General features: G+C 72.0%; 49 protein-coding genes and 1 riboswitch (1 of these 50 running past the window's edge). Of the genes, 40 read left to right on the forward strand and 9 right to left on the reverse strand.

All coding sequences use genetic code 11. The annotated features are described in order from the left end of the window. Positions 1-154 precede the first annotated feature (154 nt). Both KIP79_RS29220 and KIP79_RS29225 read left to right on the forward strand, forming a co-directional pair. Positions 155-1555, forward strand: a complete 1401-nt coding sequence (locus KIP79_RS29220; RefSeq protein WP_214108157.1) for a serine/threonine-protein kinase — start codon at positions 155-157, stop codon at positions 1553-1555. A gap of 12 nt (positions 1556-1567) precedes the next feature. Next, the gene (locus KIP79_RS29225; RefSeq protein WP_214108158.1) at positions 1568-3316 is read left to right on the forward strand and encodes a hypothetical protein; all 1749 of its coding nucleotides are present in this window, start codon (positions 1568-1570) and stop codon (positions 3314-3316) included. Positions 3317-3452: 136 nt separating this feature from the next. Here KIP79_RS29225 and KIP79_RS29230 read toward each other — a convergent pair whose 3' ends face one another. Both KIP79_RS29230 and KIP79_RS29235 read right to left on the reverse strand, forming a co-directional pair. Next, positions 3453-4235 carry an SDR family NAD(P)-dependent oxidoreductase gene (locus tag KIP79_RS29230; RefSeq protein WP_214108159.1) on the reverse strand — a complete coding sequence of 261 codons (783 nt, stop codon included), beginning with the start codon at positions 4233-4235 and terminating at the stop codon, positions 3453-3455. A 57-nt stretch (positions 4236-4292) separates the two neighbouring features. After that, positions 4293-4769: a YbaK/EbsC family protein gene (locus KIP79_RS29235; protein WP_308169946.1), complete on the reverse strand. Its 477-nt coding sequence runs from the start codon at positions 4767-4769 to the stop codon at positions 4293-4295. A gap of 152 nt (positions 4770-4921) precedes the next feature. Between KIP79_RS29235 and KIP79_RS29240 the strand changes: the two genes are divergently transcribed. Both KIP79_RS29240 and KIP79_RS29245 read left to right on the forward strand, forming a co-directional pair. After that, positions 4922-5731 (forward strand): L,D-transpeptidase family protein, encoded by an 810-nt coding sequence (locus KIP79_RS29240; protein ID WP_214108160.1) that lies wholly within the window; start codon positions 4922-4924, stop codon positions 5729-5731. A 368-nt stretch (positions 5732-6099) separates the two neighbouring features. Then, positions 6100-6558: an SAV_6107 family HEPN domain-containing protein gene (locus tag KIP79_RS29245; RefSeq protein WP_214108161.1), complete on the forward strand. Its 459-nt coding sequence runs from the start codon at positions 6100-6102 to the stop codon at positions 6556-6558. A 133-nt stretch (positions 6559-6691) separates the two neighbouring features. On the opposite strand, the gene KIP79_RS29250 is transcribed toward KIP79_RS29245, so the two are convergent. The 4 genes from KIP79_RS29250 to bldD form a co-directional block, all read right to left on the reverse strand. Further along, the gene (locus tag KIP79_RS29250) at positions 6692-7402 is read right to left on the reverse strand and encodes a hypothetical protein (RefSeq protein ID WP_214108162.1); all 711 of its coding nucleotides are present in this window, start codon (positions 7400-7402) and stop codon (positions 6692-6694) included. Between the two features lie 125 nt (positions 7403-7527). Continuing rightward, positions 7528-8751 carry an arginine deiminase gene (locus KIP79_RS29255; protein WP_214108163.1) on the reverse strand — a complete coding sequence of 408 codons (1224 nt, stop codon included), beginning with the start codon at positions 8749-8751 and terminating at the stop codon, positions 7528-7530. Positions 8752-8810: 59 nt separating this feature from the next. Next, positions 8811-9020 (reverse strand): DUF3040 domain-containing protein, encoded by a 210-nt coding sequence (locus tag KIP79_RS29260; RefSeq protein WP_214108164.1) that lies wholly within the window; start codon positions 9018-9020, stop codon positions 8811-8813. A gap of 124 nt (positions 9021-9144) precedes the next feature. Continuing rightward, on the reverse strand, positions 9145-9639 hold the full coding sequence (gene bldD / locus KIP79_RS29265) for a transcriptional regulator BldD (RefSeq protein ID WP_214108165.1): 495 nt from the start codon (positions 9637-9639) through the stop codon (positions 9145-9147). A gap of 398 nt (positions 9640-10037) precedes the next feature. Here bldD and pyrR point away from each other — a divergent pair, with 398 nt between their 5' ends. From pyrR to rpoZ, 11 genes are all read left to right on the forward strand, one after another. Beyond that, entirely contained in the window at positions 10038-10610 is a 573-nt protein-coding gene (pyrR, locus tag KIP79_RS29270) for a bifunctional pyr operon transcriptional regulator/uracil phosphoribosyltransferase PyrR (protein ID WP_214108166.1), read from the forward strand. Next, positions 10607-11533, forward strand: a complete 927-nt coding sequence (locus KIP79_RS29275) for an aspartate carbamoyltransferase catalytic subunit (protein WP_214108167.1) — start codon at positions 10607-10609, stop codon at positions 11531-11533. Before pyrR ends, KIP79_RS29275 begins: the two co-directional genes overlap by 4 nt. Beyond that, the gene (locus KIP79_RS29280) at positions 11530-12816 is read left to right on the forward strand and encodes a dihydroorotase (RefSeq protein ID WP_214108168.1); all 1287 of its coding nucleotides are present in this window, start codon (positions 11530-11532) and stop codon (positions 12814-12816) included. Before KIP79_RS29275 ends, KIP79_RS29280 begins: the two co-directional genes overlap by 4 nt. Beyond that, positions 12813-13919, forward strand: a complete 1107-nt coding sequence (gene carA, locus KIP79_RS29285; protein ID WP_214108169.1) for a glutamine-hydrolyzing carbamoyl-phosphate synthase small subunit — start codon at positions 12813-12815, stop codon at positions 13917-13919. The genes KIP79_RS29280 and carA overlap by 4 nt, the downstream gene beginning before the upstream one ends. After that, entirely contained in the window at positions 13912-17190 is a 3279-nt protein-coding gene (gene carB / locus KIP79_RS29290) for a carbamoyl-phosphate synthase large subunit (protein WP_214108170.1), read from the forward strand. Before carA ends, carB begins: the two co-directional genes overlap by 8 nt. A 16-nt stretch (positions 17191-17206) precedes the next feature. Beyond that, positions 17207-18067, forward strand: coding sequence for a dihydroorotate dehydrogenase electron transfer subunit (locus tag KIP79_RS29295; protein WP_308169947.1), 861 nt, complete (start codon positions 17207-17209; stop codon positions 18065-18067). Continuing rightward, positions 18057-19049: a dihydroorotate dehydrogenase gene (locus tag KIP79_RS29300; RefSeq protein ID WP_308169948.1), complete on the forward strand. Its 993-nt coding sequence runs from the start codon at positions 18057-18059 to the stop codon at positions 19047-19049. The genes KIP79_RS29295 and KIP79_RS29300 overlap by 11 nt, the downstream gene beginning before the upstream one ends. Beyond that, positions 19046-19753, forward strand: coding sequence for an orotidine-5'-phosphate decarboxylase (gene pyrF, locus KIP79_RS29305; protein ID WP_214108171.1), 708 nt, complete (start codon positions 19046-19048; stop codon positions 19751-19753). Before KIP79_RS29300 ends, pyrF begins: the two co-directional genes overlap by 4 nt. Positions 19754-19951: 198 nt before the next feature. Beyond that, the gene (mihF, locus tag KIP79_RS29310) at positions 19952-20275 is read left to right on the forward strand and encodes an integration host factor, actinobacterial type (RefSeq protein WP_155335391.1); all 324 of its coding nucleotides are present in this window, start codon (positions 19952-19954) and stop codon (positions 20273-20275) included. A gap of 165 nt (positions 20276-20440) precedes the next feature. Then, positions 20441-21001, forward strand: a complete 561-nt coding sequence (gene gmk / locus KIP79_RS29315) for a guanylate kinase (protein WP_250214028.1) — start codon at positions 20441-20443, stop codon at positions 20999-21001. Between the two features lie 17 nt (positions 21002-21018). Continuing rightward, entirely contained in the window at positions 21019-21282 is a 264-nt protein-coding gene (gene rpoZ, locus KIP79_RS29320; protein ID WP_214108173.1) for a DNA-directed RNA polymerase subunit omega, read from the forward strand. Between the two features lie 20 nt (positions 21283-21302). Here rpoZ and KIP79_RS49025 read toward each other — a convergent pair whose 3' ends face one another. Then, complete coding sequence (locus KIP79_RS49025; RefSeq protein ID WP_214108174.1) at positions 21303-25508, reverse strand: nSTAND1 domain-containing NTPase; 4206 nt, start codon at positions 25506-25508, stop codon at positions 21303-21305. Positions 25509-25820: 312 nt separating this feature from the next. On the opposite strand from KIP79_RS49025, the gene coaBC reads away from it, so the two are divergent. From coaBC to fxsT, 20 genes are all read left to right on the forward strand, one after another. Then, on the forward strand, positions 25821-27032 hold the full coding sequence (gene coaBC / locus KIP79_RS29330) for a bifunctional phosphopantothenoylcysteine decarboxylase/phosphopantothenate--cysteine ligase CoaBC (RefSeq protein WP_214108175.1): 1212 nt from the start codon (positions 25821-25823) through the stop codon (positions 27030-27032). Between the two features lie 134 nt (positions 27033-27166). Further along, complete coding sequence (locus KIP79_RS29335) at positions 27167-27535, forward strand: hypothetical protein (protein WP_214108176.1); 369 nt, start codon at positions 27167-27169, stop codon at positions 27533-27535. Positions 27536-27632: 97 nt separating this feature from the next. Then, a complete protein-coding gene (gene metK, locus KIP79_RS29340) occupies positions 27633-28820 on the forward strand; it encodes a methionine adenosyltransferase (RefSeq protein WP_214108177.1) in 1188 nt (395 codons plus the stop codon). Between the two features lie 112 nt (positions 28821-28932). After that, complete coding sequence (locus KIP79_RS29345) at positions 28933-31071, forward strand: primosomal protein N' (protein WP_214108178.1); 2139 nt, start codon at positions 28933-28935, stop codon at positions 31069-31071. A gap of 84 nt (positions 31072-31155) precedes the next feature. Then, the gene (locus KIP79_RS29350) at positions 31156-32862 is read left to right on the forward strand and encodes a hypothetical protein (protein WP_214108179.1); all 1707 of its coding nucleotides are present in this window, start codon (positions 31156-31158) and stop codon (positions 32860-32862) included. Between the two features lie 23 nt (positions 32863-32885). Then, positions 32886-34139, forward strand: a complete 1254-nt coding sequence (locus KIP79_RS29355; protein WP_250214029.1) for a hypothetical protein — start codon at positions 32886-32888, stop codon at positions 34137-34139. A 124-nt stretch (positions 34140-34263) separates the two neighbouring features. Beyond that, a complete protein-coding gene (def, locus tag KIP79_RS29360) occupies positions 34264-34812 on the forward strand; it encodes a peptide deformylase (RefSeq protein WP_214108180.1) in 549 nt (182 codons plus the stop codon). Between the two features lie 28 nt (positions 34813-34840). After that, positions 34841-35767, forward strand: coding sequence for a methionyl-tRNA formyltransferase (gene fmt, locus KIP79_RS29365; RefSeq protein ID WP_214108181.1), 927 nt, complete (start codon positions 34841-34843; stop codon positions 35765-35767). Between the two features lie 2 nt (positions 35768-35769). Next, a complete protein-coding gene (locus KIP79_RS29370; protein WP_214108182.1) occupies positions 35770-37284 on the forward strand; it encodes an RsmB/NOP family class I SAM-dependent RNA methyltransferase in 1515 nt (504 codons plus the stop codon). Between the two features lie 11 nt (positions 37285-37295). Continuing rightward, positions 37296-37955 carry a ribulose-phosphate 3-epimerase gene (gene rpe, locus KIP79_RS29375; RefSeq protein ID WP_214108183.1) on the forward strand — a complete coding sequence of 220 codons (660 nt, stop codon included), beginning with the start codon at positions 37296-37298 and terminating at the stop codon, positions 37953-37955. Between the two features lie 82 nt (positions 37956-38037). Further along, a riboswitch (FMN riboswitch) is annotated at positions 38038-38168 on the forward strand. 109 nt (positions 38169-38277) lie between these two features. Beyond that, positions 38278-39354, forward strand: a complete 1077-nt coding sequence (gene ribD, locus KIP79_RS29380) for a bifunctional diaminohydroxyphosphoribosylaminopyrimidine deaminase/5-amino-6-(5-phosphoribosylamino)uracil reductase RibD (protein WP_308169949.1) — start codon at positions 38278-38280, stop codon at positions 39352-39354. Next, positions 39355-39948, forward strand: a complete 594-nt coding sequence (locus KIP79_RS29385) for a riboflavin synthase (protein ID WP_214108184.1) — start codon at positions 39355-39357, stop codon at positions 39946-39948. A 20-nt stretch (positions 39949-39968) separates the two neighbouring features. Next, entirely contained in the window at positions 39969-41186 is a 1218-nt protein-coding gene (locus tag KIP79_RS29390) for a bifunctional 3,4-dihydroxy-2-butanone-4-phosphate synthase/GTP cyclohydrolase II (protein ID WP_214108185.1), read from the forward strand. Then, complete coding sequence (gene ribH, locus KIP79_RS29395; RefSeq protein WP_214108186.1) at positions 41186-41656, forward strand: 6,7-dimethyl-8-ribityllumazine synthase; 471 nt, start codon at positions 41186-41188, stop codon at positions 41654-41656. Before KIP79_RS29390 ends, ribH begins: the two co-directional genes overlap by 1 nt. A gap of 31 nt (positions 41657-41687) precedes the next feature. Then, positions 41688-42140: a PH domain-containing protein gene (locus KIP79_RS29400; protein WP_308169950.1), complete on the forward strand. Its 453-nt coding sequence runs from the start codon at positions 41688-41690 to the stop codon at positions 42138-42140. A gap of 345 nt (positions 42141-42485) precedes the next feature. Next, positions 42486-44642, forward strand: a complete 2157-nt coding sequence (locus KIP79_RS29405; RefSeq protein WP_214108187.1) for an FxsB family cyclophane-forming radical SAM/SPASM peptide maturase — start codon at positions 42486-42488, stop codon at positions 44640-44642. A gap of 28 nt (positions 44643-44670) precedes the next feature. After that, positions 44671-45486 (forward strand): AAC(3) family N-acetyltransferase, encoded by an 816-nt coding sequence (locus KIP79_RS29410; RefSeq protein ID WP_308169951.1) that lies wholly within the window; start codon positions 44671-44673, stop codon positions 45484-45486. 7 nt (positions 45487-45493) lie between these two features. Further along, positions 45494-46156 carry a TIR-like protein FxsC gene (locus KIP79_RS29415; protein WP_214108189.1) on the forward strand — a complete coding sequence of 221 codons (663 nt, stop codon included), beginning with the start codon at positions 45494-45496 and terminating at the stop codon, positions 46154-46156. Continuing rightward, complete coding sequence (locus KIP79_RS29420) at positions 46143-47390, forward strand: TIR-like protein FxsC (protein ID WP_214108190.1); 1248 nt, start codon at positions 46143-46145, stop codon at positions 47388-47390. Before KIP79_RS29415 ends, KIP79_RS29420 begins: the two co-directional genes overlap by 14 nt. After that, positions 47377-51378, forward strand: coding sequence for an FxSxx-COOH system tetratricopeptide repeat protein (fxsT, locus tag KIP79_RS29425; RefSeq protein WP_214108191.1), 4002 nt, complete (start codon positions 47377-47379; stop codon positions 51376-51378). The genes KIP79_RS29420 and fxsT overlap by 14 nt, the downstream gene beginning before the upstream one ends. On the opposite strand, the gene KIP79_RS29430 is transcribed toward fxsT, so the two are convergent. Further along, positions 51366-52271 carry an alpha/beta fold hydrolase gene (locus KIP79_RS29430; protein WP_214108192.1) on the reverse strand — a complete coding sequence of 302 codons (906 nt, stop codon included), beginning with the start codon at positions 52269-52271 and terminating at the stop codon, positions 51366-51368. The two genes, fxsT and KIP79_RS29430, sit on opposite strands and share 13 nt — an antisense overlap. 343 nt (positions 52272-52614) lie before the next feature. Here KIP79_RS29430 and KIP79_RS29435 point away from each other — a divergent pair, with 343 nt between their 5' ends. The 4 genes from KIP79_RS29435 (at position 52615) to KIP79_RS29450 (ending at position 56375) form a co-directional block, all read left to right on the forward strand. Then, positions 52615-53505, forward strand: a complete 891-nt coding sequence (locus KIP79_RS29435) for an AAA family ATPase (protein WP_443611863.1) — start codon at positions 52615-52617, stop codon at positions 53503-53505. Then, a complete protein-coding gene (locus tag KIP79_RS29440) occupies positions 53495-54598 on the forward strand; it encodes a vWA domain-containing protein (RefSeq protein WP_308169952.1) in 1104 nt (367 codons plus the stop codon). The genes KIP79_RS29435 and KIP79_RS29440 overlap by 11 nt, the downstream gene beginning before the upstream one ends. A 97-nt stretch (positions 54599-54695) precedes the next feature. Next, entirely contained in the window at positions 54696-55796 is a 1101-nt protein-coding gene (locus KIP79_RS29445; RefSeq protein ID WP_214108193.1) for an XdhC family protein, read from the forward strand. Further along, positions 55797-56375 carry a nucleotidyltransferase family protein gene (locus KIP79_RS29450; protein ID WP_214108194.1) on the forward strand — a complete coding sequence of 193 codons (579 nt, stop codon included), beginning with the start codon at positions 55797-55799 and terminating at the stop codon, positions 56373-56375. A 120-nt stretch (positions 56376-56495) separates the two neighbouring features. Here KIP79_RS29450 and KIP79_RS29455 read toward each other — a convergent pair whose 3' ends face one another. Then, on the reverse strand, positions 56496-57383 hold the full coding sequence (locus KIP79_RS29455) for an endonuclease/exonuclease/phosphatase family protein (protein WP_214108195.1): 888 nt from the start codon (positions 57381-57383) through the stop codon (positions 56496-56498). 109 nt (positions 57384-57492) lie between these two features. On the opposite strand from KIP79_RS29455, the gene KIP79_RS29460 reads away from it, so the two are divergent. Continuing rightward, positions 57493-57671 carry the start of an LLM class F420-dependent oxidoreductase gene (locus KIP79_RS29460; protein ID WP_214108196.1) on the forward strand. Its footprint extends 856 nt past the window's final position, so 179 of the gene's 1035 nt are visible here — the first part of the coding sequence; it begins with the start codon at positions 57493-57495; its stop codon lies off the right edge, out of view.

Raw genomic sequence — 57671 nt, forward strand, 5'->3', positions numbered from 1 at the left:
CCACCCGGCCCACCCCCGCCAGGCCCGTCGCCGTCCGCTCCGCCGCCGACCGAGGAGGAGCCACCCGACACCTGGGAACACGACGTCCTGCGCGATCTCCGCGACACACGCCGCATGCGGAAGATCCCGGACGACACGGCCACGCCGTCCGACGATGATTGGTGAGCTGATCGAGGGCCGGTACGTGATCGAGTCGTACCTGGGCGGCGGCGCGATGGGGGACGTCTGGCTGGCGCTCGATCTCACGCTCGGACGGCAGGTGGCGCTCAAACGCATCCAGGCGCAACGCGGCACCCGGGCCGAGCTGACCGCCCGGGCGTTCCGGGAGGCCGAGGCGCTGGCCAGAATCGACCACCCCGGCATCGTCAAGATCTACGACGTGCTCCGGCTCGACGAGGGGCCGTGCATCGTCATGGCGTACGTGCAGGGCACCAGGCTCAGCGATCTGATCAAGCGCACACCGCCGTCCGAGGCCACCGTCACCCGGTTCGGGTCCCAGGTGCTGGACGCGCTCAACGCCGCGCACGCCGTGGGCGTGCTCCACCGGGACGTCAAACCGGAGAACATCCTGATCACCGACGGCGGCCGGGTGGTGCTGGTGGACTTCGGGATAGCGGCGATCGACGGCCACCCGCGCCTCACCGCGGTCGGGGAGGTCATCGGCACGGTCGAGTACATCGCGCCGGAACGGCTCCGGGGCAAGGTCGCCGAGGCCGCCGCCGACCTGTGGTCGCTGGGCGCGACGCTCTACATGGCGCTGGAGGGCCGCACTCCGTTCGAGCGCGCCAGCGTGGAGGCCACCATCGCCGCCATCCTCGGCCAGCCCCCGCATCCGATGATCCGGTCGGTGGCGTTGCGGCCGCTCATCGGGCGGCTGCTGGAGAAGGATCCGGCGCGGCGGATCAGCGGGGGCGAACTGAAGCGCACGCTGGGCCGGACGAGCCACCGCCCGCCGCCACCCGACCCGACGCCGCCCCCACCGCCGCAACAACAGCAACAGAGCAGAGCGGCCTTCGGGGCGATCCGGCGGGCCAGGAAGTCGCTGGCCGGAACCGACCCCCGGGAGGCGGCCGCCGCGCTCGCGGTGCTGCCGCCCGCGGACGCGGCGGCGCTGCTCACCCAGGCACGGACCGACCAGGCGTCCCCGGCGGTCGAGGAGCTGTGCGCGTACGCCGAGGCCACCGCGAAGATCCTCCAGGCCATGCCACCGCTGCGGGCCGGACGGTTGCTGAACCAGGTGGGCCGGCTGGAGCTCGTGGCGAACGTGGTGCTCAACATGGACGCGCGGCAGGCGGGGCGGGTGCTGGCGCACCTGAACGACCGGCGCGCGGCGGCGGTCATCGAGCGCATGGCGGCGGCGAAGCCGGACCTGACCGGTCTGGTGATCGCGAGGATGCCGCCGGAGAAGGCGGGGCAGGCGCTGCGCCACCTGCCGGCGGAACCGGCGGTGGGCCTGCTCATGCGCTGCCCGGGGGACTGGCGCGACCAGGTGCTGCCGTTCGTGACCGATGCCATCCGCGAACAGGTCAGACGTCGGCAGGCGGGCGAGGGGTAGGTCCAGGCGAGCATGGTGCGGGTCGAATCCGAGTGGGCCCTGTGGGGGCGGGACCCCGGCGACGAGAGCGGTCCGGCGATCCTCCGGCACGGGGGCAGCCGTTTCGAGCCAGGTCATCTCGCTGCGGCTCTGGTCAGGTTCTATCCCGGCACCCTGGAGGTGCTGCCGCAGGTCACGTTCGGCTGGATCGGCGAGGAGGGCCCGGACACCCACCTCGGCCTGGCCGTCCACGACTGGGCCCAAGATCCCGAGGGGAGCCGAAGGCGGTCCCTCACCCGCTATTTCGCGGTTCCGTTCGGGACGCTGGCGTCGGGGCGGGTGTCGTACGAGGGGATGTTCGACGCCTTCGCCGCGTGCGCGATCCCGGACGGCCCGGACGGGATCGGCGCCGTGCTGCCGCCGCTGGATCCGGGCGGGCTCGCCTCCGCCGTGAACGAGACGGTCAAACGCGCGGCGGCGTTGCTGCTGTCCGGGCACCTGGTGTGCGTGGTGGGGGCGGACGAGGTGCCGTGGCGGATCCGGCTGCGTTTCCTCGACGCCGTGGCGGCGCTGCTGCCGTACGGGTTGCGGGCCGGGCTGGCCACGGCCACCTGGACCAGTAGCGCGGTGGGCCACCGGATCCGCCTGTCGTTCGCCAGCCAGGCTCCGGAGGGCGCGCGCCGGGTCATCTGGGGCCACGACGAGAGCGGGCTGCCGGAGCCCGCGCAGCGGGTGCTCCATCTGCTGAACCGGATCGTCGACTTCACGGATCTGATCGCCTGGCAGGCGGCGCAGGCCACGCCCCGGGCCTTCGAGGAGCGGGACCTGAGCGACGCGCTGGTGGACATGGAGCGTTTCGTCGCGGGGAGCCCCTCCGACAAGCTGGTCCAGCTCATCGGCGAAGGGCTGGGCGACCCCGCGAGCCTGGCGGAGGTGGCCCACCACGCGCACACCCTGCAGGAGATGGAGGGACGGCCGTCGGCGGCCGATCGGGAGTACCTGCGCCAGGTCATCAGGACCAAGCACCTGTTCACGAGCGGGTCGCCGGCCGGTCAGGACGAGCGGCTGTGGCTGTACCGCACGCTGCTGTCGCTGGCCTACCCGTCCCCGCTCGACCGGTCGGTGCTCCAGGACGCCGGGCGCGATCCTGATCCCCTCCTGCTGCGGGAGCTGGCCGAGCGGTCCTGGTCCGACCAGGCGGCCTACTACCTGGTGCTCGCCCAGCTGGACCAGAACCGGCTCAGGAAGGAGATGCGCACGGCGTCCGCCGGAACGCTCGTCGAAGCGTGCGCCACCGCGACCACGACCCACGATCTGGGCCGGTTGGCGCTGGAGGAGCTCCTGCGGCGCAAGGACGTCGGCCGCGACCTCGCCAACGCGCTGAACAGGCACGGGCAACTCGCCATCGCGATCCGCAGGCTGCATCCGGACGACCCGGAGCGGCAGCGGGCGGTCCATCGCGACCTGCTCAGATCCGCGTACGGCAGGAGCGTCGACAGCCGGGTGCTGCTCCGCGCGGTCCCCGCCCTGGAGGCCGGACCCGCCGCCCCGCTGTTCGCCGCCGCCCTCGACCTGGCCTCCGCGGGCGAGCGCGAGCAGTTCATCCATACCTGGGTGCACAACTGGCTCCGCGCCAACGCGCTCGCCACCGAGGACGGGCCGCCGCTGGTCCCCCATTCCGGCGGCGTCCGGCGCCTCCGCCCCGATCAGACCGTGCTGATGGCGTCGATGATGGCCACCGTGCTGGTGGCGCTGACCTTCATCTGGTTGATCGTCGTCTAGCGTGCACCGGCCTCACCGGTCGGTGAGGCCGTAGACGTCGAAGGCGTGGCGGGTGTCGCAGTACTCCCTGACCTCGGTGATCCGGTGGGCGTCGTCCAGGGTGAGGACGAACATCCAGGGCGGGCGTCCCAGGGGGTTAGATCGAGCGGTGCATGCCGCCGTCGACGGTGAAGGTGTCGCCGGTGATGTAGCGGGCGGGGCCGGAGGCGAGGAACACGATGAGGGCGGCGGCCTCCTCGGCGGTGCCGAAGCGTCCCGCCGGGATGAGCCCGCGGGCGAACTCCTGCTGGGCCTCGCGGGTGGGGAAGTGCGCGCGGATCTGCTCGCTGTCGATCCGGCCAGGGGCCACGCAGTTGACGGTCACCTGGCGGTCGGCGACCACGCGGGCGAGCCCCTTGGCCCAGAGGACGCAGGCGGCGACGGCGGCCTGGGCGGCCGACACCCCGAACGGTTCGAGGATGCCGACGAGGTTGATCACGCGGCCCTGGCCGCCCGCCGCCAGCAGGGGCAGGAACTCTTCGGCCAGGCGGCGCTTGGCGTGGAAGTTGAGTTCGAACTGGCTGCGCCAGAGCGCCTCGTCGAGGGTGACGCCCGCGGGTTCGGCGCGGCCGGCGTTGTTGATCAGGATGTCGAGTCCGCCGAGCCGGTCGGTCACCTGTTCGCGCAGGCGCGCGGGAGCGTCCGGGTCGGTCAGGTCGGCGGCCAGGCAGAGGGGCCGGGGACGGCCCCCGGCTTCGAGGTCCGTGCCTCCGGGTCCCGAGGCTTCGAGTTCCGCGGCGAGGGTTTCCAGGGCGTCGAGGCGCCGGGCGACCAGGACGAGCTGGGCGCCCTCGGCGGCCAGCAGGCGGGCCGTGGCCCGGCCGATTCCGGCGCTGGCGCCAGTGATCAGGGCGCGACGGCCCGCAAGCTCCAGATCCACGGGGCCACCGTAGATCCGGTGGCCCCGCATAGTCAAGCAAGTGCTTGATTTATTGCCCTACTCGACCTCGGTGGGCGTGCCGTTGGTGAGTTTCAGCAGCTCGTCGTACGTGGTGGGGAAGACGGCGTGCGGGTGACCGGCGGCGGCCCAGACCGTCGGGTGCTTGGCCAGCCAGGTGTCCACCAGGGTGCGGACGGGGGCCGGGTGGCCCAGGGGAGCGACGCCGCCGATGGGCTGGCCGGTGTGCTCGCGGACGAACTCCGGGGTGGCGCGGCGGAGCTTGGCGACGCCGACGGTGCCGGCGACCAGGTCGGTGTCGACGCGGTGGGCGCCGCTGGTGAGGACCAGGAGCGGGGCGCCGTCGGCGTTGAAGATCAGGCTGTTGGCGATGGCGCCGATCTCGCAGCCCAGTTGGGCGGCCGCGGTGGCCGCGGTGGGGGCCGATTCGCCGAGCACGATGGGCTCACCGGTCGCGCCCACTTCGCGGAGGATCGCGGCGATATGGGCGATGTTGGGGTGCAACTTTTCACTCACCCGCCAACTCTAAACAGTACGGAAGGACGTGGGACTCGCATTACGCCCTCATTGCTCTTACCAGGGATCAAGTAGGTGTCAAGCAGGACCCAAGCGCACTGTGCGCTACTGTCCTTGGCCAAATGATGGTGAAAATGAGGGGGTTGGTGTAGATGAGGGCTCGACGCCGTCATCTCGCGGTCGCGGCGCTCTGCACGGCGGTCGCCGTGGCGCTGACCGGCTGCGCCGTGACGGGCGAGGGGCAGGCACGTCCCAGTGGGGTGTCGGCCGATATTGGAGCGATCCGGCTGGTCGCGGCGGAGCGTACCGCTACGTTCACGGCACCGGGCAAGACGCTCAAGCCGGGCATGAAGGGGGCCGCCGTCAAGGCGCTCCAGACCCGGTTGACCGAGCTCGGCTACCTGCCGGGCAAGATCGACGGGCGGTACGGCGGTGCCACCCAGACGGCCGTCTGGGCGTTCCAGAAGGTCCAGGGGATCAAGCCGACCAGCACGGTCGCGACGAAGACCTGGCGGGCGCTGGAGAACCCGGTCGCGCCCAAGGTGCTGGTGCCGGGCGGCAAGCCCGACCGGGCCGAGGTGAACCTGACCAAGCAGATCATGGTGCTCTACCGGGGCGGCCAGGTGAAGCTGATCACCCACATCTCGTCCGGAAGCGGGATCCCGTACGTCGAGTACGCGGTCTGGAACGGCGTGCGCACCAAGTTCACCGGTGACGCGCGGACCCCGACCGGGAACTACAAGACGACCTGGCGCCGGAGTGGCTGGCACAAGTCGTACCTGGGCCAGCTGTACAACCCGATCTTCTTCAACGGTGGCATCGCCTTCCACGGCGCGCTCTCCGTTCCCCTGTACCCCGCCTCCCACGGGTGCGTCCGCCTCCCCATGCACGTGGCCGAGATCCTTCCCGGCCTGCTCGGCACGGGCGTTCCCGTGCACGTCAGGGGCAAGTTCGTCCGCTGACCCGGCTTTGTGATCACAGCCCCATCTCCGTCCAGGAGTGGGGCTGTTCTCAGTTTTCGGGTGCGAATGACGATCATTGCTCGAACCCGTGTTCGGTGAATCGCTTGACTTTGACCATGGTCGAATTTATGTTCGAGGGGTGAGAGTGGGACTCGCGGCCCGCTCTCACTCCACGAGGGGCCTGCGCCCCCTGGTCGTCGGCGGAGACGGGTGGGGGCGCGGCCCCGTAGCTTGGGCCGGACGGGGAGAGGGGAAGCTCCTCGTCCGGCCGTGAAAGGCGGAACCGCTGGGCGGTTTTGTCGGTGGGGTCTGCGAGGGTGAGACCACCGGCGGAAGCGCCGGAGGCCACAAAGCCCTAGGAGGCTGGCATGACCGGACCGCAGAACGGGCCCATCACCGGGCCCGCCAACGGGCCCACCGGGCCCAAAGTGTCGCGGACCGCTCTCGCACACCTGACCGACGCCCGCGCCTGCCTGGCGGACGCGGCGCTCGCCACATCCCCGGCCGACAAGTACATCAACGCCCACCTGGCGGCCCTCCGCGCGGCCGCCGCCATCCTGGCCGCCCGGCCGCAGCTGAACGACGGCCGCCGTCGCCGCCTGCGCAGCGCCTGGGAACTCCTCCCCGAGGCTCAGCCGGAGCTCGCCCAGTGGGCCGCCTACTTCGCCGTCAGCGCCAAGAAGCGCGCCGCCGCCGAAGCCGGCCTGGTCCACCTGGTCAGCCCCCACGACGCCGAAGAACTCATCGCCGAAGCCCAGGCCTTCGTCACCATCATCGAATCCACCCTGGGCGTCATGACCCAGGACACTCTCCCCATGGCGGGCTGACCCCGGGCTAACCCCACAGGCTGGAAGAGCTTGGGCCGCGCCAGACATCGGTTGCCGTGGCATTCCCCACCCACGCGCGACGACCGCGCAGGTGAGTGCTCCCCGGCGCAGGCGAACCTCACCCTTGTGACAGTCAGGTGCGGTAGCCGGAGATCTGCGCCTGGTAGACCGCTGTTCCTGTGCCCTGGCCGGGATAGCCCTTGATGTCGATGGTGCCGGTGAGGGTGCCGTCCGATTCTGTGGTGAGGGTCATCTGGCCGGAGACCGGGGCGAATATGAAGGCGCCGATGAAGTCGTTGGTGACGGTGAAGCCGTTGGCGAGGGTGGCGGCCATCCGGTCGTCTGGTTGAACCGTGACGGTGGAGCCGTTCAGTTCGACGTAGGTCATGTCGAAATCGGCGGCGCTTGTGCCGGGGATGCAGCCGGAGTTGCTGCCGAACCAGATGGCGCCGACTTCGGGGAGTGCGGCGGGCATTCCCGATACCAGGCACACGTCGACGGGGTTCACGCCGTTGGTGGTGCCCACTTCGGCGACCGTGTCGACGATGTATACGGTGCCTTCGCGGCGGAACTCCGTCCAACCAGCGATACCGGACATGGTCACGGTGTAGGTGCCGCGGGCGAGGCCGAGTTCCTCCGGGGTGTCCGAGTCAGAGGTGTCCTCGTCCGTGGCAGGCTCGGTGTTCTCCGAGGTTTCCTCGTCCACCGGCTCGTCGGTTTCAGAGGGATCCGGGGCGGGCGCTTCGGAGCGGGGCGATTCCAGCGCAGCGGGGGAATCGGGGCCGCGGAACGAGGCCGGCTCCGGGTCTGATCCGGACGAGCAGGAGCACAGAAGCAGGGTCACGCCGACAACGGGAACGATCCAAGCAGACCGTACCTTCCTGCGGAACTTTCTCATGGTGGGAAAGTACGTCGGCTAGTGGCATAAATCCCCATCAATTGAGGGGTTCCGGACGGGCGGCAGGAAGATCAGATGCCGTCCCGTTCGAGCGGGCAGCTCATGCAGCGCGGCCCCCCGCGCCCACGCCCCAGCTCACTGCCCCGGATGGTGAGCACCTCGATGCCCTGGGCGCGCAGGAAGTTGTTGGTCGTCGTGTTCCGCTCGTACGCGACGACCACCCCCGGCCGGACGGCCAGCACGTTGCAGCCGTCGTCCCACTGCTCGCGCTCGGCCGCGTGGACGTCCTGGACGGGAGCCAGGACCGTGATGTCGTCGAGCCCGACGGCGGCGGCGATGGCCCGGTGCATGTGCTCGGGCGGATGGTCGGTGACCTTCAGTTCCTTCTCGTTGTCGCCGGGCTCGATGGTGTAGGACGGCAGCATGCCCAGGCCCGCGTACTTGGTGAAGACCCCCACGTCCACCTGGGTGAGCACGGTGTCCAGGTGCATGAAGGCGCGGGACTTGGGCAGGTTGAGCGCCACGATCCGGGTGGCCGAGCCACTGGCGAACAGATGCTGGGCGAGCATCTCGACGGCCGGCGGCTGGGTGCGCTCGCTCATCCCGACCAGGACCGCGCCCCGGCCGAGCACCAGCACGTCGCCGCCCTCGATGGTGGTGGGCGCCATCGGCGTACCGGGATTCCAGATGTGGAAGCCCCCGGCGGCGAACATCGGGTGGTAGCGGTAGACGGCCTCGTAGTTGACGGTCTCCCGGCGCCGGGCCTTCTTCCGCATCGCGTTGATGGACACCCCGTCGTACACCCAGCAGGAGGTGTCCCGGGTGAACAGGTGGTTGGGCAGCGGCGGCAGCACGAAGTCGTCGGGGTCCAGCGCGTGGAAGACCAGCGACTTGGGGGAGCAGCCGAGCTCGGTCAGCTCCCGCTTGGTGATCCCGCCCGTCAGGTACGGCGCGAGCGTCTCCCCGGGCAGGCCGTCCAGCGTGTTCCGGATGGCGTCGGTGGCCATCGGCCCGAACCAGCGCTCGTCGACGGTCCCGTCCAGGATGTGTTTGCGTGCCTCCGGCAGCGCGATGGTCTCCCGGAGCAGGTCGCACAGCAGGTGGACCTGGACGCCGAGGCCGCGCAGCAGCCCCTGGAACTCCGCGTGCTCCTCGGCCGCTCGGTGCACCCAGAGCACGTCGTCGAAGAGCAGGTCGCGCATGTTGCTGGGGGTGAGCCGCTTCAGCGACAGGTCGGGCGGATGGAGCAGCACCTGGTGGAGCTCGCCCACCTCGGAGCCGACGTAGAAAACCATCCCGTACCCCCATCACCCATGACAAAAGGTGAGGTGCCCGGTACTAAACGCGACAAACGCTACTTACCAAGAGCGATCAGGAAAGCGCAACCGGCCAGGGCCACGGCGAGCGCGACGATCGGCCAGGCGCTCGGCGGGGACGCGATCGCCTCGGCCCGGACCACCCCGGTGCCGTGCCCGGACAGGCTGCGAGCCAGCGCGGGGTCCTCGGCGCGGAGCCGGCGAGCGATGTCGTCGAGAACGCGCTGCTCCCGCGTTGACAGCCCCATGTCTACTTCCTCCCCTGAAATCAGCTTGAAGGAAGTTTTATCGCTTTTTACGGTAATTATCCAAGCGCAGAAGGTAGATCTTCGGCCCGGGGCCAGGCTCCCGGGCGAGATCCCCGGCAGCACGTCAGAACGACTCGACCGCCCGGCGCGCCTCCGCGTCCAGCACACCCCAGCTGATGAACTCCTCGGTCAGCTCGGCCGGCGACTTGTCGTAGATGACGGCAAGCGAACGCAGGTCCTCCTGGCGGATGCTCAGCACCTTGCCGTTGTAGTCCCCCCGCTGCGACTGGATGGTCGCCGCGTACCTGGCCAGCGGACCGGCCTTGTCCTTGGGCAACTGGGCGAGCCGCTCCAGATCGATGACCAGCTTCGGCGTCGGCAGCAGCGGGGACGGCGCGGCGCCCCCCGGCAGCAACTCGGAAACCGGCACCCCGTAGAAGTCGGCCAGCTCGGCAAGCTTCTGCACGGTGACCGCCCGGTCACCCCGCTCGTACGAGCCGACCACGACGGCCTTCCACCGCCCGCGGGACTTCTCTTCAACCCCATGCAAGGACAGGCCCTGCTGGGTGCGAATGGCGCGGAGTCGCGCGCCCAGCGACTTGGCGTAGTCAGACGGCATCGTATGGCCCCCGGCTTTCTATGTCTGTTCTTAGGTTGATTGTGCGTCCTTGTACCTAATGCACCAACCACCGGGGCTGTACCTGGGGGCAGGCACCTTCGGTGACCACTGCGTCGGGTTTTACCCAGGAAGGTCGCGAGTTGTGGTTACGGACAGTGACGGTAAAGCCGTCGCCAGCAAAGGTCAAGTCGATTGGGAAAAGAGGCCAAACAGTGCTCTCCCCGACAACCGAACCTTGCTCGGGTTTCGGGCTGATCGTCCCGGATGGGTGCCAGATGCCCGTCCGGACCCATCCTCCCTGGCAGCGGCGGGGGCCTCGGTACTGCCTGGTACTGTTTGAACGCCCGACACCCTTTTAAGACCCGTCCTGTGAGGCGGGAAAGGCGGTGATTTTTTCCATGCCTGATGCCCAAAAACCCGAGGGCGCCGACCAGGCCCGCGCGGTGCTGGAGGCCCCCGACATCCACCGGGCCCTCACCCGGATCGCGCACGAGATCCTGGAGCGCACCAAGGGCGCGGAAAGCGTTGTGCTACTCGGCATCCCCACCCGCGGCGCCACCCTGGCCAGAAGGCTCAGCGAGCGCGTCGCCCAGTTCGAAGGCGTGAAGGTTCCGGTCGGCGCCATCGACATCACGATGTACCGGGACGACCTGCGCCTCAAGCCGGCCCGCCCGCTGGGCCACACCGACCTGCCCCCCGGCGGCATCGACGGCCGGATCGTGGTCCTGGTGGACGACGTGCTCTACTCCGGCCGCACGGTCCGGGCCGCGCTGGACGCGCTCAACGACCTCGGCCGCCCCAAGGCGGTGCAGCTGGCCACCCTGGTCGACCGGGGCCACCGCGAGCTGCCCATCCGGGCCGACTACGTGGGCAAGAACCTGCCCACCGCCAAGAGCGAGAAGGTCAAGGTCTACCTGGAGGAGATCGACGGCCGCGACGCCGTCCTGCTGCTGAAGGAGGGGACGCGGTGAAGCACCTGATCTCCGCGGCGGACCTCACCCGGGACGAGGCGCTGCTCATCCTGGACACGGCCGAGGAACTGGCCGCCGTCTCCGAGCGCTCCATCAAGAAGCTGCCGACGCTGCGCGGCCGCACCGTGGTCAACCTCTTCTTCGAGGACTCCACCCGCACCCGCATCTCGTTCGAGGCCGCCGCCAAGCGCCTGTCCGCCGACGTGATCAACTTCTCGGTCAAGGGCTCCAGCGTCTCCAAGGGCGAGTCGCTCAAGGACACCGCGCTCACCCTGGAGGCCATGGGCGCCGACGCGGTGGTGATCAGGCACAGCGCCTCCGGCGCGCCGCACCGGCTGGCCGGCTGGGTCCGCGGCAGCGTGGTCAACGCCGGGGACGGCACCCACGAGCACCCCACCCAGGCGCTGCTGGACGCCTTCAGCATGCGCCGCCGCATGGGCCGCCTGGAGGGCCTGAAGGTGGCCGTGGTGGGCGACGTGCTGCACAGCAGGGTGGCCAGGTCCAACGTGCTGCTGCTGCACGCGCTCGGCGCCGAGGTGACCCTGGTCGCCCCGCCCACCCTGCTGCCGGTGGCCGTGGAGAACTGGCCCTGCCAGGTCTCCTACGATCTGGACGCGGTGCTCCCCAAGTCGGACGTGGTGATGATGCTCCGGGTCCAGCTGGAGCGCATGAACGCCGCCTACTTCCCGTCCGCCCGCGAGTACAGCCGCAGGTACGGCCTGGACCGCGACCGCTTCCGCAAGCTGCACGAGGACGCCATCGTGATGCACCCCGGCCCGATGAACCGGGGCATGGAGATCTCCGCCGAGGTCGCCGACTCGCCCCGCTCGACCATCGTGGAGCAGGTCGCCAACGGGGTGACCGTCCGCATGGCCGTGCTCTACCTGCTGCTCGGCGGCGCCATCGGGAGGGACATCAAATGATCATCAGGAACGCCCGCATCCTCGGCGGCGAGCCGGTCGACCTGCGCGTCGAGAACGGCCTGATCGCCGAGATCGGCCCGGGACTCGGCGGGCAGACCGTCTTCGACGCCGACGGCCTGGTCGCCCTGCCCGGCCTGGTGGACCTGCACACCCACCTGCGCGAGCCCGGCAGGGAGGACGCCGAGACGGTCGAGACCGGCACCCAGGCCGCCGCCCGCGGCGGGTACACCGCCGTGCACGCGATGGCCAACACCTCCCCGGTGGCCGACACGGCCGGGGTGGTCGAGCAGGTCTGGCGGCTCGGCCAGGAGTACGGCCACTGCGACGTGCAGCCGGTCGGCGCGGTCACCAGCGGCCTGGACGGCAGGCAGCTGGCCGAGCTGGGCGCGATGGCCGACTCGGCGGCCCGGGTCCGGGTCTTCTCCGACGACGGCCGGTGCGTCTCGGACGCGGTGCTGATGCGCCGCGCCCTGGAGTACGTCAAGGCCTTCGACGGCGTGATCGCCCAGCACGCCCAGGAACCCCGGCTGACCGAGGGCGCCCAGCTGAACGAGGGCGAGGTCTCCGGACGGCTCGGCCTGGCCGGCTGGCCGGCGGTGGCCGAGGAGGCGATCATCGCCCGCGACTGCCTGCTCGCCGCGCACGTCGGCTCCCGGCTGCACGTCTGCCACGTCTCCACGGCCGGTTCCGTGGAGATCATCCGCTGGGCCAAGTCCAAGGGCTGGGACGTCACCGCCGAGGTGACCCCGCACCACCTGCTGCTCACCGACACCTGCGCGGAGCGCTCGCCGGTCGGCCCGTACAACCCGATCTACAAGGTGAACCCGCCGCTGCGCACCGCCGAGGACGTGCGGGCGTTGCGCGAGGCGCTCGCCGACGGCACCATCGACTGCGTCGCGACCGACCACGCCCCCCACCCGGTGGAGGACAAGGAGGCCGAGTGGGCCGCCGCCGCGATGGGCATGATCGGCCTGGAGACCGCCCTCAGCGTCGTGCAGGAGGCCATGGTGGAGACCGGGCTGCTGGACTGGGCAGGGGTGGCCGACCGCATGTCCGGCCGCCCGGCCAGGATCGGCAGGCTCGCCGGGCACGGGCAACCGCTGGAGGTCGGCTCGGTCGCCAACATCACGCTGTACGACCCGGCCGTGCGCGCCGAGGTCGACCCCGGCTCGTTCGCCTCCAAGAGCCGCAACACCCCGTACGAGGGCATGACCCTGCCCGGCAGGGTGGTGGCCACCTTCCTGCGCGGCAGGCCGACCGTTCTGGAAGGGAAGCTGCAGTGAGCTCAGCGTTGCTCGTCCTGGAGGACGGCCGCGTCTTCGAGGGCGCGCCGTACGGCGCGGTGGGGGAGACGTTCGGTGAGATGGTCTTCAACACCGGTATGACCGGCTACCAGGAGACCCTCACCGACCCCTCCTACCACCGCCAGATCGTGGCGATGACCGCCCCGCACATCGGCAACACCGGCGTCAACGAGGAGGACCCGGAGTCGGGCCGGGTCTGGGTCTCCGGCTACGTGGTCAGGGAACCCGCCCGGGTGGCCAGCAACTGGCGCGCCACCCGGTCGCTGGAGGACTACCTGCGAGACCAGGGCGTGGTCGGCATCGCGATGCGCGGGACCAGGGCGCTCACCCGGCACCTGCGCGAGCGCGGCGCGATGCGGGCCGGGGTGTTCTCCGGCGACGCGCTGGCCGCCACTCCCGAGCTGATCGAGAAGGTGCTGGCCTCGCCGTCCATGGAGGGCGCCGACCTGGCCGGCGAGGTGACCACCGCGGCGCCGTACGTGGTGCCCGCGATCGGCGCCAAGCGGTTCACGGTGGCCGCCGTGGACCTGGGCATCAAGGCCATGACGCCGCACCGGATGGCCCAGCGCGGCTGCGAGGTGCACGTGCTGCCCGCCACCGCCACCGCGGCCGACATCCTGGCCCTGGACCCCGACGGGGTGTTCCTGTCCAACGGCCCCGGCGACCCCGCCACGGCGGACGGCCCGGTGGCCGCGCTCCAGAAGATCCTTGAGGCGGGCAGGCCCGTGTTCGGCATCTGCTTCGGCAACCAGATCCTCGGGCGGGCGCTCGGGCTCGGCACCTACAAGCTGCGCTACGGCCACCGCGGCGTCAACCAGCCGGTCCAGGACCGCAGGACCGGCAAGGTGGAGATCTCCGCGCACAACCACGGCTTCGCCGTCCAGGCGCCCCTGGACGGCCCCTTCGACACCCCGTACGGCCGGGCCGAGGTCAGCCACGTGAACCTGAACGACGGGTGCGTGGAGGGCCTGCGCCTGCTCGACCACCCGGCGTTCAGCGTGCAGTACCACCCAGAGGCCGCCGCCGGGCCGCACGACGCCGCCTATCTCTTCGACGAGTTCTGTGAGGTCATGGGTGCCTAAGCGGACCGACATCCAGTCGATCATGGTGATCGGCTCCGGGCCGATCGTGATCGGGCAGGCCTGCGAGTTCGACTACTCCGGCACCCAGGCGTGCCGGGTGCTCAGGGCCGAGGGCTTCCGGGTGATCCTGGTGAACAGCAACCCGGCGACGATCATGACGGACCCGGAGTTCGCCGACGCCACCTACGTGGAGCCGATCACCCCCGACATCATCGAGCAGATCATCGCCAAGGAGCGTCCGGACGCGCTGCTGCCCACCCTGGGCGGCCAGACCGCGCTCAACGCGGCCGTCGCGCTGCACGAGAGCGGCGTGCTGGCCAAGTACGAGGTGGAGCTGATCGGCGCCAACTTCGAGGCCATCCAGGCCGGCGAGAACCGGGAACGATTCAAGGGCATCGTGGCCAAGGTGGCGGCCGAGAAGGGCTTCAACGCCGAGTCGGCGCGCAGCGCCATCTGCCACACCATGGACGAGTGCCTGGCCGCCGCGGCCGAGCTCGGCTACCCCGTGGTGGTCCGGCCCTCCTTCACCATGGGCGGCGCCGGGTCCGGCTTCGCCCACGACGAGGCCGACCTGCGCCGCATCGCCGGGGCGGGCCTGGACGCCTCGCCCACCACCGAGGTGCTCCTGGAGGAGTCCATCCTCGGCTGGAAGGAGTACGAGCTGGAGGTCATGCGGGACCGCCACGACAACGTCGTGATCGTCTGCTCCATCGAGAACGTCGACCCGATGGGCGTGCACACCGGCGACAGCGTGACCGTGGCCCCCGCGATGACGCTCACCGACCGCGAGTACCAGAACATGCGGGACGTGGCGATCGCGGTGATCCGCGAGGTCGGGGTGGACACCGGCGGCTGCAACATCCAGTTCGCGGTGGACCCGGACACCGGGCGCATGATCGTCATCGAGATGAACCCGCGGGTCTCCCGCTCCAGCGCGCTGGCCTCCAAGGCCACCGGCTTCCCGATCGCCAAGATCGCCGCCAAGCTGGCCATCGGCTACACGCTGGACGAGGTGCCCAACGACATCACCAAGGAGACCCCGGCCTCCTTCGAGCCCTCGCTCGACTACGTGGTGGTCAAGGTGCCCAGGTTCGCCTTCGAGAAGTTCGACGGGGCCGACCGGACGCTGACCACGCACATGAAGTCGGTCGGCGAGGCCATGGCGATCGGCCGCTCCTTCCCCGAAGCCCTCCAGAAGGCCCTCAGATCGCTGGAGAAGCGAGGGTCCTCCTTCAGCTGGTCAGGGGAGCCCGGCGACAAGCAGGAACTCCTGGCGGCCTGCCGGACCCCGCACGACGGGCGGCTGCGCACCATGCAGCAGGCCGTCAGGGCGGGCGCCACCATCGAGGAGCTCTACGAGGCCACCAGGATCGACCCCTGGTTCCTCGACCAGCTGGCGCGCCTGCACGAGGTCGCCACGGGCATCACCGCCCTGGACGAGCCCACCCTGCGGGAGGCCAAGGAGCACGGCTTCAGCGACGTGCAGATCGCCGAGATCCTCGGCATCGAGGAGGTCAGGGTCAGGGACCTGCGGCACGCGCTCGGCCTGCGGCCGGTCTACCACACGGTGGACACCTGCGCCGCCGAGTTCGCCGCGCGCACGCCGTACCTGTACTCCACCTACGACGAGGAGAGCGAGGTGCCGCCGGGGGACCGGCCCAAGGTAATCATCCTGGGCAGCGGGCCGAACCGGATCGGGCAGGGCATCGAGTTCGACTACGCCTGCGTGCACGCCTCCTTCGAGCTGAGCCGGGTCGGCTTCGAGACCGTCATGGTCAACTGCAACCCGGAGACCGTCTCCACCGACTACGACACCTCCGACCGGCTCTACTTCGAGCCGCTCACCCTGGAGGACGTGCTCGAGGTGGTGCACGCCGAGCAGCGCACCGGGCCGCTGGCCGGGGTGATCGTGCAGCTCGGCGGGCAGACCCCGCTCGGGCTCGCGCAGGCGCTCAAGGACGCGGGCGTGCCCGTGGTGGGCACCTCGCCGGAGTCCATCCACCTGGCCGAGGAGCGCGGCGCCTTCGGGCGGGTGCTGGCCGAGGCCGGGCTGCCCGCGCCCCGGCACGGCACCGCGCGCACCGTACGCGAGGCCCGGCGGATCGCCGAGGAGATCGGCTACCCGGTGCTGGTCCGGCCCTCGTACGTGCTGGGCGGGGCCGGCATGGCCATCGTGTACGACGAGGCCACCCTCACCCGATACATGGACAAGGCGGCCACCGACCATCCGGTGCTGATCGACAAGTTCCTCGACGACGCCATCGAGATCGACGTGGACGCCCTCTACGACGGCGCGGAGCTCTACCTGGGCGGGGTGATGGAGCACATCGAGGAGGCCGGCATCCACTCCGGCGACTCGGCCTGCGCGCTGCCCCCCATCACCCTGGGCGGGCACGACATCAAGCGCATCCGGGCCGCCACCGAGGCCATCGCCAGGGGCGTCGGGGTGCGCGGGCTGCTCAACGTGCAGTACGCGCTGGCCGCCAACGTGCTCTACGTGCTGGAGGCCAACCCGCGGGCCAGCCGTACCGTGCCGTTCACCTCCAAGGCCACGGCGGCGCCGCTGGCCAAGGCGGCGGCCCGGATCATGCTCGGCGCCACAGTGGCCGAGCTGCGCGCCGAGGGCCTGCTCCCGGCCGCCGGCGACGGGGGCACGCTGCCGCTGGACGCGCCCATCGCGGTCAAGGAGGCGGTGCTGCCGTTCGACCGGTTCCGCGGCGTGGACATCGTGCTCGGCCCTGAAATGCGCTCCACCGGCGAGGTGATGGGCATCGACGAGTTCTTCGGCACCGCCTACGCCAAGTCCCAGCAGGCCGCGTACGGGGGGCTGCCCACCACCGGGCGGGCCTTCGTCTCGGTGGCGAACAAGGACAAACGGGCGATGATCTTCCCAGTGAAGGCGCTGGCCGACCTGGGTTTCGAGATTCTCGCCACGGAGGGTACGGCCGAGGTGCTGCGCCGTAACGGCGTCCATGCCAAGATCGTGCGAAAGCAGAGCGACGGTCCCGGCCCCGACGGGGAGCCGACGATCGTCCGGCGCATCCTGGACGGGGAGGTGGATCTCATCGTGAACACCCCGTTCGGCAGCCCCGGCCAGGCCGGGCCGCGGCTGGACGGCTACGAGATCCGCACCGCCGCCGTGCTGCGCGGCATCGCCTGCATCACCACCGTGCAGGGTCTGGCCGCCGCCGTGCAGGGCATTCAGCACATCCTCAGGGGCGACGTGGGCGTACGTTCGTTGCAGGAGCACGCCCAGCGGCTGAGAGGCTGAGCTAGGAGTTCATGGAGTGGCCGGGACACCGGTGCAGGTGACGGGAACGGTGCTGACGACGCGCCGGGTCGACGCGTACCATGCGCTGACCGTCGTCGCGCCGGCCATCGCCGACCGGTTCCGGCCCGGCCACTTCGTCACCGTCGCGGTGGGCGGGCCGCGTACCTCCATGCTCACCAGGCGGGCCTTCGCCGTGCACGACGTCAAGCCCGACTACGGCGGCACCGTCGAGTTCGTGTTCGCGGTGCGCGGCGCGGGGACCGCCTGGCTGGCCGGCCGCAAGGCCCGCGACGCGCTGGACATGGTCGGCCCGCTCGGCCGCCCCTTCCCGCTCCCGCGCGACCCCGCCACCTGCCTGCTGGTCGGCGCCGAGTACGGCTCCGCGCCGCTGTTCGCCCTGGCCGACGCGCTGCACCAGCGCAACTGCCGGGTCGACTTCGTGCTCGGCGCGCCCAGCTCCGACCGGGTCTTCGGCGCGCTGCGGGCCCGCCGCATGGGCGAGACCACCACGCTCACCACCGAGGACGGCTCGCTCGGCGTGCGCGGCTCGGTGGTGGACGTGCTGCCCAGCGTGATCACCGACACCCGGGCCGACGTGGTGTACGCCTGCGGTCCGATGCCCGTGCTGCGCGGGGTCACCGCGGTCTGCGTGCAGTTCGACATCCCGGTCCAGGTCTCCGTGGAGGAGGCGATGGCCTGCGGGATCGGCATCTGCATGACCTGCACGGTGCCGGTCATCGGCGAGGACGGGGTGACCCGGATGGTCAGGGCCTGCACCGACGGTCCGGTCTTCCGCGGGGAGCGGGTGCGCTTCGACGACGTCGGCACCATCCCGTTCGACGCGCTCGGGGCTCCCGGGGGCGACCGTGCCCGTTGACATGCGCGCGTACCTGGCGCACGTCGAGCTGCCCAACCCGATCCTGACCGCCGCCGGCTGCGCGGGGACCGGCCGCGAGCTGGCCCCCTTCGCGGACGTGACCCGGCTCGGCGCGCTCACCACCCGGTCCATCACGATGGCCCCACGGGCCGGGCGGCCCACGCCCAGGATGGCCGAGACGCCCTCCGGGCTGCTCACCTCGGTCGGCCTGCAGGGGCCCGGCGTGGACGCCTTCCTGGCCCGCGAGCTGCCCTGGCTGGCCGAGCGGGGCACCCGCACCGTGGTCTCCATCGCCGGCGGCAGCGTGGCCGAGTACACCGCGCTGGCCCGGCGGCTGGCCGACGCGCCGGGGGTCACCGCCGTCGAGATCAACCTGTCCTGCCCCAACGTGGAGGACCGCGGCCGGGTGTTCGCCAGGGACGCCGTGGCCGCCGCCGAGGTGGTCGCCTCGGTGCGTGCCGCCCTCCGCTACGACGTGCCCGTGGTGGCCAAGCTGGCCCCCGACGTGGCCGACGTGGTGGCCATCGCCCGGGCCTGCGTGGACAGCGGCGCCGACGCGCTGGCCATGATCAACACCCCGATCGGGATGAGCGTCGACGTGGACACCATGCGCCCGGTGCTGGCGGCCGGCGCCGGCGGCCTGTCCGGGCCCGCCATCCGGCCGCTGGCGGTTCGCTGCGTCTGGCAGGTGCACGCCGCGCTGCCCGGGGTACCACTCGTCGGCATGGGCGGGGTGACCAGCGGCAGGGATGCCCTTGAGCTGGTCCTGGCGGGCGCCTGCGCGGTCGCCGTGGGCACCACCCTGTTCCATGACCCGTACGCCTGTCCGCGCATCCTGAGGGAGCTGGAGGAGCTGCTCCAGGAGCGGGGCTTCGACCGCCTGGCCGACGCGGTGGGGGTGGCTCACCGGCCCGCTCAGGCCCGCGTGGACAGTTCCAGAACCGACGCTTCGAAAATTGACCTTGAGGAGAGTTCCCTGTGACGCCCGCACCCATCGCCGTCGCCCTGGACGCACCGAACCTGGAGACGGCGGCCCGCTGGGCGAGCCTGGTGACGCCGCACGTCTCGACCGTCAAGGTCGGGCTTGAACTGTACCTGCGGTACGGCCCCGACGTGATCGCCTCGGTGCGTGGGGCCAGCGGCGTGCAGATCTTCCTGGATCTCAAGCTGCACGACATCCCGAACACCGTGGCCGGGGCCGTACGGGCCGTAGGACGGCTCAAGCCGGCCATCCTGACCGTCCATGCCACGGGCGGCCCCGCGATGATCGAGGCGGCCGTGCAGGCCGCTCCTGAGCGGACCCAGATCGCCGCGGTCACCGTGCTCACGTCCCTGTCGGCGGCCGATCTGGCCCGGCTGGGCGTGCAGGGGCCCCCGGACGACGCGGTGCGGCGGCTGGCCGCGCTGGCCGTCGGCGCCGGAGCCCAGGCCCTGGTCTGCTCGCCCCGCGAGGTCGCCGCGGTGCGCGCGGAGGTCGGGCCGCGGATCACGCTCATCACCCCGGGAGTCAGGCCGGCCGGATCCGACACCCAGGATCAGGCAAGGGTAGCGACTCCGGAGGCCGCCATCGCCGACGGGGCCGACCTTCTGGTCATCGGGCGCCCGATCACCGGCTCTCCGGACCCCGGCGCGGCGGCGGCGGGGATCGCCGCGGCGCTCCGCCGGACGGCGCTTTCCCGGCCCTGAGGGCGGTGGATTGGGGACCGGCAGTTCCGTGGCTGATAGGGCCGTTTTCGTCGACAATCCGTTAGAAAGCCACTACGGAAAGTAGTTTCTTTGACTTTGTGGGGACAGAAATAGGGCTTGACGTTGCCTGATGGGGCAAAGACCAGCTACTTTCCCATCCCGTCCGAGTACATCGACAGAAATTCGAGGTGACCCGGCGTGGCTCTTCCTCCCCTGACCCCCGAGCAGCGCGCCGCAGCACTTGAGAAGGCTGCCAAGGCTCGCAAGGAGCGTGCTGAGGTCAAGAACCGGCTCAAGCATGGCGCGGTATCTCTGGCCGAGGTGCTGAAGGATGGGCAGACCGACGACGTCATCGGCAAGATGAAGGTCTCGGCTCTGCTGGAGTCGCTCCCTGGCGTGGGCAAGGTCCGCGCCAAGCAGCTGATGGAACGTCTCGGTATCGCCGAGTCCCGCCGCGTGCGGGGCCTCGGCGCTAACCAGCGCGCCTCCCTGGAGCGCGAGTTCGGCGGCGCCGAAGGCTAAGGCGTACGCTGTCGGTCATCTTCACGGGAGGCCACCCGGCCTCCCGGCGGTGACCGCATCGCGTGACACGGGGGGCATTGAGTGACCGGTATGTCCTGGCCTGAAGGCAGTCAGGCCCACAAGGCCGCCACATCCGGCGGGTCCGGGACACGGTACGGTGACTCCATGCCTCAAACCCGCCTGACGGTCCTGTCCGGGCCGTCGGGTGTGGGCAAGTCCACGGTCGTCGCCGAGCTCCGGCGGGCACACCCCGAGGTGTGGCTGTCGGTCTCGGTGACCACCAGGAAACCCCGGCCAGGCGAGACCCACGGCGTGGAGTACTTCTTCGCCGACGACGCCGAGTTCGATCGGCTGATCGCCGCCGGGGACCTCCTCGAGTGGGCCGAGTTCGCCGGCAACCGGTACGGGACGCCGCGGCAGGCCGTGCTCGACCGGCTGGCGGCCGGGATCCCCACCCTGCTGGAGATCGACCTGCAGGGCGCCCGCCAGGTCCGGGCCAGCATGCCCGAGGCGCTGCTGATCTTCCTCGCCCCACCGTCCTGGGCGGAACTGGAGCGGCGGCTGCGCGGCCGGGGGACCGAGCCGCCCGAGGTGATCGCCCAGCGCCTGGAGGCGGGCCTGGTCGAGATGGCCGCCGAGAAGGAGTTCGACCTCACCCTTGTCAACACGTCCGTCCAGGACGTGTGTCATCAGCTGATAGCCTTGATGGCTGACGTCAACGACTAGCTAGGGGATTCGACGAAGTGACCACCAGCGCGGCGTACTCAGAAGGCATCACCAACCCGTCGATCGACGCGCTCCTCGACGTGGTCGACAGCAAGTACAGCCTCGTGATCATGGGCGCCAAGCGGGCTCGGCAGATCAACGCGTACTACTCCCAGCTGGGCGAGGGCCTGCTGGAGTACGTCGGCCCCCTGGTCGAGACCCACGCCCAGGAGAAGCCCCTCTCCATCGCCCTCCGCGAGGTCTCCGAGGGCCTGCTCACCGCCGAGCCCATCGAGGGCTGAATCGCCGACCGGCCTGCGGATCAGGGCCGGCAGAAGGTCCGGTAGTCCACCGAGGGCAGATGGGTGGCCCACTCCGCGCGGGTGAGATCCCGGCCGATCTCCCGGCAGAGGTCGCGTACCAGCGGCTCCGGCTGGCGTGACCAGCGGATGATCCTGCCGTCGTCGCCTCCGGAGACCAGCTCTCCGCCGGGTCCGAAGGCCAGCCCCCTGATCGGGGCGGTGTGGCCGGTGAGGGTGAACGACGGGGTCCTGGACGCCAGGTCCCAGACGATGATCGTGTGATCCTCGCCCGCGGAGGCCAGCGCGCGCCCGTCGCGGCTGAAGGCGAGCACCTGGATGGCCGCCGTGTGCCCCTGGAGGGTGGCGGACAGCCGCCCGGTCCTGGTGTCCCACAGCTTGACGGTCCGGTTGGCGCCCGCGGTGGCGATCAGGGCGCCGTCCGGGCTGAAGGCGACGTCGAGGATGGAGCCCTGGCTGGTCCGCAGGGCGCGGATCTCGCGGTTCTTTGCCAGGTCCCAGAGGGAGAGGTCGCCGGCCGGGCTGGTGGAGGCGAGCAGCGGATCGCGGGGGCTGAACGCCAGCGCCGAGGCGAGATGGCCGGTGAGCGGGAAGTGCGCCTCGACCGGGTGTCCGGGGTCGCGGACGTCCCAGCGGTAGCGGCCGAGCGCGGTCGCGGCGAGAAAGTTCCCCCGCGGGTCGTAGCTGAGGTCGGTGGACGCCCCGAGCCCCGGGTAGTTGATCGTGGTGAGCTTCCGCTTACCGGCGAGGTCCCAGATGGTGACCGTGTGGCTGCGGGTGACCGTGGCCAGCCGCTTGCCGTCCGGGCTGAAGGCCACCGCCCGGACGTGGTCGGGATGGTCGCCGAGCGTGGCGATCGGGTTTCCGCGCCGATCCCACAGGCGCACCGTGGTGTCGCTGCCCGCCGAGGCGATGGTCTGGCCGTCGGGGCTGAACTCGATGTCGTTGACGGCTCCGCTGTGCCCGCTGAACGGGGCGAGGGCGTGCTCGCGGACCACGATGGTCCTGCCAAGACCAGCCGAGGCGAGCATCGAGCCGTCGGCGCTGAGGGCCAGCGAGAGCGATTCGGTGCGGCTCCTGTCCTGGTAGATCTCGACGAGCTGCCGTCGTTCCAGGTCCCAGACCGTGACGAAGCCATCCTCGTCGGCCGTGGCGATCCGGCCTCCCGCGGGGGCGGACATGTCCCAGGTGTACGGCGAACGCTCGGGCAGCTTCGCCAGCCGGGTCACCCCCTTACCGTCTATTCGCCAGAGCCGCACCCCGTCGTAGGCCGCGCCCGTGGCCAGGGTCCCGGTGACGGCGTCGAAGCCCAGCCGGTGGGCGTGCTCGACGGGCACCGTGGCCGTTCTGGTCCCGGAGGCGACGTCCCACACCAGGGGTTTCTCGGTCCCGCCGGTGGAGGAGACCAGGAACTTCTGGTCGGGGCTGAAGGCGAGGGCGACGACGTCCTCGCGGTGTCCCCGCAGGGTGCGGTGGCTCCCGCTGGCCACGTCCCACAGCTCGATCGCGCCCTCGCCGGCGGCCACGGCGATCTTGCTGCCGTCGGGGCTCAGCGCCATCGCGTCGGTGAGCCGTTCCCGTGACTGCCGGAAGACCGGGCGGCGGGAGTCCAGGTCCCACAGGACGACCACGCCCTCGCTGGATCCGTACGCGGCCTTGCGGATGATGGCGGCCAGCCGCCTGCCGTCGCGGCTGAACGCCACCGCCCTGGCGTGCAGCTCGCGGGGCTCGGTGCCGGGGACGGGCTCGGCGAAGGTCGCGACGCGGGTACGGCCGCGGGGATCCCACAGGCCCACCGTGCCGTCGGTGCCCGCCGAGGCCAGCCGTGAGCCGTCCGGGCTGAACGCCACCCCGTAGATCGTCGGCCCCTCGGCGTTGAGCTCGATCCGGCGGAGCGCGGCGGCCGAGACGCTCAGCAGCGCGCCCCGGGTCTCGGCCTCCGGGTTGAGCCGGAACGCGGCGATCGCCAGCAGCCCGGCCAGGTCGGGGTCGGTGCTGAGCAGGGACCGCGCCTTGAGGGCCAGCTGCCGGGTCAGCGCGACCAGCTGCTGGTGGGCGGCCTCCTGGCCCTGCCGTACCGCGACGCCGCCGCCGATCAGGGCGAGCAGGGCGAGGGCGGCCATCCCGGCCACCAGGCGTTGCAGGAGGCGGGTGCGGCGCCGGGTCGCGCTGCGCTCGCCCTCCTCAAGCTCCTGGCTGGCCCGCAGGAAGGCGTCCTCCAGCCGGTTCAGCTCCTGCGGGTGGTCCTCCGCCCAGGTCCTGGTGGCCAGCAGCCGGGCTCCCCGGTACAGGGCCCCGGCGTCGCGGCCCAGCTCCCGCCAGGTCTGCGCGGCGTCGGTGAGCCGCCGGTGCACCAGCAGGTTCGCGCGGTCGTCGGTGAGCCAGCGGTGCAGGCGGGGCCAGGCCCGGATCAGCGCCTCGTGGGCCACGTCCACCGTGTCCGCCGCGAGCACCACCAGCCGCGCGGCCGCGAGCCGGTCCAGCACGCCGGCGGTGACCTCGGGGTCGGCCAGGCCGACGAGCTCGGCCCTGGAGATGGGCCGCCGGGTGTCCTCGGTGCCGTCGCCCAGCGCGGTCAGCCGCAGGAAGATCCGGCGGGCGGCCTGCCGCTCGGCCGGGGCGAGCGCGTCGTAGACCCGTTCCGCGCTCTGCGCGATGGCGCCCCGTACGCCGCCGGCCGCCTGGTAGGCCGCCAGGGTGAGCGCCGGTCCCGTGCGGTTGCGCCAGGTCTCCAGCAGCGCGTGCGAGACCAGCGGCAGGCTGCCGGGCTCCTCTGCGGCGTCGGCCAGCACGGTGGCCAGCAGGTCGGGGGCGACGGTGAGCCCGGCCAGCGCGGCGGGACGGACCGTGATCTCCTGGAGTTCGGCGCCCGACACCGGCCCCACGAGCAGCTGGGCCTCGCCGTTCAGCGCCGCCACCAGGTCCGGGTACTGGGTCAGGTGGGCCAGGAAGTCGGCCCGCACGCCGAGCACGACGCGGCAGTCGTCCCCGGCCAGGCCCAGCAGGGCGGCCACGAACCGGCGCCGTTCCCCCTCCTCGGCGCAGAGGGTGAAGGTCTCCTCGAACTGGTCCACCACCAGGAGCAGGCGATGCGGAGCCAGCGCGGCCCGCACCGCGGCGGGATCGTCGCGCAGCTGCTCCAGGACGCTGTCCGGCTGTTGGTCGCGCACCTTCGCCAGCAGGTCGGCCAGCGCGTCCAGCGGATGCTCGCCCGGCGTCATCAGCAGGCCCTGCGGCTCATCCGAGCTCGATAACGAGCCGAGCAGCCCGGCGCGCAGCAGGGAGGACTTCCCGCTGCCCGAGGCCCCGAACACGCCGACCACCGGAAGACGGCCGACCAGGTCCCTGAGCCGCTCGGCCAGCGGGGCACGCCCGAAGAACCAGGCCCCGTCCTCCGGCTGGAACGCCGTCAGCCCCCGGTACGGCGACTCGTCCACGCCCGGTTCCGCCTGCGGCGCGCGTTCTAGGGCCGGCAGGAGGTCCTCGTCGCCCCGGAGCATCGCCTCGTGCAGGCGCTGGAGCGCCGGTCCCGGATCGATGCCGAGCTGGGCGTTCAGCACCTCCCTGGTCTCCCGGAAGACCTCGAGCGCCTCGACCTGGCGGCCCGACCGGTAGAGCGCGAGCATCAGCTGGGCGCGCAGACTCTCCCGGTACGGATGCTCCCTGGTCAGGTCGGCCAGCTCGTCCGCCACCTCCAGATGCCGCCCCAGGCCCAGCTCGGCCTCCGCCAGCCGCTCGCGCGCGGTCAGCCGGGCCTCCTCCAGCCGCCTGGCCTCCTCGGCGATGAGCGCGCAGTCGCCGAACTCCGCGAACGCCGGACCGCGCCACAGGCTGAGCGCCGCCCGCAGCCGCTCCCTGGCCGTTTCGAGCTCGCCCCGGTCCAGGGCGGCGCCGCCCTGGGTGGCCAGGCCGCGGAAGCGCGCCGCGTCCAGGCCGTCGGGAATGATCGCGTACCCGCCGGGCCGTCCGGCCAGCACGTCCGTGCCGTAGGTGCGGCGCAGCTGGTGCACGTACAGCTGGATGTTGCGCCGCGCGGAGGCGGGCGGCCGCTCGCCCCAGACGGCGGTGATCAGCCAGTCCACGGACACCGGCTGACCGGCCTTGGCCAGCAGCGCGGCCAGGGTGAGCTGAAGCTTCGGCGCGCCGTCGACCGGGCTCAGCCTGCCGTCACGGGAGACGCTGAGCGGCCCCAAAACATGAAATTCCACCCAGACTCCGCCCCCTCGGACTTCGGGATGGGGAGAAGAATTCTGGACCTCGCCAGGATCTGTCAATCGACCGGTCAGGGGATGGAACGTTTCCCGCGACGGCCGAAATGCGGGTGACCAGCGCATATACCGCGCCTATACCGGTGTGATCGATGATCTACCCAAACCGACCCGGGTTCCTCGGGCTGCTGGAGCCGCGGGATGGTTGTGGGGATACAACCCGCCTCCCACCGCGACGGCGCACGTGCCGGTGTGATCCGCACGGTGGGAGGCGGCGGCCCCGGTGGTCGCGGCCGGTGGCACAGTGGGGGCATGAGATGGAAGGTCGTCGTCGGGGTCTGCGCGGGGATCGCGGTCTACAAGGCGTGTGAGCTGGTCCGGCTGTTCACCGAGTCGGGGCACGAGGTCCGGGTGGTGCCCACCAGGGACGCCCTGCGGTTCGTGGGGGAGCCGACCTGGGCGGCGCTGTCCGGGAACCCGGTCAGCGCCGAGGTCTGGGACGCGGTGCACGAGGTGCCCCACGTGCGGATCGGGCAGAGCGCCGACCTGGTGGTGGTGGCCCCCGCCACCGCGGACGTGCTGGCCAGGGCGGCGGCCGGGCTGGCCAACGACCTGCTGACCAACACGCTGCTGACCGCCAGGTGCCCGGTGGTGTTCGCGCCCGCCATGCACACCGAGATGTGGGAGCACCCGGCCACCCAGGCCAACGTCGCCACCCTGCGTTCGCGGGGGGCCATCGTGATCGAGCCCGCCGTCGGGCGGCTGACCGGGGCCGACACCGGCAAGGGGCGGCTGCCGGAGCCGCAGCAGATCTTCGAGGTCTGCCGGGGCGTGCTGCGGGGCGGGTCGGCGGACCTGGCCGGGCGGCACGTGGTCATCTCGGCGGGCGGGACCCGGGAGGCGATCGACCCCGTCCGGTTCATCGGCAACCGCTCCTCGGGGCTGCAGGGGTACGCGCTGGCCCGCACCGCCCTGGCCCGCGGCGCCGAGGTCACCCTCGTGTCGGCCAACGTGGCGTTGCCCGACCCCGCGGGCGCCAAGGTGGTCCGGGTCGAGTCCGCGATCCAGCTGCGGGAGGCCGTGCTGGCCGCCGCGGAGAGCGCGGACGCCGTCGTGATGGCCGCCGCCGTCGCCGATTTCCGGCCCGTACGGCAGAGCACCGGGAAAATCAAGAAGACCGCCGACGACCCCGACCCCATCTATCTGACGAAAAATCCGGACATCTTGCAGGAGTTGGGGGAGGTGCGGGCGGCTCGGCGGGCGGATGGCCTGCCGTACCCGGAAGTGATCGTCGGGTTCGCCGCCGAGACCGAGGACATGATCGCCAACGGGCAGGCCAAGCTCCGGCGGAAAGGCTGTGACCTGCTGGTCGTCAACCAGGTGGGGGAGAACCTCGCCTTCGGCACGCCCGACAACGCGGCCGTGGTGCTGGTCGCCGGCGGTGACCCGGTTGAGATCCCACGGGGGCCAAAAGAGGATCTGGCGGGCATAGTGTGGAATCTGGTAGGCGCGCGCTTGGTGTAACGGCGGCCCTGCCGGGAGAAACAGCAATTGGATCGATTGTCCCCGAGGTTCGAGCCCCTACCCCCCTAGGGCAGTCCCACCCGTACCCAGCAGCCGTGCGCACCCGGGCCGTGGAGATCGGAAGGAGCGATGCCATGCCGGTGACCGCCGCTGTCCGGGAGCGCTGCCGCGCCCTGCTCCCGATCGGCGAGGATCTCCGTTACGTGTTCCCCGCCCGGTCGCCGGGCGCCCCCGGGGTGGCCGCCTTCCTGATCGTGGTCACCGACCGGTCCATCACCGTGCTCGCCGGCAACCCGGCCGAACGGCCGGAGCCCGCCTCGGTCTGGGCCGTGCACCCGCGACGCACCCGGCTGGGCCCCATCGAGTTCGCGGGGGGCCCGAGCATCGAGCTCGGCGGCATGGTCTTCCGGGTGGACGAGGAGTACGTCGCGGTGGTCGGCGCCGCCGACGCGGAGGCGTTCTCGCCGGGCGACCTACCACGGGACCCCCTGCCCGACTTGTGACGAATAGAGTATGAGACAGTTTCGCGGCGCCACGCTCCCTAGGGCTACACTCAGCGAAGCCATTTGACGTCAGCAGCCGCTGCATAGGAGCCACGAGTTGTCCCGTCGCCTGTTCACCTCCGAGTCGGTTACCGAGGGCCACCCCGACAAGATCGCCGACCAGATCAGTGACGCGATTCTCGACGCCATGCTCAAGGACGACCCTAAGAGCCGCGTCGCCGTCGAGACGATGATCACTACTGGCCAGGTCCACGTCGCGGGTGAGGTGACGACCGAGACTTATGTCGACATCCCCGGCGTCATCCGCGAGAAGATCCTGGAGATCGGCTACGACGCCTCGCACAAGGGCTTCGACGGCGCCTCCTGCGGCGTCTCGGTGTCCATCGGCGCCCAGTCGCCCGACATCGCGCAGGGCGTCGACGACGCCTACGAGATCCGCGAGGGCGAGACCGCCGACGAGCTCGACCGGCAGGGCGCCGGCGACCAGGGCCTGATGTTCGGCTACGCCTGCCGCGAGACCCCCGAGCTCATGCCGCTGCCGATCACCCTGGCGCACCGCATGGCCAAGCGGCTGTCCGAGGTCCGCAAGAACGGCACCGTGCCGTACCTGCGCCCGGACGGCAAGACCCAGGTCACCATCGAGTACGACGGCGACCGCCCGGTCCGGCTGGACACCGTCGTGGTCTCCACCCAGCACGCGCCGGAGATCGACCTCAAGGAGATGCTCACCCCGGACATCCGGGAGCACGTGGTCGAGCCCGTGCTCGCCGACCTGGACATCCAGGTCGAGGGCTACCGGCTGCTGGTCAACCCCACCGGCCGCTTCGAGATCGGCGGCCCGATGGGCGACGCGGGCCTCACCGGGCGCAAGATCATCGTGGACACTTACGGCGGCATGGCCCGCCACGGCGGCGGCGCCTTCTCCGGCAAGGACCCCTCCAAGGTGGACCGCTCGGCCGCGTACGCCATGCGCTGGGTGGCCAAGAACATCGTCGCCGCCGGCCTCGCCGACCGCGCCGAGGTCCAGGTCGCCTACGCCATCGGCAAGGCCCAGCCCGTCGGCGTCTTCGTGGAGACCTTCGGCACCGAGAAGGTCGCCGTAGCCAAGATCCAGGAGGCCGTGCTCCAGGTCTTCGACCTCCGCCCCGCCGCCATCATCCGGGACCTCGACCTCCTGCGCCCCATCTACTCCGAGACCGCCGCCTACGGCCACTTCGGCCGAGAGGGCGTCTCCTGGGAGTCCACCGACCGCGCCGACGCCCTCCGCGAAGCCGCCGGTCTCTGATCCTCCATCCAGCGACGGCGCCCGCCCATCCTCTGGCGGGCGCCGTTTCGGTGTTCTGGGCCGACCTGGGAGAACGCCCGGAGCGGTGGTTCGGATCTGGTAGGACAGGAGGGTGACCGGGTCAGTGGAGGCCTCGCAGGAGGCTCTGATCGCGCTGCCGGAAGGGCCCGCGGGTGGTAAGGGCGTGAGCAGGGCGAAAGGGGCTCCGGAGGCGGCGGGGGAGCTGCCCGTGGCCCGGGTGGTGGTGGATTCGTTGCTGCCGCACCTGGACCGGGCCTTCGACTATCTCGTGCCCGCCGCCATGGACGGGGACGCGGTCCCCGGGTGCCGGGTGCGGGTGCGGTTCGCCGGGAAGCTGACGGACGCCTTCCTGCTGGAGCGGCTTTCGGAGAGCGAGCACGAGGGACAGCTGCTGTTCCTCGACCGGGTGGTCTCGCCCGAGGCGGTGCTGACCCCGGAGATCGCCGCTCTCGCCCGCGCGGTCGCCGACCGGTACGCGGGGACGCTGTCGGACGTCCTGCGCATCGCCATTCCGCCCCGGCACGCCAGGGCGGAGGGCGAGACCGCCGAGAGCGACCGCCCGGCCGCCGCGTTCCCGCACCGGCCCTGCAACGCCTGGGCGGCCTACCCCATCGGAGAGTCGTTCCTGGCGGCTCTCCGCGAAGGGCGGGCACCCCGGGCCGTGTGGACCGCCGTGCCGGGGACGGACGACGACGGCCCCACCTGGCCGCTGGCCGTCGCGGAGGCGGTGCGGGCGACGGTCGAGGGCGGCAGAGGCGCCCTGGTGGTGCTGCCGGACGGTAAGGACGTGGCCCTGCTCGACCGGGCGCTCTCCGACCCGGACGAAGGCGGTCGCAGGAAGGGCACCAGCGACGGGACCCGCGGATGGCACGTCGCCATCAGCGCCGATCTCGGACCCGCCGAGCGGTACCGGCGCTGGTTGCGGGTGCTGAGGGGCCAGGTGCGGGTGGCCGTCGGCCTGCGGGGAACGGCGTTCGCGCCCGTGCGGGACCTTGGTCTGATGGTCATCTGGGACGACGGGGATGATCTTCATGCCGAGCGGCACGCGCCCTATCCGCACGCCAGGGAGGTCCTCGCCATGCGGGCGGAGCGCACGGGAGCCGGTCTCCTGATCGGCGGGTACGCGATGAGCGCCGACGGGGCCAGGCTGATCGCCACCGGCTGGGCCAAGCCGCTGGTGCCGGACCGGGAGGCGGTCCGGGCGCGGGCGCCGAGGATGCGCCCGGCGGGGGACGACGCGGAGCTGGCCCGTGACCAGGCCGCCCGGCGGGCCCGGCTGCCCAGCCTGGCGTGGCGGGCGCTCAAGCAGGGGCTGGAGCAGGGGCCGGTGCTGGTCCAGGTGCCACGCAGGGGCTATCTGCCCGCCCTGGCCTGCCAGCACTGCCGCGCGCCCGCCCGCTGCTCGGCCAAGTCCGCGGCGGTGGACCCGGCGGCGGACCCGGCGGTGGACGCGGTGGACGCGGCGCACGCCTGCTCCGGGCCGCTGGCGTTGCGGAGCGGGCACGCGATGCCGTACTGCCGGTGGTGCGGGCGGATCGCCGGGGACTGGCGGTGCGGGGTGTGCGGCGGAAACCGGGTCAGGGCCAGTGTGGTCGGGGCCAGGCGGACGGCCGAGGAGCTGGGGCGGGCGTTCCCCGCGGTGCCGGTGAAGACCTCGGGGCGGGACGGCGTGCTGGCGACGGTCGGCGGCAAACCGGCGCTGGTGGTGGCCACGCCGGGGGCCGAGCCGGTGGCCGAGGGCGGCTACGCGGCGGCGGTGCTGCTGGACGGCTGGGCGTTGCTCGGGCGGCCGGACCTGCGGGCGGGCGAGGAGGCGCTGCGGCGGTGGATGAACGCCGCCGCCCTGGTCCGGCCCGGCGGCGAGGTGGTCGTCATGGCGGACTCCGCGGTGCCGGTGGTGCAGGCGATGGTGCGGTGGGACGCGATCACCTACGCCGACCGCGAGCTCCAGGACCGGGCCCAGCTGGGCTTCCCGCCGGTGACGACGATGGCCACGCTGACCGGCCAACCGGCGGCGGTGCGGGAGATGCTGGCCGGTCTCGGCCTGCCGGCGCGCGCGGACGTGCTGGGGCCGGTGCCCGTCGAGGACGGCGCCGAGCGGGCCATGGTCCGGGTGCCGCGCCAGGCCGCGCCGGAACTGGCCAGGACGCTGAAGGGCGCCGCCGGGGTCAGATCGGCCCGCAAGGCCGAGGTGGTCCGGGTCCAGATCGACCCCCTCGAACTGATCTGAACCCACAGGTCACCGCGTTCCCAGGGGTCTCAACCGGGTTCGCTCCGATTCGCGATGCGGTCAGTAACCCGTTAGCGTCTCCCTGTGTCGATCGAATGGGTGAACCGGGCCATCGACGGTCTGCGCGCGTGGGGGAAAGAGAAGGGCGTCGAACTCGACGTCGACGAGGTGCGGTTGCTGTGCGACTACGCCAGCGACTACCTGGAGGTCAACGAGCTCGGCGACTTCCGGCCGGCCACGTTCGAGGAACTGCTGCTGGAGATCTACCCGCGCAAGGTGATCGCCCCGCCGGAGACCGCGCCGGAGACGGTGGCCGCCGCCAGGACGCTCGTGGAGTTCCTGGTCGACACCGGCGAGATCGCCACCAAGGCGGCCGCCAGGATGCGCGCCACCCTGGACCGGATCGGCCCCGAGATGCCCGCCGCCCTCGCTGACACCAGCAAGTACGGCATGGCCAAGAGCATCTTCAGCGCCATCGGTCCCGAGTCCCTGGAACTGGGCGACCCGGCGGCCGTCCAGGGCGCGATGGCCGAGGCCCGCGCGGCCCCCGCGGACACGATCGACACCGACGTCATCGACGAGGAGTGTGACTGCCCGGGCTGCGCCCCCCTCCCGCCGGTACGGCTCCCGCCCACCGCCGAGGTGGTCGCCTCCTGCCGCGAGGTCCCGCTGCTCGACGACGCCCACCGCGTGGTGGCCTGGCTGGTCGAGCGGAACGCCACCAGCACGGTCCGCCGCGCCCTGCGGGTCAGGGACGCCGGGCGCATCACCGCCGAGCTGGGGGTGCCCCGCCCCGCCCTGGCCTGGCGGCTGGCCCTGGAACTCGGCCTGGCCGAGCTGGCCGGCACCACGATCGTCCAGGAGCAGGGCTACCGCCCGCTGGCCGAGCGCACCTTCGAGGAGGTGCTGGACCTGTGGGTGGGCACGGTGGAGTTCCTCGGCGAGGAGGGCCGCGAGGTGACCGGCGCCCCCGCCGTGGACGAGGAGATCTACTCCATCCACGACCTGCTCTACCGCCTGCGCGAGCCGGTCGCGCTGGACGCGCTCGCCGACTACCTGCGCGAGGTCACCGACGGCGCCCTGATCGAGGACCTCCCCGCGGCCCTGGAGGGCCTGCGGTACGCGGGCACCGTCCTGCTCACCCCGGAGGGCCTGGCCCTCACCCCGCACGGCCTCTGGGGCCTGCGCGAGATGTACGTCGAGCTCGGCCTGGACGCCCCGATCGCCCCCGACCTGGCCGAGGGCGACGCCGAGGCGCTCATCACCGGCCTGCTGAACGAGGGCCTGCCCGACGAGCTGGCCGAGCAGGACGTGGCCCGCTGGCTGGCCGCCCGCACCCCCGAGCAGGCCGCCGCCGAACTGCTGGCCGCCGTGGCCGGTGCCCCCGCCCAGGTGCGCGGCGTGGCCGTGAGCATCGTGGACCGGCTGGACGCCGCCGCCGAGCCGGCCGTCCGCGACCGCCTGACCGACCAGGAGCTGCGCCCGCACGCCATCCACTGGCTGGTGGCCCGCGGCCTGGACGCCCCGCCGCTGACCGAGGCCGAGGCGCTCTGGGTGAGCGTGGACATGCTCGCCCTGGCCATCCCGGCCGCCGCCGCCGACCCGGAGCGGTTCGCCGAGAACATGGGCGCCTCCGGGCCGCCGCCCGAGGTGATCGAGGACATGTGGCGGGTGGACCACCCGGATCTGGTGGAGGTGCTGGAGCTGCTCGGCCAGACCCTCGCCGACGAGAACGCCGCGAAGGCGGCGCGGAAGGCCGCATTCAAGGCCCGTTCGCGGGGCATCAGGTAACTCCTGTGGAGTAAGTTGCAGAGATGCCTGGTTCTGGGATCCTCGACAGGGACGTGCTCACCTTCCCGCCGGTCGACCTGGCGCTCGACGCCGAGTTGGCGGCCACCGTGCTCACCGTGCCGCTGGTGCGGGACGCGCACCGGCTGGCCGGGTGGACCGGGGCGCGCGGGGTCACCGCCGAGCACCTGCTGAGCGAGGCCGACGCCGCCGCCGCGGCGACGGCGCTCGGGGTGGACACCCGGCGGCTGCGGCTGCTCTGGGTGGTCGCGGTGAACGGCCGGCTGATCGAGCTCACCAAGGAGGGCGCCCGCCCCGGCCCGGGCGTGGCCGACCCCATGGAGTTCTGGGACGGCGTGGTGATGGACGTCCTGGACCGCACCGACGACCCCGCCGGGCTGACCGGGTCGAGCGTGATCGACGAGCATCTCACCGAGATCCTGGCCACCATGTACTCGGTCCGCGACGGCATGTCCTCGGCCACCCTCGCCTCCGGCATCCTGCAGGCGCACGAGGTGGGCTGCGCGGCCCGCGCCCCCGAGCTGCGCCGTCTGCGCATCTCGCTGCCCACCGAGCTGGCCGACGCGATGGACCTGCTCTCCTACTGCGGCCTGATCGAGATCGCGGGCGACCTGGTCCGGCTCACCCCGCGCGGGGTCTGGGCGGTCCGGCGGGACCTGCTCAGGGAGGGTCACGACGCGCCGTCCCTGCGCGAGGTGGCCGGTCTGGCCGAGCTGAGCGCCGGCGAGCTGGTGGCGGCGCTGCTGGCCGGGCGGGCCTCGGCCAGCGCGGCCACCCTGTGGCTGGAGCGCCGTGTCCCCGAGGAGGCCGCCCGGGACCTGATCAAGGTGGCCGCCTGCGGCAACGCGGCCCAGCGCGGCACCGCGGACACCATCCTGGAGGAGCTCGGCCCCGAGGCCGCCCCCGCCGTGCGGGAGGCCCTGGCCGAGCCCATGATGTGGCGGTACGCCGCCGCCTGGCTGGGCGTGCGCGACCTGGAGGCCCCGGCCCTGGGCGGCCAGGACGGCGCCTGGGTGGCGGTGGACACCCTGGCCGCGCTGCTCTACCTGGGCGACCGGGTGGACTCCCCGGCCAAGCTGGACATCCTCGGCGAGGACCTGCTCACCCTGGTCCCCGAGATGGGCGCCGTGGACCACCCCGACACGATGGCCGTGCTGGAACTGCTCGGCAAGCACCACCCGGACGTGGTGGTGGCAAAGGCGGCGCGGAAGACGGCGATGAAGGCGCGCTCGGCCCTGGCGGGACGCCAGGCCCCGTAAACTGGGGAGATCCCGAGTTTTAACGAGAAACCCGTCCCATGGACAGCCGCATAGTCGCCGACCAGGGTGCTCGCCGCTGCGGCTGCCCAGATCACGACTTTCTCATTAAAGGAGGAGCCCGCTTGTGGCAATTCAGCCGATCCGCCTGTTCGGCGACCCCGTCCTGCGCACCCCGGCTGACTCGGTCGTGGACTTCGACAAGGAGCTGCGCAAGCTCGTCAAGGACCTGACCGACACCATGATGGACGCGCCGGGCGCGGGTCTGGCGGCGCCGCAGATCGGTGTCGGCCTGCGGGTCTTCACCTACTACGTGGACGAGCAGCTGGGCCATCTGATCAACCCGGACCTGGATCTCTCCGCCGACCTGGATGAGGAGGGCGAGGAGGGCTGCCTGTCCTTCCCCGGCCTGTCCTTCCCGACGCCACGCGCGATCCGCGCCGTAGCCAAGGGCTACAACATGCACGGAGAGCCGGTCACCCTGGAGGGCACCGACCTGATGGCCCGCTGCTTCCAGCACGAGACCGACCACCTCAACGGGGTGCTGTTCATCGACCGCATGGACGCCAAGCAGCGCAAGCTGGCCATGAAGGCGATCCGCGAGGCGGAGTGGAGCGGCCTGTCGGCCCCGGTCGTCAAGCTCTCCCCGCACGCCACGCACGGCCGGGCGCTCTGACCGCCGCCCCGGGAAAGGAAACGATCAGGTGAGGCTGGTCTTCGCGGGCACGCCGGAGACCGCGCTGCCGTCGTTGCGGGCGCTGCTGGCGTCCCGCCACGAGGTGGTCGCGGTGGTGACCCGGCCGGACGCGCAGTCGGGCCGCGGCAGGAAGGTGCACCCCAGCCCGGTGGCCGAGCTGGCCCAGGAGGCGGGCGTCGAGGTGCTCCGCCCGGCCAAGGCGGGGGATCCGGAGTTCCTGGCGCGGCTCAGGGAGATCGCCCCGGACTGCTGCCCGGTGGTCGCCTACGGCGCGCTGCTGCCGCAGGCCGCCCTGGACATCCCCCCGCAGGGCTGGATCAACCTGCACTTCTCGCTGCTGCCCGCCTGGCGCGGCGCGGCCCCGGTGCAGCACGCCATCCTGCACGGGGACGAGATCACCGGCGCGGCCACCTTCCGGATCGTCAAGGAACTGGACGCCGGGCCCGTCTTCGGCGTGCTGACCGAGTCCGTCCGCCCCTCGGACACCAGCGGCGACCTGCTGGCCCGGCTGGCCGACGCCGGGGCGGGACTGCTGCTCGCCACGCTGGACGGGGTCGCCGACGGCACGCTGGAGGCCCGCCCGCAACCGGCCGAAGGGGTCAGCCTGGCCCCCAAGATCACCGTCGAGGCGGCCCGGGTGGACTGGGCGGCTCCCGCGATGCGGGTGGACCGTCTGATCCGGGCCTGCGCCCCGGCGCCCGGCGCCTGGACCGACTTCCGCGGCCAGCGCCTCAAAATCGGTCCGGTACGGCTCGCGCCGGAGGCGGAGAAGCTCGCGCCAGGGGAGCTGCGGGCCACCAAGCACAGCGTGCTGGCCGGAACCGGGAGCCACCCGGTGGAGCTGGGCGAGGTGCAGCCGCAGGGTAAGCGTCAGATGACGGCGGACGAGTGGGCGCGCGGCGTCCGCGTGACGGACCAGGATCGGCTGGACTAGCCATGACCGGCGCCAGGAACAACGGCAAGAACACGGCCAAGAACGCGGCCAACAACCTTGCCAAGGACCCTGCCAAGAACAACGGCAAGGGCACGAACAAGGCCACCGGCGGCGGCGCCGGCGGCACTGGCGGCACCGGGCCGCAGCGGCGTGGCGGCCGGAAGGGCGCCCGCCCGCGCAAGCCGTACCGGGACGCGGCCCGTAACGCCGCCTACGACCTGATCCGCGCGGTCGACGAGCGGGACGCCTACGCCAACCTGCTGCTGCCCGCGCTGCTCCGCCAGCGCGGCATCACCGGCCGGGACGCGGCCCTGGCCACCGAGCTGGCCTACGGCACCCTGCGCGGCCTGGGCAGCTACGACGAGGTGATCGCCGCCTGCAGCGACCGGGCCCCTGAGGACGTGGACCCCCCGCTGCTCGACGCCATCCGGATGGGCGTGCACCAACTGCTCAAAACCCGCATCCCCCCGCACGCCGCGGTCAGCGCCACCATCGACCTGGTCCGCCTGCGCGTCGGCCAGGGCCAGTCCAGGTACGCCAACGCCGTGCTCCGCAAGGTGGCGGGGCGGGATCTGGCGGAGTGGCTGGCCATCGTCGCGCCCCCGGCCGACAAGGACCCGGTCGGCCATCTGGCCGTGGTGCACAGCCACCCGGCCTGGATCGTCTCCGCGCTGCGCGACGCGGTGGGCGGCGACTTCGGCGAGACCGCCGCGCTGCTGGCCGCCGACAACGAGCGCCCCCGGGTGGCCATGGTGGCCCGCCCCGGCCGTGCCACGCTGGACGAGCTGCTCGCCGCCGGGGCGGAACCGGCCGCCTACTCGCCGTACGGGGCGTACCTGACCGAGGGCGACCCCGGGTCGATGGCCGCGGTCGGCGAGGCGCGGATCGCGGTGCAGGACGAGGCGAGCCAGCTGGTCGCGCTGGCGCTGACCCGGGTGCCGCTGGACTCCGACGGCACCTGGCTGGACATGTGCGCGGGCCCGGGCGGCAAGGCCGGGCTGCTGGACGCGATCGCCACCCAGACCGGGGCCCGGCTGCTGGCGGCCGACGTCCAGGAGCACCGGGCCCGGCTGGTCTGGCAGGCCACCAAGGAGGCCAAGGTGGTGATCGCCGACGGCACCCGGGGGCCCTGGCGGCCCGGGGCCTTCGACCGGGTGATGCTGGACGCGCCGTGCACCGGCCTGGGCGCCCTCCGCCGCCGCCCGGAGGCGCGCTGGCGGCGCGACCCGAGATCGATACCCGAGCTGACCCGGCTCCAGCGGCGGCTGCTGGACGCCGCCCTCGACGCGGTACGGCCCGGCGGCGTGGTGGCGTACGTGACGTGCTCCCCGCACCTGGCCGAGACCCGCGCCGTGGTGGGCGATGTGGCCGACCGGGTGGACGTCCTGGACGCCCGGGAGTTCCTGCCCGAGGTGCCGGGCCTGGGCGACGGCCCGTACGCGCAGTTCTGGCCGCACCGGCACGGTACCGACGCGATGTTCCTGGCCCTGCTCAAACGGCGTTCCGGGGACCAATAGACTCGGGGCTCATGGCCGTTCAGATCTCGCCCAGCATTCTCTCCGCCGACTTCGCCCGCCTCGCCGACGAGGCGGCCCGGGTTGAGGGGGAGGCCGACTGGTTGCATGTCGACGTCATGGACAACCACTTCGTGCCCAACCTCACCCTCGGCCTGCCGGTGGTGGAGGCGCTGCTGCGGGCCACCTCGATCCCGGTCGACTGCCACCTGATGATCGAGGACCCGGACCGCTGGGCGCCCGGGTACGCCGAGGCCGGGGCCGGGAGCGTGACCGTGCACGCCGAGGCGGCCAAGGCGCCGGTGCGCACCCTGCGGGCGATCCGCGCCGCCGGGGCCCGCTCGGGCTTCGCGCTCAACCCGGCCACCGCCGTGGAGCCGTACGAGGACCTGCTGCCCGAGATCGACATGCTGCTGCTGATGACCGTGGAGCCGGGGTTCGGCGGCCAGCGGTTCCTGGACGTGGTGCTGCCCAAGGTGACCCGGGCCCGGGCTCTGATCGAGAAGCACGGCGGGGAGATCTGGCTCCAGGTGGACGGCGGCGTCTCCGCCGAGACCATCGAGCGCTGCGCGACGGCCGGGGCGGACGTGTTCGTGGCCGGAAACGCGGTCTACGCGGCCGCTGACCCGGCTGAGGCGGTGCGCCGGTTGCGGGAGTTGGCCACGGGGTTCTGACCGGCCAGGACGTCCGGCAGCCGATCATCTGACACCCGGTCGGCCATTTCCGTGCAAGTCATGGCACACTGGTATCCGAGCAAAGCGTGCTCCGGGGTCGGTGTAATTCCGAACCGGCGGTTAAAGTCCGCGACCCGGCCGAAGCCATCGGCCGGTTGATCTGGTGAAATTCCAGGACCGACGGTGAAAGTCCGGATGGGAGGCAGCGCGCGAGCGGGCGGTGGCAGCGCCCCCGGCACCAGCCGGAGCGGCATATCCGCCGTCCGTTGCCCTTGCGCCGCCCCGGAGTCCGCCTGGAGACACAGGTGAGGAGAGACCCGGGGTGTCAGACCAGAGCGACGCCGACTTCATGCGGCGCGCCATCGCGCTAGCCGCCCACGGCCTCGGCGGCACCAGCCCCAACCCCGTGGTGGGCTGCGTCGTGCTGGACTCGTCGGGCAACCCGGTGGGGGAGGGCTACCACGCCCGCGCCGGCGGGCCGCACGCCGAGATCCACGCCCTGCGCGCGGCGGGGGACTGGGCCAGGGACGGCACCGCGTACGTCACGCTGGAGCCCTGCGACCACATCGGCAGGACCGGGCCGTGCAGCCAGGCGCTGATCGAGGCGGGCGTGCGCCGGGTCGTGGTGGCGGTCACCGACCCCAACCCGCTGGCCGCCGGCGGCGTGGCCCGGCTGCGGGCGCACGGCATCCAGGTGGACACCGGGGTGCTGGCCGAGGAGGCCGAGGCGGGCAACGCGGCCTGGCTGACCTCGGTACGGCTCGGCCGGCCGTACGTGACCTGGAAGTTCGCGGCGACGCTGGACGGACGCTCGGCGGCACAGGACGGCACCAGCAAGTGGATCACCTCCACCCAGGCACGCGGCGACGCGCACCGGCTGCGCGCCCAGCAGGACGCCATCCTGGCCGGGATCGGCACCGTGCTCGCCGACGACCCCCGGCTGACCGCCCGCCCGGCCGGCCCCAAACCCCTGCTCCGGGTGGTGCTGGACAGCGACGGCCGCACCCCGCCGGAGGCGCGCGTGCTGGACTCCGCCGCCCCCACCCTGATCGCGATCGCCGACGACGCCAAAGCCCCCGAGGCCGACTACGTCCGCCTGCCGCGCGTGCCCGGCGGCCTGGACCTGACCGCCCTGCTGGCCGAGCTGCGCGCCCGCGGCGTGGTGAGCCTGATGGTGGAGGGCGGCCCCGTGGTGGCCGGGGCCTTCGTGAAAGCCGGGCTGGTGGACCGGGTGGTCGCCTATCTGGCCCCGGCCCTGCTCGGCTCGGGCGCCGCCGCGCTGGGCCCGGCCGGGGTGGCCACCATCGGCGGCACCCACCGGCTGGAGTTCCTCGACGTCGCCCCCGTCGGGCCGGACCTGCGGATCACCGCCCGGCCGATCCCCCTGAAGGAGTTGTAGATGTTCACCGGAATCGTGGAGGAACTCGGCGAGGTGGTGCGGATCGACCGGCTGGGCGCCGACGCCGCCCGGCTGGCGGTACGCGGGAAGCTGGTCACCGTGGGCACCGGGCACGGCGAGTCGATCGCGGTCAACGGCGTCTGCCTGACCGTGGTGGACGTGACCGGTGAGGTGTTCACCGCCGACGTGATGAAGGAGACCCTGGACCGCTCGTGCCTGGGGGTGCTCCAGCCCGGGTCGCGGGTGAACCTGGAGCGGGCCGTCCGGGTGGACCAGCGGCTGGGCGGCCACATCATGCAGGGTCACGTGGACGGCACGGGGGTCATCCTGACCCGCGAGCCCACCCCGCACTGGGAGGTGGTCCGCCTCTCCCTCCCATCCGATTTGTCGCGCTATGTAGTGGAAAAGGGATCGATCGCGGTGGACGGTGTGAGCCTCACCGTGACCGCCGTTGACGAGCGGAGCTTCGCGGTCAGCCTGATCCCCGCCACCCTCGCGCTCACCACGCTCGGCGCCAAGCAGCCGGGCGACCCCGTCAACCTCGAGGTCGACGTCATCGCCAAGTACGTCGAGAAGCTAGTGATCAGATCATGAAAGTGGAAAGCGGTGGCGGTATGACCATCAGGCTGGATCCCATCGAGCGCGCGATCGCCGACATCCGTGACGGCAAACCGGTCGTGGTGGTCGACAACGAGAACCGGGAGAACGAGGGCGACCTCATCTTCGCGGCCTCCAAGGCCACTCCCGCGCTGCTGGCCTTCACCATCCGGCACTCCAGCGGGGTGATCTGCGTGGCCATGCCGGGCGCCGACCTGGACCGGCTGGGGCTGCCGCTGATGGTGCAGGACAACCGGGAGCGCATGCGCACCGCGTACACGATCAGCGTGGACGCCAGGGACGGGGTCAGCACCGGGATCTCGGCCGCCGACCGGGCCCGCACCATCCGGACGTTGTGCGACTCGGCCACCGAGCCGTACGAGCTGGTCCGGCCCGGCCACATCTTCCCGCTCCGGTACCGGGACGGCGGCGTGCTGGCCCGGCCCGGGCACACCGAGGCCGCCGTGGACCTGGCCCGGCTGGCGGGGGTCACCCCGGCCGGGGCGCTGGCCGAGGTGGTCAACGACGACGGCACCATGGCCCGGCTGCCCCGGCTGCGCGAGTTCGCCGACGAGCACGACCTGGCCCTGGTCTCCATCGAGCAGCTGATCGAGCACCGCCGCCGCACCGAGCGGGTGGTCACCCGGGTGGCCGAGACGCTGATCCCCAACGAGTACGGCCGCTGGCGCGCGTACGGCTACGTGAGCTCTCTGGACGGCGGCGAGCATGTGGCGCTGGTCTACGGCGACGACCTGGGCGACGGCGAGAACGTGCTGGTCCGGGCCCACTCCGAGTGCCTGACCGGAGACGTGTTCGGCTCGCTGCGCTGCGACTGCGGGGTGCAGCTGGACCACGCCATGGCGGCCATCGCGGCCGAGGGCCGGGGCGTGGTGGTCTACCTGCGCGGCCACGAGGGCCGGGGCATCGGCCTGATGGCCAAGCTGCGCGCCTACAACCTCCAGGACAACGGCCACGACACGGTGGACGCCAACCTGGAGCTGGGGCTGCCGGTGGACGCCCGCGAGTTCTCCAACGCCGGGCAGATCCTGGGCGACCTGGGGGTGAAGTCGGTGCGGCTGCTCACCAACAACCCGGCCAAGATGCGCGGCATGGACGGATACGGCATCAAGGTGCTGGGCCGGGAGCCGATGCCCATCGCGGTCAACCCGTACAACGAGAAGTACCTGGCGGCCAAGCGCGACCGCCTGGGCCACGACATTCCCGAGGAGATGTGATGAGCGGCGCCGGACGTCCGGAGGCGGTTCCCGTCGAGGCGGACGGCCTGACCGTCGGCATCGTGGCCGCCCGCTGGCACGAGAAGATCACCGACCAGCTGGTGGCCAGGGCGGTGCAGGCGGCCAAGGACTGCGGCGCGGTGCCCACGGTGGTCCGGGTGGCCGGGTCGCTGGAGCTGCCGGTGGTGGCGCAGGCGCTGGCCAGGCGGCACGACGCGGTGGTCGCCCTGGGCGCGGTGATCCGCGGCAAGACCGCGCACTTCGACTACGTCTGCGACTCGGTCACCGCCGGGCTGACCCGGATCGCGCTCGACGAGTCCACCCCGGTCGGCAACGGGGTCCTCACCTGTGACAGCGTGCACCAGGCGGTGGACCGCTCGGGCCTGCCGGGCAGCCACGAGGACAAGGGGTACGAGGCCACGGTGGCGGCGCTGGAGACCGCCGTCGTGCTGCGTGGGCTGACGTCCTGATCGAGGGGGCGGCGCGATACCGTACGGTGCTGTGCGTGATCCACTGCCGCCCCAGCTGCCCATGACCTGGCGCCCGCGCCGCGCCCGTTTCGTCGCGTACGGCCTGGCGGCGGTGATGGTCACCGGGGCCATCGTGCTGGCGATCTTGCTGCCCGCGCAGTTCAAGATCCCCGACCGGATCGGCATCCTGGTCTTCTTCGGCCTGGTCGCCTGGGTGCTGCACCTGCTCGGCCGCCTCCGGGTGGTGGCGGACGAGCGCGGCATCACCGTGGTCAACGCGCTGCGCACGCACCGCTACGAGTGGGCCGAGGTGCTGGACGTGACCCTGGCCGGCGCCGACCCCTGGCCCCGGCTGGACATCGCCGACGGCAGCGTGGTGGGCGCGATGGGCATCCAGGGCTCGGAGAAGCAGCGGGCCGCCCAGGCGGTGGCCGAACTCCGCCTGCTCATCAAAGCCAAGGGCGAGGCCCCCGAGGACCGCTGATCCGGGCTGATCGAGGGGGTGAGGATCGGCTACCCCACCCCGGATGACTGCTGGTGTAACGAGATCCGCCGGGGTAACGTCGGGGGGCACTCCGGATTTGGTACGACGTTGTGCCCAAGTCCTACTCCACGGGAAATCCTCGACAAGTCTCGATAAATGGGGTGGCGGGCTATGTCTGAGCTCATGTCTGACGTGGTGGTGGATCTCGCGGATGTGCCACTTGCTGAAATCGTCATCGACGACGGATCGGTGGCCTTCAACTCGGCGATCTGACCCGGCGGAAACGGGTCCGGTGCCGAGCCGAATGAGCCGGGTGGCGGTATGAGCTGGGCGGTGTGAAGCGGTATGGCCGGTCTCATCCCGCTCCGGCAGTTCGTGGTGAAGGTCGCCAGCCGGTGCGACCTGGCGTGTGATCACTGCTACGTGTACACGCACGCCGACCAGAGCTGGCAGGGCCGCCCGGCGTACCTGTCGGCGGAGACGGCCGCCCTGGTGGCCGACCGCATCGCCGAGCACGCCCGGCGCCACCGGCTGACCGACGTGCACGTGGTGCTGCACGGCGGGGAGCCGCTGCTGGCCGGGGTGGACCGGCTTCGCCGCACCGCCAGGGAGCTGCGCCGCGCCCTGGACGGCGTGGCCGCGCTTGACCTGCGCGTGCACACCAACGGCGTACTGCTGGACGCCGCGTTCTGCCGGATGTTCCGGGAGGAGGAGATCGGCGTCGGCCTGTCCCTGGACGGCGACCGGGCCGCGCACGACCGCCACCGGGTGCACCGTGACGGCCGGGGCAGCTTCGACCAGGTGGTCCGCGCGGTGGCCCTGCTCCGCGAGCACGCCCCGGAACGGTACGCGGGCCTGCTCTGCACGGTGGACGTGCGCAACGACCCGATCCGCGTCTACGAGACCCTGATCGGCCTGGAGCCGCCCAGGGTCGACTTCCTGCTCCCGCACGCCACCTGGGACAACCCCCCGCCGGGGACCGGTGGGGAGGCCACGCCGTACGCGGACTGGCTGCTGGCCGTCTACCGGCGCTGGCAGGCCGACGGACGGCCCACCCGGGTGCGCATGTTCGAGTCGATCATCCTCACCAGCCGGGGCGGCCGCAGCCTCACCGAGTCCCTCGGCCTCAGCCCCACCGACCTGGTCGTGATCGAGACCGACGGCGGCTACGAGCAGGCCGACTCCCTCAAGACCGCCTTCGACGGCGCCCCGGCCACCGGCCTCAACGCCCGCGACCACCCCCTCGACCTGGTGGCCGCCCACCCCGGCATCACCGCCAGGCAACTCGGCAAGGCCGGCCTCACCCCCACCTGCCAGAGCTGCTCCCTGGTGGACAGCTGCGGCGGCGGCCTCTACGCCCACCGCTACCGAACCGGCACCGGCTTCCACAACCCATCCGTCTACTGCACCGACCTGACCGAACTCATCCAGACCATCCGCGACGGCCTGCCACCCCGTCCCCCCGAACTCGGCTTCTCCGCCGACATGCTGGAGCTGCTCGGCACCGCCCGCGGCGACCCCGCCGAGGTGGCCCACCTGCTCAGGGCCCAGCGTGGCCTGACCCGCAAGGGCGTCGCGCAGGCCACCCGGGTCTCCGGCGTCTGGCCGTTACTGGTCCGCCTGGACCGCGAGCACCGCGCCGCCGTGGACCACGTCTTCGACTATCCGTACGTCCGGGCCTGGGCGGCCGTGCAGCGGCGGCGTGGCCAGGTGGCGGTCGAGCACCGGGGCCACCTGGCCGCCATCGTGGCCGCGGTGGCGTTGCGCGCGGGCGAGCGGCTTCGGGTCAGGGTGCCGGTCCTGGACGGCCGGGTTCACCTGCCAGGCCTGGGCAGGCTCACCGTGGGCGAGGGCACCGAAGCCCAGGTCACCGTCTCCGACGGCACCTTCGAGGTCCGCGCAGGACACCGCAGGTTCGGCCCCGGCGACCCCGCCTGGGAACCCGTCCGGGTCCTGTACGACGGCGACCTGACCGTGCTCCTGGACGACGTCGACCGCTACCGGACGGGCTTCGGCCCCCAGATCCGCGAACGCCTCGACGCGGCCGAGTTCGACCGCTTACGTGAGGTGTTCGCGGCAGCCTGGGACCTGCTGGCCCGGGAACACCCGAGCCGTGCGGCCGCGATGCGCTCAGGGCTGCGCGTGATCACGCCCGTGGCGGGCGACGGCGCGGTGACCCGCGCCGCCTACGGCGCCGTCGCCCTCGGCCCGGCCACCGACCCCGCCGCGATGGCCCTCACCCTGGCCCGCGAGTTCCAGCGCGCCCAGCTGGGGGCGCTGGACGACATGTTCCACCTCACCGAGGGCAACCGGGAGGCCGAGGAGCGCCTGTACGCGGCCTACGGGCGGCTGGCGCACGCCGATTACCTGGGCGCGGCGGGGCGCACGCTGGCCCGGCAGGCGGGCGACCTGCTGGATGATCCCGCCCTGTTCGATCTGTCCCCGCTGGGAAAGAGACTGGTGGGCGAGATGCGCAGGGCGGCGGCCCGGCTCGGCCCGTGAAACCGATCGCCGAACTCTGGGGTGCTGGGTGACTCCTTCTGACACGGAAGTGGTCCACACCCGTGCCACGCTCGCGCGCGACCTGCGCCGGATCGGCCTGCCCAGGGGCGGCATCGTGCTGGTGCACTCCTCGCTCAGCGAAGTGGGCACGGTGGCGGGCGGCCCGGCCGCCGTGATCGCCGCCGTCCGCGACGTGCTCGGCCCGGAGGGCACCCTGGTCGCCCCTACCTTCACCGAGCACAATTCCCTGTCGTCGAATGCCTATCTTGAGGCCGTACAGGGCATGACGCCCGCCGAGAAAATGTGGTATCACGCGCAAATGCCGCCATTTGATCGTGAAACCATGCCTTCGCGCGGCATGGGGCAGATTCCGGAGCAGTTACGGATGACCCCCGGCGCCATTCGCAGCGACCATCCGCAGACCTCGTTCGCCGCGCTCGGCCCGGCCGCGGCCACGCTCATGGACGGCCACGATCGGAAATGCCATCTCGGCGAGCTTTCCCCGCTCGGCGCGATGTACCGGACCGGCGCCCATATCCTCCTGCTCGGGGCCGGCTACGACTCCTGCTCGGCATTCCATCTCGCCGAGTATCGTCAACCGGAACCTCCGGAGGCGGTCTACCGTTGTGTGGTCAAGACGCCGGACGGACGACGGGAATGGTGCGAATATATGGACATCGTTCTTGATGACACGGACTTCGCTTGTATTGGTGAAGCGCTTGACCGAACGGGAATCGTCAATCGCGGAGAGGTCGGTTCCGCCCCGACCCGGCTCGCTCCGATGGGCCCGGCCGTGGACTTCGCCACGCGCTGGCTCGCCGAGAACCGGCGCGGAACAGGCTGAGGCCGGCATGACGCAGATCCGGCCGGGCGCGCGCAGACACGATCCCCCCACGGCGTCCAAGACGGCGGATCCGTACTTCTTCCTGTCCTACGCCCACGCGCCGTCGATCCGGGGACAGGACGACCCGGACTATCTCATCGAACAGGTGCTCACCGACCTGTCCACCCACATCATGCACATGACCGACCACCCGGACGGGCCGGTCGGAATCATCGACCGGCATATTCCCGCCGGAAAAGCCTGGAAAGCCGACATCCTCGGCGCGCTCGCCCGCTGCCGGGTGCTGCTGGCCTTCTATTCCGACCGGTACTTCTCCAGTGAGTGGTGCGGCATGGAATGGCACGCGTTCAGCGTCCGGGAGGACCTGCACGCCAATCTCACCGGCAATCCGGTGCACGCCATCGTCCCGGTCTTCTGGACCCCGGTGGACCAGGAGGACCTGCCCGAGGTCGCGCAGAGCCGCCAATTCAGCTTCGCCAACATGGGCGACCACTACAAAAGCGGGGGACTGTACGGACTGGCTGCCCGGCGCCGTTACCGCGACGACTACGACGTCGCCACATTCGAGATCGCCCAGAACATCGTGCTGACCGCGAAGAGCACCCGGCTCCGCCCGTGCGGCACCCAGGATTTCCCCGACCTGAGGAACGTGTTCGATGAAAGCGAATGACATCGGACCATATTTCTTTCTCAGCCACGCCCGGACGCCGTCGGCCCCCGCCGACCGCGCCGAGTCCAACCGGTTCGTCGGCAAGTTCTACCGGGACCTCAACCGGGGACTGGCCGAGTTCGCGGGCCGGGTGACCGGCTTCATGGAGGAACGCCGCGTGGCGCCCGGCGTCCCGCTGCCCGAGGACGTGTTGCGCGCGGTCTCCTCCTGCAAGGTGCTGGTTCCGCTCTACTCCGATCGGTACTTCGCCGACCAGGCCTGCGCGGTGGAGTGGAAGCTGTTCACCCGCAGGGGGGAGAGCGGCGCCGCCCCCGTGCTCGGCTCCATCGTGCCCGCGGTGTGGAGCCCCGTGGACTTCTCCGAACTCCCGGCCGAGGTGCGTTCGGTGCCCTTCGACCCCACCGAGTTCGGCTCGGCCTACGCCGACTACGGCCTGTACGGCCTGGTCAGGCTCTCCCGGTTCGAGACCGAGTACCACACCGCCGTGCGCCACCTGGCCGAGCGCATCGCCGCCGCGGGGAGCCGGTCCCACCTGCGGTCCGGCTGGGGCGGGCCCGCCGAGGTGCGCCCGGCCGCCTTCACCGGTTCGACCACCCGGCCGCCGCTGCGCCTCATGGTGGCCGCCCGGCCCCGGCCGGGGGACTCGCCGCTGGACTGGAACCCCTACCACTCCCGGTCCGGCAAGCCGATCGTGGCGCTGGCCTCGTACCTGCTGGCGAACCTGAAGTACCAGCCGAAGGCGGTGACCTTCGAGGAGGCCGCGCCCGGCCTGCTCGAAGAGACCGTGCCCGCCGGGCCGGGGCTGCTTCTGGTGGACCCCTGGGCGCTCGCCGATCCCGCCGTCGCCGACGGGCTCCGCCGGTTCGACGAACTGGACCGTCCGTGGATCCGTGTCATGGTCCTGATCGGCGCCGGGGCGGACCGGAATTCCGATAGCGTGACGAATCTCACGCGCCAGGTGGCCGCGGTGTTCCGGAACCGGTTCGCCGCCGAGGAGCGGTCGTCCACGAAGGAGGCCCTCCGCGGCATCGTGTCCGTCGAGGAGTTCGAGGCGATCCTGCCCCATCTGGTGCGCATCGTCAGCAAGCAGTACCTGAAAAAGCTGACGGAGAACCTGGAAAGTGTGACGCAGACCGCTCCCAGCCAGGCCGCGGAGTTCCCGCGGCCCCGCCTGAAGGGTCCTGCGCTGTTCAACGGCGATCGCGACGCGGAGGAACGGCATGACCGGCCTTGATGGTCAGGCAGTGCACGAGGTTCAGCACGAGGGCACCCCCGAGCAGGAGGGTCATATCGTGACCTTCTACTCGTACAAGGGCGGCACCGGCCGCACCATGTCCCTCGCCAACACCGCCTGGATCCTGGCCAGCGCCGGAAAGCGGGTGCTGGTGGTGGACTGGGACCTGGAATCGCCAGGACTGCACCGGTTCTTCCAGCCGTTCCTGGATCCGGAGATCGTCGAGTCCACCCCGGGGGTCATCGAGATCCTCACCGACTACGCGCACGACGCGGTCCACCCCGGCGTCGACTTCGCCGCGCTCATCGAGCGGCACGCCAAGGTGCTGGCCAGCGCCGTGTCCATCGAGTGGGACTACTTCCCGCCCGGGGGCGGCCTGGACTTCATCTCCGCCGGGCGGCAGCGCCGGGAGTACTCGGCCCAGGTCTCCAGCTACGAGTGGGACGACTTCTACGACAAGTGGCACGGCGGTCAGTTCCTGGACGCGCTCCGCAACGACATGAAGCGCAACTACGACTACGTGCTGATCGACAGCCGGACCGGGCTGAGCGACGTCTCCGAGATCTGCACCGTCAACCTGCCCGACACCCTGGTGGTCTGCTTCACGCTCAGCAACCAGAGCATCGAGGGCGCCTCCGCGCTGGCCAGGGAGATCGACGACCGGTACCACAACCGGGGCATCCGCATCCTGCCGGTGCCGATGCGCATCGAGGAGGGCGAGAAGGAGAAGGCCGACATCGGCCGGGCGCTGGCCCGCAGCAGGTTCGGCCGGTTCCCGACCGGCATGACGGAGGAGGCCGCGCGGCGGTACTGGGGGTCGGTGGAGATTCCGTACCGGCCGTTCTACGCCTTCGAGGAGATTCTCGCGCCGTTCGGGGACGCGCCCGGCCTGACCTCCTCCATGCTCACCGCCTGCGAGCGGCTCACCGGGGTGATCTCCGAGGGCGAGGTGCGCGCGCTGGCGCCGCCCAGCCGGGGCGGGCGGGCGGTCACCGCCGAGGAGGCCGAGAAGCTCCGGCTCCGCTACCGGCAGCACTTCCTGCGCCGCCCGGTGGTGCCGAGCACCCGGGTCTGCGTCAGCTACGCCCCAGAGGACCGGCTCTGGGCCGAGTGGATCCAGGCGGTGCTCCGCTCGGCCGGGCTCAACGTCACCATGCTCAGCTCCGGGGACATCCCCGGCGCGGCCGAGGAGAACATCGGCCGGATCGTGCAGGAGGTGGACCGGGTCATCGCCGTGGTGTCCTCGTCCTACCTGCGGGCCAGGCGCTCCCTCCAGGTGCTCGGCGCCGCCGCCGAGTCCGACCCGTCCGGCGCCCGGCACCTGCTCATCCCGGTCCGGGTCGGCGAGGTCAGCCTGATCTCCCCGCTCATCGACAGGGAGCCCGTCGACCTGCGCCGGATGACCCCGCAGCAGGCGGTGACCGCGCTGCTGCGCCTGTTCGACCGGCGGCCCCCCGCGCAGGGCGAGGAGGGCAGGACCGCCGCGCCGCGCTTCCCCGGCGAGGCCCCGGCCGTCTGGAACGTGCCCACCCGCAACGCCGTCTTCACCGGCCGCGGCATCCTGCTGGAGAACCTCCGCGACCAACTGGTGGCCGGCGGCTCCACCGTGGTGCTCCCGCAGGCCCTGTACGGCCTGGGCGGGGTCGGCAAGACCCAGGTGGCGCTGGAGTACGCGCACCGGTTCATGGCCGACTACGACCTGGTCTGGTGGATCCAGGCCGAGCAGCCGGGCCTGGTCGCCTCGGCGCTGGGCGAGCTGGCCGCGCACCTGAACATCGAGTCGCCCGACAACCTGCTGGAACCGGCCAGGGTGGTGCGGGACGCGCTGCGGCGCGGCCTGCCGTACAGCCGGTGGTTGCTGATCTTCGACAACGCGGACGCGCCCCAGCAGATCGAGCGGTACCTGCCCGGCGGCTCCGGGCACGTGATCATCACCTCCCGCAACCAGTCGTGGAGCCAGACCGCGGCCCCGCTGGAGGTGGACGTGTTCAGCCGGGCCGAGAGCCTGGAGCACCTCACCCGCCGGGTCAAGAAGCTGACCGCCGAGGACGCCGTGCGCATCGCGGAGGCCCTGGGCGACCTGCCCATCGCGATCGAGCAGGCGGGCGCCTGGCTCGGCGAGACCGGCACCACCGTCGAGGAGTACCTGTCCCAGCTGGACGGCACCCTGTCCGGCATGCTCTCCATGGGCACCCCCGCCAACTACCCGTCCCCGGTCGCGGCCACCTGGAACGTCTCGTTCACCGCGCTGCGCAGGCGGTCCCCGGCCTCGGTGCGGCTGCTGGAGCTGCTGGCCTTCTTCGCCCCCGAGCCGGTCTCGCTCAGCCTGGTGCGCAGCGACGCGATGCGCCGCTGCCTGCTGCCCTACGACGACGCCCTGCACGAGCGGATGGTCATCGGCAAGGTGATCCAGGAGCTGGGCCGCTTCGCGCTGGCCAAGGTGGACCAGAGCGGCAACTTCATCGAGGTGCACCGCCTGGTGCAGGCCGTGGTCCGCGACCAGATGTCACCGGAGCTCCAGGAGCAGACCGTGCACGAGGTGCACAACGTGCTGGTGGACGCCCGCCCCACCGAGGGCGACACCGACTCGCCGGAGAACGGGCCGCGCTACGACCTGATCTGGCCGCACCTCGGCCCGTCCAGGGCGGGCGAGTGCGACGAGGCCGAGACCCGGCACCTGCTCATCGACCGGGTGCGTTTCCTCTGGCAGCGCGGCGAGTACCAGGCCGCCCTGGAACTCGGCCAGTCGCTCAAGGTGACCTGGGAGACCAAGCTCGGCGAGGACGACCGGCAGACCCTCCAGCTCCAGTCCCAGGTGGCCAACGTGCTCCGTTCGCAGGGCCACTACCAGCAGGCCCGCGAGCTGGACAAGGAGGTCTTCGACAAGCAGACCAAGGCGCTCGGCAAGAACCACCCCAACACGCTGATGACCGCCGCCGGACTGGCCGCCGACATGCGCGCCCTGGGCGAGCTGACCGAGGCGCTGGAGGTCGAGCGCACCACCTACGACCTGTGGAGGGAGGGGTACGGCGAGGACAACCCGCGCACCCTGGGGGCGGCCAACAACCTGGCGGTGGCGCTCCGCCACGTCGGCGAGTTCCACCGCGCCCTGGAACTGGACGAGAACACCCTGCAGCGGCGCCAGGCGGTGATCGGCCACGACCACCCGTTCACCCTGTCCTCGGCCAGCAACCTCGCCAGGGACCTGCGTGAGCTCGGCGACTTCCGCGGGTCGGTCCGGCTGCTTGAGGAGAACATGGCCGCGCACATCCGCGTGCTGGGCGCCGAGCACCCCAGCACCATGCGCGCCGCCAAGAGCCTGGCCGCCGCGCTCCGGGTGGCCGGCGAGTACGCCAGGGCACTGGAACTGATCAAGGACACCCACAACCGGCTGAGCCGCCGCGCGGTCGCCGGCTCACCCGACTCGCTGGCCTGCACCCTGGAGCTGGCCTGCACGCTGGCCACCTGCCAGGAGCCGGGCCAGGCCGGGGAACTGTCCGCCGGGGTGATGAAGGAGTTCGCCGCCGTGCTCGGCCCCGACCACCCGTACACCCTGGCCGCGGCCAACAACCTGGCCATCTACCGGGCGGCCTGCGGTGACCTGGCGGGCGCGGCGGAACTGGCGGCCGACACCCTGGACCGCCTGCGGGCGCGCATGCCGGACGGCCACCCGTTCATCGCGATGTGCGCGATCAACCTGGGCGTGGTGCGGATGCGGCAGGGCCACCCGGAGTCGGCCGAGGTCCTGTTCGCCGAGACCGCCGAGTCGCTGCGCGGCAAGCTGGGCCCCGAGCACCCGGACACCCTGGTCTGCCTGAGCAACCTGGCCTGCGCCGTCCAGGCGGCCGGGCGGCCCGGCGAGGCCCAGGACCTGCGCGCCCGGCTGGCCGCGCCCAGCTTGCGGGCGTTCGGCGAAGGGCACCCGGACCTTCAGGCCATCCGGGAGGGGCTGCTGGCCAGCCGCCCCCTGGAGCCTCACCCCTGGTAGACGCCGGTGACCGGCCGGGGGGACTGACTCCGGCCGGTCAGCCAGGGCAGGATCTTGGGCAGCGCGTCCAGCGCGCCGAAGTGCGCGACGCCCGTCTTCAGGGTGAGCGAGGCGGTCGGGATGCGGTCGGCCAGCCAGAGCGAATGGCTGATCGGCGAGAAGACGTCCTCGGCGCCGTGCCAGAGCAGGACGGGCACCGTGATGTCGGCCGGGTCGAAGCCCCAGGGCCGGGCGAAGGCCACCGCGTCGTCGGCCCAGCCGTCGGCGGAACGGCGGAGCGCCTCGGCGTAGTTCTCCTCCAGCATCCTGCGGATACCGGTGTCGGAGACCACCCGCCGGTCGGGCTTGGGCAGTTCCGAGTAGAGCGAGGCGATGAGCCGTACCGGATTGGCCTTGATCTCGTCGGCGGTGGCCCTGAGCCGCTCGATCAGGTGGGTGCGGCCCTGCAGGGCGGCGGTGTACTCGGCGATGTTGGACTCGGTCATGCCGGCGAACCACTCCAGGCCCTCGGCGTCCCGCGGGGCGAGGCTGACCAGGGCGGCCGCCCGGGTCACCCGGTCGCCGAGCAGGGCCGCGCAGGCCAGCGCGTGCGGGCCGCCGCCGGAACGGCCGACCACCGCGAACTTCTTCAGGCCCAGGGTGTCGGCGATCACCTGGACGTCCTCGGCGCAGTCGGCCACCCGGCGGCCGATGTGCGAGTCCGACTGGCCGTAGCCGGGGCGATCGTAGGTGATCAGCCGTACCCCCAGCCGGTAGAGCAGGCCGCTGCGCGGCCGTGGCCCGAGGCGGCTGCCCGGCGTGCCGTGCAGTAGGAAGACCGGATCTCCGGTGGGGACCCCCCGCTCCTCATATGACAGGAGTCGGTCCTCGGCCGCCTTCACGACCTCGGTCAACGGTTCCTCCTCTGGTAGATCGGCGGGTGTTCCCCGGGAGGAAAGCGTAAGGGTGCCGTGGAGCCAATGGGAGTCAGTGCCGGATGGCGCAAGACTCTCAAGCCCATCTTCGCCCACGCTGGCGCGGGGCTGAAGGCGACATCGTCAACCGTGGCGCTTTCGAGGGCAGACTGTCACCGATGGGCGCCAGATGCCAGAAGATGTGGGTATGGAGGAGACCTTGGGCCGGTGAGCCGTCGATGAACCGCTGGTGAACCACTGGTGAGGGTACCCGTCCATCTGAATGTTCTTTGGGCGGAATTGGCTGGAGCGGCGGCGCGGGCGCGGGACGTAGCCTTGGTCTGTGTGGGAACGGACGGCCCGGGCGGCTGACATCGCCTCTCCGGCGGCACTGGCCGCGCTGATGGAACAGCACGACTACCTCGCCGGAGAAGGGCTGGCCACCGCGGTCTTCCTGGCCCTGAAGATGGGACGGCCGCTCTTCCTGGAAGGGGAGGCGGGCGTCGGCAAGACCGAGCTGGCCAAGACCCTCGCCGCGGTGCTGGACGCCCCGCTCATCCGGCTCCAGTGCTACGAGGGCCTGGACGCGGCGCAGGCCCTCTACGACTGGGACTTCGCCCGGCAGCTGCTGCACCTGAAGGCGGCCGAAGCGGCGGGCGCCACCGACGTGAAGGCGCTGGAGGGGGAGATCTACGACCGCCGTTTCCTGATCGCCCGGCCGCTGCTGCGGGCGCTGGAGACGCAGCCGGCCGTGCTGCTGGTGGACGAGGTGGACCGGGCCGACGACGAGTTCGAGGCGTTCCTCCTGGAGGTGCTCTCCGACTTCACCATCACCATCCCCGAACTGGGCACCGTGGCCGCCGCCGTCCCGCCGACCGTGGTGGTCACCTCCAACCGGACCAGGGAGGTGCACGACGCGCTGAAACGGCGCTGCCTCTACCACTGGCTGGAGCACCCGAGTTTCGACCGGGAGGTGGCCATCCTGCTGCGCCGCCTCCCCTCCTGCACCGAGGCCCTGGCCGGCCAGGTGGCCACCGCCGTCGCCCGGCTCCGGGAGGCCGACCTGGTCAAGCCGCCCGGGGTGGCCGAGACCCTGGACTGGACCGAGGCCCTGCTCACCCTGGGCGCCACCCACCTGGACCCCGACCTGGCCGCCGCCACCCTGGGCGCGGTGCTGAAGTACCGCGAGGACCAGCAGCTGGTGGTCAAGAACGGCCTGCTCCGTGACGGCTGACCATCGGCTCGCCGGCTCACTGGTGGGTTCGCTGGTGGGCTTCGTCCGTACGCTCCGGGCGGCCGGGGTGCCCGCCGACCACGAACGCGCCCGGGGGTTCCTCAGCGCGCTGGCACACCTGGACCCGGCCAGCGAGCAGGACGTCTACTGGGCCGGGCGGCTCACCCTCTGCGCCGGGCCGGACGACCTGCCCCGCTACGACCGCTGCTTCGCCGCCTACTGGGCGGGGCTGCGGCCGGGGCCGGCCAGGCCGGCGATGACCGTCACGGTCACCCGGTACACCGCGACCCCGGCCGGCGCCAGGGAGCAGGGGGCCGAGTCCGACTCCAACGTGCTGCCCGCCACCGCCAGCCGGATCGAGGTGCTCCGCAACCGGGACGTGACCCGGCTCACCGAGGCCGAGCGGGCCGAGGTGCACCGCATGCTGGCCCTGCTCAGGACCGCTCGCGAGCAGCGCCGCACCCGGCGGTTCTCGCCCGCCGCGCACGGGGTGCTCGACCCGCGCAGGACGGTACGCGAGACGATCAGGCGGGGCGGCGAACCGGCCAGGCTCCGGCTGCGCACGCGGCGCTTCAAGCCCCGCCGGGTGGTCATGCTGGCCGACGTGAGCGGTTCGATGGCCGCCTACGCCGACACGCTGCTCCGGTTCGCGCACGCGCTGGTCCGCGCCGAGCCCCGGGCCACCGAGGTGTTCAGCGTCGGCACCCGGCTCACCCGGATCACCGCCGAGCTGCGCCACCGCGACCCGGCGACGGCCATGGCGGCGGTCTCCGGGGCCATCCCGGACTGGAGCGGCGGGACCCGGCTGGGCGAGGAGCTGCGGGAACTGCTCCGGCTCTCCGCCGCCAGGGGCGCGGTGGTGGTGATCGCCTCCGACGGCTGGGAACGCGGCGACCCGGGCCTGCTGGCGGCGCAGATGGCCCGGCTCTCCCGGCTGGCACACCGCGTCATCTGGGTAAACCCGCACAAGGGGCACCCCGGCTACGAGCCGCTCACCGCGGGCATGCGCGCCGCGCTGCCGTACGTGGACGAGCTGGTGGCGGGCCACAGTCTGGGGGCGTTCGAGGAGTTGGCGGAGCGGTTGAGTCAATGAGAAAGGCGTGATGTGGACAGCCGCAGCGGCGAGTCACCGGTTCGGAGATCATGCGGCTGGTCATGGAACGGGTTTCTCATTGAGAAGGGCGTGGGTCATGCGTGATGTTCTGTCGCAGATCGTCCGATGGTGGGCGGCGGGGGAGCGCTTCGGGCTGGCCACCGTGGTGGGCACCTTCCGGAGCGCGCCCCGTCCGCCCGGGGCCTCGATGGCCGTGCTGGGCGGCGAGGCGGTCGGCAGCGTCTCCGGGGGCTGCGTCGAGGGCGCGGTGTACGAGCTGGCCCAGGAGGTGGTGGGGGACGGGCGGCCGGTGCTCCAGCGCTACGGGGTGAGCGACGACGACGCCTTCAGCGTGGGCCTGACCTGCGGCGGCATCATCGACGTCTTCGTGGAGCCGGTCTCCAGAGAGCTGTATCCGGAACTGGGCGAGATCGCCGCCTGCATCGAGAAACGGGAGCCGGTGGCGGTGGCCACCATCCTGTCAGGACCCGGCACGGCCGGCGCCCGCCGGGTGATCTGGCCGGACCACGCCTCCGGCACGCTCGGCTCCCGGCGGCTGGACGACGCGGTCGACGACGACGTGCGCGGCATGCTGGCCCAGGGCCTGACCGGCGTCCGCCGGTACGGGCCGCAGGGGGAGCGGCGGCTGGACGCCCTCCAGGTCTTCGTGCAGTCCTTCGCCCCCGCGCCGCGCATGCTGGTCTTCGGGGCCATCGACTTCGCCGCCTCGGTGGCCAGGATCGGCAAGTTCCTCGGCTACCACGTGGTGGTCTGCGACGCCCGGCCGGTCTTCGCCACCGGCAAGCGGTTCCCGGACGCCGACGAGGTGGTGGTCAAGTGGCCGCACGACTACCTCACCTCGACCACCGTGGACGAGCGTACGGTGATCTGCGTGCTCACCCACGACCCCAAGTTCGACGTGCCGCTGCTGGAGGTGGCGCTGCGCACGCCCGCCGCGTACGTGGGGGCGATGGGCTCCCGGCGCACCCACGAGGACCGGCTGGCCCGGCTCCGCGAGGCCGGGCTGGGCGAGGTGGAGCTGGCCAGGCTGCGCTCCCCGATCGGCCTGGACCTGGGGGCCCGCACCCCGGAGGAGACCGCCGTGTCGATCGCGGCCGAGCTGATCCAGCTGCGCTGGGGCGGTTCCGGCCGCCCGCTCACCACGACCGAGGGGCGCATCCACGGGGACCAGCCCTAGATGGCCGGGGTGACCGGGCTGCTGCTGGCCGCCGGTTCCGGCAGCCGGTTGGGCAGGCCCAAGGCGCTGGTGGAGTTCGCCGGGGAGCGGCTGGTGGACAGGGGAGTGCGGCTGCTGGAGGAGGGCGGCTGCCATCCGGTGGTGGTCGTGCTCGGGGCGGCCGCCGTACCGGTCAGGGGGGCGGTGACCGTCCTCAACCCGGACTGGGCAACTGGCATGGCGTCCTCGCTGCGGGTGGGTCTGGCGGCGGTGCCGGACGCCTCGCCCGCCGTGGTCGTCGCCCTGGTGGACCAGCCGCTGGTACGGCCCGCGGCGGTGGCCCGGCTGATCGAGGCGTTCCGGGCCGGGGCGGAGGTGGCGGTGGCCGGGTACCACGGCAAGCCCCGCAATCCGGTGCTCTTCCGGCGGGAGCGGGTGCCGGAGCTGGTGGCGACGCTGGCGGGGGACACGGGGGCGCGACCGTACCTGCGGGCCCACCCCGAGCTGGTCACCGTGGTGCCGTGCGAGGACGTGGGGGATCCGGCGGACATCGACTCGGCGGCCGACCTGGCCGCGCTGGCGGAGCGGGCGGCCTGGTGAGGGCTGAAATGAGCCGAAATTTCGGGCGTTGGTATTAACGAGAAATCCGTCCCATAGCCAGCCGCATGGCCTCCGACCAGGACACTCGCCGCTGCGGCTGTCCAGATCACGTATTTCTCATTAATAGCGTAAGTCGGCGGTGGCTGCCCGGTGGTCGCTGCCGGCGGCCTCCAGCACTCCGGCGGCGACGGCCGTCATGCCCCGGAAGAGGATGTGGTCCGGCCGGGTGATCGGGAAGTTCGCCGGCCAGGTGAAGCCGAACCCGCGCCCGGCCTCCTCCTGCGCGTCGGCGAGCGGCGGCACCAGCTCCTCCCGGTGCCGGTCGGTGGTGGCCGTGTTCAGGTCGCCCAGCAGGACCAGCCGGCTGCTCTTGTCCGCCGCGACGAGCTTGCCCGCGGCGGCCAGCGTCTCGTCCCTGAACTCGGTCTCGCCGGGGCGGGCCGAGGCCAGGTGCATGACGTACACGGTCACCTCGCCCTTGGGCGCCTTCACCACCGCGCGCAGCGCGCGGGCCCAGCCCAGGCCCACGTCCACCTTGCGGGCCTCCGCCAGCGGGTAGCCGCTCCAGAGGCCGACCGTGCCGACCTGGAAGTGGTGCGGGTAGCGGGAGTTGAGCTCCTTGGCGGCCGGGCCGCCCGGGGTCAGCTCCTGGAGCGCGACCAGGTCGCGGCCCTGCGAGACCTCCCGTACGGCCGTCGCGGACAGGTCGTTGGAGACACCCACGTTGAGGGTGGCCACCGTCAGGTCCGCCGTGCCGCCGGGCGGGCTGCGCAGCAGGCTGGGGCCGAACATGACCCCCCAGACCAGGGCCGGGAGCAGCGCGACCAGCAGGGTCGCCCGGTGCCTGGCGGCCAGCGCGGCGGCCAGCAGCACCGGCACGCCGAGCCCCAGCCAGGGCAGCACGCTCTCCAGCACGGCGGTCGCCCCGCCGAGCGCGGGCAGCAGCCGGTGACCCGCCAGCACCGCGGCCAGCGCGGCCGCGAGCACGATGACCGCACCTCTCAGCAAGATCCCTCCCCAGCCCTCGCATCCATCGTCCCGGACATATTGGACCGGTGGCCTCACGTGTACCCTCGGAATGCCAACGGAACAAGATTCGGTTGAGAGGGACGGCTTCATGCGGATCGGGATGGCTCTGGAGTACTCGGCAGGCTTCAAACAGACCGTGGAGGAGCTGGCCGACTTCGAGAAGGCCGGTCTGGACATCGTCTTCGTGGCCGAGGCGTACAGTTTCGACGCGGTCAGCCAGTTGGGGTACATCGCGGCCAGGACCGAGCGGCTGCGCATCGCCTCCGG

This window comes from Acrocarpospora catenulata, assembly GCF_018476525.1.
GTDB classification, from domain to species: domain Bacteria; phylum Actinomycetota; class Actinomycetes; order Streptosporangiales; family Streptosporangiaceae; genus Acrocarpospora; species Acrocarpospora catenulata.

Bases quoted from the DNA above. Each gene is read 5' to 3' on its own strand.
- KIP79_RS29220 (WP_214108157.1), top strand. From the start codon at position 155: ATGATTGGTGAGCTGATCGAGGGCCGGTACGTGATCGAGTCGTACCTG.
- KIP79_RS29225 (WP_214108158.1), top strand. From the start codon at position 1,568: ATGGTGCGGGTCGAATCCGAGTGGGCCCTGTGGGGGCGGGACCCCGGC.
- KIP79_RS29240 (WP_214108160.1), top strand. From the start codon at position 4,922: ATGAGGGCTCGACGCCGTCATCTCGCGGTCGCGGCGCTCTGCACGGCG.
- KIP79_RS29245 (WP_214108161.1), top strand. From the start codon at position 6,100: ATGACCGGACCGCAGAACGGGCCCATCACCGGGCCCGCCAACGGGCCC.
- KIP79_RS29255 (WP_214108163.1), bottom strand. From the start codon at position 8,751: ATGGTTTTCTACGTCGGCTCCGAGGTGGGCGAGCTCCACCAGGTGCTG.
- KIP79_RS29260 (WP_214108164.1), bottom strand. From the start codon at position 9,020: ATGGGGCTGTCAACGCGGGAGCAGCGCGTTCTCGACGACATCGCTCGC.
- bldD (WP_214108165.1), bottom strand. From the start codon at position 9,639: ATGCCGTCTGACTACGCCAAGTCGCTGGGCGCGCGACTCCGCGCCATT.
- pyrR (WP_214108166.1), top strand. From the start codon at position 10,038: ATGCCTGATGCCCAAAAACCCGAGGGCGCCGACCAGGCCCGCGCGGTG.
- KIP79_RS29280 (WP_214108168.1), top strand. From the start codon at position 11,530: ATGATCATCAGGAACGCCCGCATCCTCGGCGGCGAGCCGGTCGACCTG.
- gmk (WP_250214028.1), top strand. From the start codon at position 20,441: ATGCCTCAAACCCGCCTGACGGTCCTGTCCGGGCCGTCGGGTGTGGGC.
- coaBC (WP_214108175.1), top strand. From the start codon at position 25,821: ATGAGATGGAAGGTCGTCGTCGGGGTCTGCGCGGGGATCGCGGTCTAC.
- KIP79_RS29335 (WP_214108176.1), top strand. From the start codon at position 27,167: ATGCCGGTGACCGCCGCTGTCCGGGAGCGCTGCCGCGCCCTGCTCCCG.
- KIP79_RS29355 (WP_250214029.1), top strand. From the start codon at position 32,886: ATGCCTGGTTCTGGGATCCTCGACAGGGACGTGCTCACCTTCCCGCCG.
- KIP79_RS29370 (WP_214108182.1), top strand. From the start codon at position 35,770: ATGACCGGCGCCAGGAACAACGGCAAGAACACGGCCAAGAACGCGGCC.
- rpe (WP_214108183.1), top strand. From the start codon at position 37,296: ATGGCCGTTCAGATCTCGCCCAGCATTCTCTCCGCCGACTTCGCCCGC.
- KIP79_RS29385 (WP_214108184.1), top strand. From the start codon at position 39,355: ATGTTCACCGGAATCGTGGAGGAACTCGGCGAGGTGGTGCGGATCGAC.
- KIP79_RS29390 (WP_214108185.1), top strand. From the start codon at position 39,969: ATGACCATCAGGCTGGATCCCATCGAGCGCGCGATCGCCGACATCCGT.
- ribH (WP_214108186.1), top strand. From the start codon at position 41,186: ATGAGCGGCGCCGGACGTCCGGAGGCGGTTCCCGTCGAGGCGGACGGC.
- KIP79_RS29405 (WP_214108187.1), top strand. From the start codon at position 42,486: ATGGCCGGTCTCATCCCGCTCCGGCAGTTCGTGGTGAAGGTCGCCAGC.
- KIP79_RS29415 (WP_214108189.1), top strand. From the start codon at position 45,494: ATGACGCAGATCCGGCCGGGCGCGCGCAGACACGATCCCCCCACGGCG.
- KIP79_RS29420 (WP_214108190.1), top strand. From the start codon at position 46,143: ATGAAAGCGAATGACATCGGACCATATTTCTTTCTCAGCCACGCCCGG.
- fxsT (WP_214108191.1), top strand. From the start codon at position 47,377: ATGACCGGCCTTGATGGTCAGGCAGTGCACGAGGTTCAGCACGAGGGC.
- KIP79_RS29445 (WP_214108193.1), top strand. From the start codon at position 54,696: ATGCGTGATGTTCTGTCGCAGATCGTCCGATGGTGGGCGGCGGGGGAG.
- KIP79_RS29450 (WP_214108194.1), top strand. From the start codon at position 55,797: ATGGCCGGGGTGACCGGGCTGCTGCTGGCCGCCGGTTCCGGCAGCCGG.